A 45,443-nucleotide genomic window follows, 5' to 3' on the forward strand; every position below is an offset into this window, starting at 1 on the left:
ATTTGCGGAGATCACCTTATTGACGCCTGACGCTAAACCTTGCGGCGTGTCAGGGACGCGCACCCATTCCACATCGACGCGATGATCGTTCTCCCCGATCACCTACAGGCCTTGTGGACGCTACCGGCTGGCGACGCGGACTTTGCCAAGCGCTGGATGCTCATTAAGGCAGGGTTCTCCAGGCAAATTCCTCCGACGGAACGACGTTCGCCAAGCCGCGTGGCCAAGGGGGAAGCGCGATATCTGGCAGCGCCGCTACTGGGAGCATCTGATTCGGGACGAAGGCGACTTCGCGCGCCATGTGGATTACATCCATTTCAATCCCGTCAAGCATGGGTTGGCCACACGGGCGGTCGAGTGGCCGTATTCGTCGATTCACCGCTATGTTCGGCTCGGCTGGCTGTGCGCAGAGTGGGCGTCGGATAGGGGTGACGAGGGCGCGTTCGGCGACTGAGGGGAGGTGTTGGGGTTCGCAAGCTCACCCCAACCTACGGGCTACTTGCGAGACCGCGTATTTCAATGGAGTCGAGATCAGCATGTGTACGTGATCCTGCATCAGATGCCCCTCTTCGATCCGACTCTCCCTCTGCTCAGCCAGTTTGCGGAAACACCTCCCAGAGGTAGCGACGCAGCTACCCATACCGCGTAGGGCGTCGGCACTTCGGGATGAACACGATGTGATTTTTGACTTGGAACCTGTCCAATAACTACGCGAGGCGCCGGAGCATGAGGTGAGCAGCAGCAATATGGACCATGGCTTCAGCGGTGTCCGGGCGGACCTCATCATCCTTGGACAGACGACGAGACCAGCCAAGCCAGTCAAAGGTACGTTCCACCACTCAGCATTTGGGAAAGACCACGAAGCGATGAGCTTCAGTCCGCTTGACAATGGTCAGCGTCCAGTCGAACAGGGCACGAACCCATTCCACCAAGGTACTGGTATAGGCACTATCGGCAAATATCGTCCGGATCGTACAGCACAACGCGGCCAGTTGAAGCAGCAAGACTGGGGCACCCACACGATCCTGAATACCTGCTGAATGGACCCCCACAGCCCGCAACAAACCCTGGGTGTCGACGGCGATGTGGCGCTTGCGCCCCTTGATCTTTTTCCCCGCATCATAGCCCCGGCCGTCCCCTTTCAAGGTCCTCTTGACGGACTGCGAGTCAATGATGGCAACCGTGGGCTGTGCCGAACGCCCCAGTTTCTGGCGAAGCTCCTTGCGAAGCGCGCGGCTAATGCGCGCCCACAAACCGGTTCGACGCCATCGCATGAATTCTTCGTACACCGATTTCCAGGGCGGAGAGTCTTTCGGTAGCTGTCGCCATTGACAGCCTGTCTTGACGACGTACAGCACCGCATCGACCACACGCCGCAGCGGATACAGGCGCGGCCGCCCTCCCGCATGCTTCCCAGTTGTCCGCTGGCAAAGTAGCGGCTCGAGTTTGGCCCATTGCTTATCGCTCAAATCGCTCGGATACATCCTCTCTTCCTCACCCAATCAGTAGTCCAGAAGCCGCTATCGAGGAAGTTCTTCGAGCAAAGTTCAGTTTTGGGACAGCTTCTTAGAGTGGCTTAGGCTTTCAGACACGTCCATCGGGATTCTCCATAGGCGTGTGCTTAGCAGCTCACGGCTTGAAGTTTCCTGATGGACTCCCTGAAATGTCAAACATTTTCCAGTCCCCCGGCAGAACCGGGGGATTTCCCATTATTGGTTAATACTGACGTCATTCCGTCCGCGTGCAACGACCGGAGATCGACCTGTGCCTTGCGGGCGCTGCTCAATCATGACCTGGCGGGCCGTTTACGCCGGCCGATAACGTTCCAGCCAGTGGGCATACGGGGAAGGCAGGATCCAGGCGGCGCGTTTGACTTTGAGCTTCAACGCGGCGAGATAAGGCCAATGAGGATTCGCCAGATGAGCGCGCCCCACCAATACCAGATCGAGTTGGCCGCTGGCAATCGTGTTTTGGGCGATTTCGGGGTTATCGATACCCCAGGCAGCCGCGACCGGAATATCGGCTGCCCGGCGGATCTGTTCGGCAAGCGGAGCAAGGAAGGCGGGTCCCCAGGGGATGACCGCGTCCGGCGTCGAGAAGCCGACGCTGACGCTCAGCAGGTCCAGCCCGTGACGCTTGAACGCCCTGGCCAGTTCGATCGATTCGGCGAGCGTTTCGGTGTCGCGGCCGTCATATTCGAGCACGCCGAAGCGGGCAGTCAGCGGCAGATGTTCAGGCCAGACAGCGCGAACGGCAACCAGCGTTTCGAGAAGGAAGCGGCTGCGATTCTCAAGGTTGCCTCCATATGGGTCGTCGCGCTGGTTGGCATGAACCGAGAAGAAACTCTGGCCAAGATAGCCATGGGCAAAGTGCAGTTCAAGCCACTCAAACCCGGCTTCCCAGGCTCGCCGGGCGGCCGCGACAAAATCGTCGCGTACCCGGGCAATGTCCGCGAGACTCATCGCCTGCGGTATCTTCGGCAGGTTGGCACCAAAGGGAATGGCTGAAGGCGAGAGCGTTTGCCAACCACGGGCATCTCCTTCAGGGATATGGTCATCACCCTCCCAAGGACGGTTGGCACTGGCCTTGCGGCCCGCATGGCCGATCTGGATGCCCGCTACCGCGCCGCTGGCCTTGATGGCAGCGGCAATGGGCGCCAGTGCCTGAGCTTGGGCGTCATTCCAGAGTCCGGTACAAGCGGGAGTAATACGTCCTTCCGGGGAGACAGCCGTCGCCTCGACGGTGACCAGACCGGCGCCGCCGCGGGCCAGCCCGGTGTAATGGGCCAGATGCCAGTCGTTAACCACGCCGTCGGTTGCGGAATACTGGCACATGGGAGGTATGGCGATGCGATTGCGGAAGGTGACGGATTTCAGTTGGAAAGGGGAGAACAGTTCAGACACGTTGAGTCTCTTTCAAATAGGATGGATTGGGGAAGCGTCGCAGCACCCGTTGGCTCATGTCCGGACAATGACCGCGCCTTGGCGTCCTGCTGGCCCCGGCGGTTCGTTACCGGGGTCCAGGGAACCGCCACTTTCGTCAGGAGAGCGGTGTGCACTCTTGCACCTTGTCCGCGCCAGATGCTCTGGAAACAATGTGAGGCATTGTCGCTGATACCCGGCGCCGCAGGCAACGGGTCATCCATGACGCCTGCAGACCATTGACGATGAGCGGGGCCTGGCGCCATTTCTCATGAGACCTGCCTGCTGTTTGTGCAAGCCGGTTTGGTCAGGTCTGCCTCATTAAAGTTGCACATCGCATTGGCAACCGTTCCGGCTTGGAGTCGAGGGTGCGGGCGAGGTAGGCATCACGAGCGGCTTGCTGGGGTGTTCATCGTGGGACCCGTGATATGATTGACGACGTCATCCTGGAAGCCAAGCTTGTTCACCAAAATTGTGCCACATTGATACATCGAAAGTGGCGCTGGATCGGGTGCGAATGAAAATGTCGGGATGTCCCGATATGCCCCTCCCCCGCGAGGGGGGAGGGGTGATCACTGATGTCAAGGCATCTCCATTGAACAAGGGACTTTGACCAACACTTTCAATCGCACCCCGCTGGATCAGACTGGAGCTGCGCGTAAGGATCACGTGCACCTGTTACATTTCAGGAACTCCCTTGCTCGGCAGCGGCGCCTGACACAAAGGTAATCGATGATGGAGAATGCGATTCTGGTCTGGTTCAGGCGCGATTTGCGGGATTTCGATCACGCGGCGCTCTGCGCAGCGCTACGGCGTGGACGCCGCGTCTATTGCGCTTTCGTCTTCGATCGCGAGATCCTCGATGCGCTGGAGCAGCGCTGCGATCGCCGCGTCGAGTTCATTCGCGAGTCACTGGTCGAGCTGGATCTGGCGCTGCGCGTTCGCGGCGGCGCCCTGATCGTACGCCATGGCTGGCCGGTCAGCGAGATTCCGGGCCTGGCCAAGGCGCTGGGGGTGACGGCGGTGTTTACCAATCGCGATTACGAACCGCAGGCGAAGAAACGCGATGCCGCGGTCAGTGCAGCCTTGCAGGCGGATGGAGTGGCCTTCGCGTCGTTCAAGGATCAGGCGCTGTTCGACGGCGACGAAGTACTGACCCAGGCCGGGCGGCCCTACACCGTGTACACGCCTTACAGGAGAGCCTGGCTGAAGCGGCTTGGCGATGATGACTGGCAACCCCACACCGCCGGAGACGGGAGGCTGGCCGCGCTGCCGGGTGCCAGCGGTGTGCCGACGCTGGCAGAAATCGGCTTTTTCCGCAGCGATCTGCGAGAGCTGGGCATCGTGCCAGGGATGTCCGGTGGCCGGCAGCTCCTGGCCGATTTTCGTTTGCGGATGGCGCGCTACCATCAGCAGCGTGATTTTCCGGCGCTGCAAGGAGGTTCGCATCTCTCGGTTCATCTACGCTTCGGGACCGTCTCGATTCGCGATCTGGTGGCTCGGGCGATCACTGCCGGCGCCTTGGGCGACGGTGCCGAAGGGGCGGCGACCTGGCTTTCCGAACTCATCTGGCGCGACTTCTATTTCATGATTCTGGACCGCTTTCCGCAGGTCTGCGAGCGCGCGTTCAAGCCGGCGTACGATGCGATTCGCTGGGAACAGGGGGCATCGGCGGACGCGGCCTTTGCCGCCTGGTGCATGGGACGCACCGGTTTTCCACTGGTCGATGCGGCGATGCGGCAGCTCAACGGTACAGGCTACATGCATAACCGCCTGCGCATGCTGACCGCTTCGTTTCTGATCAAGGATCTGGGCATCGACTGGCGGCGCGGTGAGGCCTATTTTGCGCGCCAGCTCAACGATTTCGATCTGTCGGCCAACAACGGGGGCTGGCAATGGGTGGCGTCCAGCGGCTGCGATGCCCAACCCTATTTCCGCATCTTCAACCCGGTGACGCAATCGCAACGCTTTGACCTTGCCGGCAGGTTCATTCGCCGCTACCTGCCCGAGCTGGCCGCTGTCCCCGACCAGTTTCTGCATGCGCCCTGGCGGATGAGTCTGCCCGAGCAGGAGGCCTGTGGCGTGCGCATTGGACGCGATTTCCCGGCGCCGCTGGTCGAGCACGCGCAAGCGCGGCTGCGCACCCTGCAACGCTACGCCGTGGTCAGGCCTGGCGCTGCTCCCTGACATGTCCGGCCACCAGGCGCAGCAACTCCTCTTCCTGATAGGGTTTGCCGAGGTAGTGATTGACCCCCAGCTCGATGGCGTATTGGCGATGCTTGTCTGCAGTTCGCGAGGTGATCATGATGATCGGAACCGTGCTCAGGCGTTTGTCGGCACGCACGTTGCGGGTGAACTCGAAGCCGTCCATGCGCGGCATTTCAATATCGACCAGCAGCACGTCCGGGACCAGCGCGACCAGTTGTTCAAGCGCATCGACGCCGTCCTTGGCGGTCATCACCTGGTAGCCTTCACGTGCCAGCAGGCGACTGGTGATCTTGCGCACGGTCAGCGAGTCGTCCACGATCATGATCGTCGGCAAGGTCGCGGTGACGCTGTCCGTTGCGACCGGTTGTCGAACCGTGGGCACCGGCGAGACCGCGCTCGCCGTGCGATCGCGGCTGGCCAGGGCAATCGGGTTCAGGATCAGCACCACCTGACCATTACCGAGAACCGTTGCGCCATCGACGCCGATCACCCTCGCCAGTTGAGGTCCGATGTTCTTGACGACGATTTCCTGATTGCCCAGCAGCTCGTCGACCTGCATCGCGATTCGCTTGCTGCCGCTGCGTAACAGCAGGACCCAGTACTGGGAATGCTTTTCCGGTAGCGCGCGGGTCTCGCCGAGAAGGTGAGGCAGGTAGCTGAACGGATAATGATTTCCGGTCCAGACGGCTTCCTTGGCTTCACGAATCCGGGTCAGCATCTGCTCCTTGAGATCCAGCACCTGCTCGATCATGGCCGACGGGATCGCGTACTGCCGGTTGCTGGAGCGTACCAGCAAGGCTTTGGTGACCGCCAGGGTGAGCGGCAGGTAAAGGCGGAACGTCGTCCCCTGGCCTGGACTCGAGAGGACTTCAATGCGGCCGCCCAAGCTGTTCACTTCGCTTTTCAGTACGTCCATTCCGATGCCACGCCCGGAAAGGCGTGACACCTCGCTTGCCGTCGATATGCCCGGTGCAAATATCAGATCCACCACGCGCGTCGGATCACGGGCCTCGTCCTCGGTCAACAGGCCGGCACTCAGACCGCGCGTGCGCAGTCGGTCGAGGTTGAGGCCGGTACCGTCATCGGAGAGGGAGAGAATGATTTCGTTGCCTTCCTGTGCCAGCTTCAACGAGATCTCGCCAATCTCGGGCTTGCCCTTGGCCAGCCGCGTGGGTGCATCTTCGAGGCCATGCACGATGGCGTTGCGCAGCATATGTTCAAGCGGCGCGACCATTTTTTCGAGCACCGTCCGGTCGAGTTCGAGTTGGGCGCCCTGGATTTCAAGGTTCGCCCGTTTGCCGATCTCCTTGCCGGCTTGCCGGACGATCCGGTAAAGACGATCGGCAATACTGACGAATGGCACCATGCGTACCGACATCAATTCCTGCTGCACTTCGCGGTTCAGACGCGCCTGCGCGACGATGGCTGCGTTGGCATCGTCAAGATTCTTGAGCAGATTCTGCTGGACCGTGGCGACGTCATTGACTGATTCGGCCATCATCCGTGTCAGTTCCTGGAAGCGCGTGAAGCGGTCGAATTCCAGGGGGTCGAAATCGGCATGCAGTTCAGAGCTCTGACCGACACGTGACTGCATCTGCAGTTCGGCCTGGATCTCGATGTCGCGCAACTGCCGACGCAGACGGATGACATTCTCGGTCAGGTCGAGCAGCGATCCCTTGATGGCTCGCATCTCGCCTTCAATCCGCGAGCGGGCGATCGACAATTCGCCAGCTTCGTTGACCAGCCGGTCGATCAAGTCAGCACGCACCCGTAGGGTGGCGCGTTGTGCGGCGACTTCGCCCTCGACTTCCTGCGGGCTGGTAGTCGTACTCTGTTCGGCGGCCAAGGCGGGGCCTTCGGCAGAGTGCTCAGCGGCCAGTTCCGACGCCGCCGCGTCGGATATCTCGACCGGTGCGTCTGCAGACTCGCCGTGCTGCAATCGCTCGACAATCTGCACGATCACGTCGAAAGCATTGTCGATGTCGTCGATCAGTTGCAATGGCGCACTGCTTGTCTCCTGCGCTTCCTGCATGCGCGTTTCAATGGCGTGCGTGAGTTCGCCAAGGTTCATCGCGCCGGCCATGCGCGCGCTACCCTTGAGCGTATGGAAGAGACGCGCCAGCCGGCGCACGGCTTCGCCATCAGAGGGATTGCTGCGCCAGGCGTGTAGCTGCGTGGCAATGTTCTGGTTGAGATCGAGCGCCTCTTCAAGAAACAGGGGAAGCAGTTGCTCGTCAAGTTCGTCATGCAGTGGCGGCGCTTCGACCGCAGTGGCCACCGGGATGTCGGCAGGTACGGCTGCGGCATCCTTCGCACCTTTCCCGGAGACAATCCGTTCTGGCTTGTCAGTCGTGGCCGGCGCCTCGGGTTTTTCGACAGCCGGCTCCGGGTAGAGCGTGTCGAGTATCTCGACCAGAGTGGGTGCTGCTTCAGGCTGGTGTTGACCTACCACATCTGAGAGCATCAAGGCGAGTGCGCCGATTGCCTGCTGGATGCAGGCAAATGCTTCGAGGCTATCGGGATGTTCGGCGTGATTGCGGCGCAACAGCGCCAGTTCGAGTGCGTGCGCCAGATCCTTGACCGCCACGATACCGACGGTTCCGGCGATGCCGGCAAGGGTATGCGCCGCTCGGTACATTTCGTGCGTTGTCGGAGCGGACTGGTCTTTTTCGAGGACCGCGAACTCGCGCTGCAGGGTGGCCAGGTGAGCGCCCGCTTCTTGGTTGAAGATTTCGGCCAGTTCCCGGTCGATCGAAAGCTGTGCGCGGGGGGGCTGTGCAACGGCGGTGACCTGAGTCAAGGTGTCGGCGCCTGCTTCCTCTGGAATGGCGGCTGTGGTCGCCGCCGGGTGTTCGCTCCGTGGCGTTTCGGCCTCGCCTGGCAGCACAGACAGGAGGCCGACCTCACTGCCGTCGCGAAGGGAATTGGCCAGAGCGACCATCCCCGTCACGTCAGGGGCATGGCCGCGCCTGGTCTTGAGATGCTCGACCCACGCGAGAAAAACGCGGTAAGCCTGTTCGAGCAGGTCGAAGAGAGCTGGCGTGACTTCCTGTTCCTGCCTTAACCAGAGGTTGAGAACCTGTTCAATCGACCACGCCGCTTCTCCGAAATCCTTGAGTCCGACCATCCGGCCGCTGCCCTTGAGGGTGTGCGCGGAACGACGGATGGCCGTCAGCAGTTCCGTGTCGTGCGGTTGCTCGTGCAGCAGGCGCAAGTGTTCATGAATGCTGGCCAGGACCTCGTCGGCTTCGTCAAGGAAGATCTCGACCAGCTCGGCGTCGACTTCTTCGGCGCTGGCCTGTGCGAGCTGAATGGTTTCTGCTGAGGGCGGGGGGGCTTCCGGCGTCTGCTGCTTGAGTGTCGCCATGGCCGCGTCGATCTGCTGCGCGGCATCGCCGCCGCCAGCCAGTGCCGACAGCACATGTTTGGTTTGCTGTCCGAGTTGCTTGTCGGCAATCAGGTCGGCATCCTTTTGCAGTGCCGTCAGATTTTGCCGGACCTCCTGGCGCAGCCCGGGATCGCTGGGCTGCTCCTTGAGGGCCACCAGCAAGGCGTGCGTATCGCGTTTTTGCTGCTCCAGCTCCTGTTCGACGCTTACCGCCGTGTCGTCCTGCTTGCGGGCCGCAGCCGTCTGCATCTTGTTGACGAATGTCGCAAAATCGGTCGTGCCGTGCTGCATGGCATCGACAAAGAAACCGACCAGCGAGAGTTGCTCGGCGACGTTTTCGAAGTCGGCCACCTGCGGAACATAGTCCGCTTCAGAGAAGGTCGCAATGTCTTTCGCACATTGCCTCAGAACGGCCACGGCATCATCGTGGCGCATCATGGTCAGCGCACCGATGACTTGTCGTAGCGGGGTCTCCAGTCCGTTCAGATCGGCACGTTTCTCGGCATCACGGAAAAAGCCATCGAGGACCTGTTCGATTTGTGCGAGGTTGCTGGTGATCTCCCGGGCGACCTGACCAACGACCATTTTTTCCTGTGCCAGGCGCGACATTTCGTCGAGCGACGGCAACTCCGATTCCGGGCGCGGTGGCGTGCCGGCAATACAGCCCTGGATCCGGTCGACCATCACATTGACCTGGTGCGCGAAACTGCTGTCCAGGTACTGGATGTTTTCCTGCGCGTTCTGGGCAAGCAGGATGGCCGTCGCGGTTTCCATGGCCAGGGCTTCGGTATGGCGAGACGGGTATTGCGTCAGCAGGCCGGCCACATCGGCAATAGCCTGCACCAGACGACGATAGTCAGAGTGGTCCAGCTCTTCGACCAGGGTCAACAGCGTACTGGTATGGGTCCTGAACAGGGGCAGAACCTGCATGGTACCGGCGCAGAACCGGCTCCAGGCCTCTTCGGTGGCTGCGATCGCTTCGCGCAAACGGCGGCGGACGGACTCCACTGCGACCGGAGCTGGGCTGGCAACACCGGGCATCAATGCGGCCAACTGGTAAGTATCCTGGACCCGGCGTACGAGCAGGTTGTCGCTGTTGGCCTTGCCGACCAGATACAGCGCATCGCGCATCAGGCGTTCGGCGACATTGTTCGAACCTTCGAGGAGCCGGCGAGTCTGCAGATCGATGCGACTGCAGAGTTGCCGGGCATCCGCATCCGCCGGCAAGGTCTGTTCGCCCAGAGCGGTCAGGAAAGCCGTGGCGACCCACCAGAACGCGCGTGCCGACGCGGTTTTCTGGAGGGCTGCAATCCGTTTGACGGCGTTGCGCATTTCGTCTATGCCCTGGGCATCCAGGGGTGCGCGCAACCACGACAGCAGGCCATGCTGGAAGTGTGCGCGCTGCTGATGGAGGCGGTGCTCAAATTCAACACGGCGAAGTTTTGGCGCCGGGCTGGTCAGGGGCGGCGGGACGCTGAGGTCGGGGAAGAACAGATCGGTTGGGAAGACACGTTCGAGTCCGCGTGCCGACTGCACTTCACGGTACAGCGGCAATAGCCGGAGTGGCTGGTTCGGTTGGCCGCTGATCAGATCATCGAGATAATGGCGAAGCGCTGCCAGTGCTCCTTGTACGAGTTTGACAGCCGTAGGGGTGGCAGGACGCTCCTGCAGTTCGAAGGCCCCCAGCAGCGACTCCAGCGCTTCGGCAAACTGGGTCACACCATCCAGACCGATGATCGTCAGGGCGCCCTGCACCTGGTGCAAATGGGTGCGGCAGAATCTGATTTGCGTGAGGTCGCCGCCGTTCCCATCGGCAGCGCTCGCAGTAAACTGTTGCAACGCCGCGTCGCCTCGCTCGAGGGCGAGGTCGATCTCGCTCTTGACCCAGGTCAGCGGGCCGATATCGAAGTCCGTCGGGGCATTCATCTAGATTTCAGGACACCTTGAAGCCGGCGACCGACCCCTTGAGCTCGGTCGCCAGACCAGCCAGTTCGCCGATTGCCGTGGCCGTTTTTTCCGTTCCAGCGGTGGTCTGCCCTGTGACCAGCAATATTTCCTGCATTTTTCGGGCCACCTTGGTTGCTGAGTCGGCCGCTTGGCGGGTTGCTCCCGAGATATTTTCAATCAGCGCCGTCAGTGTCCTTGAAACCTCGCCAATCTCGGCCAGCGCCTGGCCAGCCGCATCGGAAAGCCTGGCCCCTTCGACGACGCCACGGGTGGATTCTTCCATCGCCGAGACCGTGTCCTGGGTATCGGTCTGGATGGTTCTGACGATAGCTCCGATCTGTTTGGTCGCCTCGCCCGAACGCTCGGCAAGGCGTTGCACTTCCTCGGCCACGACCGTGAAGCCGCGTCCGGCTTCCCCGGCAGAGGCGGCCTGAATGGCAGCATTGAGCGCCAGTACGTTAGTCTGTTCGGTGATGTCCGAAATGAGTTCGACGATCTCGCCGATTTCCTGTGATGACTCACCGAGACGCTTGATTCGTTTCGAGGTCTCCTGGATCTGCTCGCGGATCTTGTTCATGCCCTTGATCGAGTCTTCCACCGCCTGCGCACCCTTGCCGGCAGCCATCAGTGACTGGCGCGCCACAGTTGCCGATTGCTTCGCATCGCCGGACACATTGGTCATCGAGCTGGCTACGGTCAGTACCGATTGGCCAGCCGCCTTGATCTCGGCGGCCTGGCGCTCGGCGGCAGCGAGCAACTCGGCAGACGTCTGTTGGGCCATTTCAGTCGCCTGCGTCACCCGCCCGGCTGCATCATTGATGCGTCCGACGAGTACCCGCAATTCCTCGATCGTATAGTTGATCGAATCGGCGATGGCGCCGGTGATGTCCTCGGATACCGTTGCGGTCACCGTCAGGTCGCCGTCGGCGAGGTCGCCGAGTTCGTTCATCAGACGCAGGATGGCATCCTGATTCTGGCGGTTGAGCAACTCGGTTTCCTGGCGGCGTTGTTCGGCCTGTTCGGTTTGACGCTGGCTCTCGGCGAGGTAGGTTTTGCCCAACAGAAACACCAGCGAGATGGCGAGCAGGATCAGGATCAGCAGTGCCATACCATAAGCGGTACGTTGCATGAAGCTGCCATGATAGGCCTGCGCCAGCTGGTAGGTGGCGTCAAGCAACTCTTCGCTGTCGCGGAAGATTTGCGAACCGGCCTGTTTGGCAATGATCAGTTTCTGCATGTTGCCGAGGATGCCACCCACGGCCTTACGATACTCGGCAAAGCTGCTATCGAGGGCGTTCAGCTTCTGCCGGGTATCCGCATCCGTTGTTGCGGAGATGCGCAAGGTATCGCTCCCCTTGGTCAGCGCTTGTATGGTGTCGCGAAAGGTGTTCGTGTCCTTGCCCAGCAGGAAGGCAATTTCCGGGTCTATGGCATCGCCCAGCAACAACGCACTGGCGTTTTTCGCGATTCGCTGGGTCAGCATCACCAACAGGTTGGCCGCCGCAATCTCGCGGACACTTGCGCTGCCCTGCAGCTTGAGGGCGGCGATCTGTTCCGAGAGTTCGAGCAACTGTGGATTCTTGTCGTTGATCGTGGCGATGTCCTTGCCCAGCGAGACCAGGTTTTTCTCCATCTCGAGCAGGCGCGAAGCGTTCTTGTCGGTCTTCTCCCAGATTTGGGTCAGTGTCTGCAACTGGCCCTGTACACTCGCTGGAGAAGGAGGCACGCGCGTGGCGGCCAGTTCTCCGCCCGTCGTCAATCGCTCAAGGTAGTTGGCGAAGCTGTCACGCGACTCGAGGAGTTGCTTGAAGGCAACCGTGTCACCCAGCAGCGCCAGGCTCGACGCCTTTGCCAGACGCTGAGAAAGCATGCGCATCTCACCGGCAGTCGCAATATAGGCCGTGTTATAGGCCGACTGACGGTCGTCGCGATAGGCAAGGACGGCAATCACCAGCATGACCAGCACTAGGCAGCCGCCAAGGATCTGAAGTTGTTTGACCACCGGAAAGCGGTTCAGCAGCGGTAGCAATAACGGGATCGTCCCTTTGCTCACCGGTTCGCTGGGATCGATCACGGTACGAGCCACGAGGGTTTCGCTTGCCGCAGTAGTCATCCGGGACAGGAAAGCCGGTAGCTTGGGTTTGAACTTCATCTTGCTTCTCCGGTTACACTTTTTCGACAGCGGAAACACTGCTGGTTGTAGATTTCATGGCGCGCAGGCAGTTCAGGCGCCAATGTCCATGAACGACTCGTCAGCCAGGAGTTCGCGCACCCTGAGTTTGTTCCAGTGACGTCCTTCGTTGTCCGAATAAGCTTCACGGGACCAATCCGGCACGTCTGGTGCGACGATTTCAGGAGTCAGGGCTTCGATATTGCGCAGGCCGATCATGCGCGTGACCAGCAAGGCTGCGTTGCTGCCATGGCGGGTTCCAACCAAGAGAAGTCGCGAGCTGGTATTCTGGGGCGTCGCTTCCTTGCCGAGGAAGGCGGAAAAATCCACGACCGAGTACAGATTGCCGCGAATGTTGGCGATCCCTGCAAACCAGGGTTTGGTCAGAGGAACCTTGGTCAAGGGGGGCAGCGGGATGATTTCGCCGGAGTCCGCCAGGTCGAGCAGCCAATGGTCCGGACCAGCCTGAATGCCCAGCAAGCCAGCGGAGCTTTGATGGCTGGTGCCGGCCAAGCGGGCCGCGAGGTAGGCCTGAAATTCATGTAGGCTGATCTTCTTGGTCATGCCCTGGTGATCTTCTAGAGCGCTGCAATCTTGGCCAGCAACTCTGGGCCGTTGATCGGCTTAACCAGATAATCTTGGGCTCCTTGGCGCAAGCCCCAGATCTTGTCCGTCTCCTGGCCTTTGGTCGTGCACACGATGACCGGAATGTTCCGGGTCGCCGGATCACGGGTCAGGGTTCGGGTGGCCTGGTAGCCGTTGAGGCCGGGCATCACCACGTCCATCAAGACAAGGTCCGGCAATTCACTTTTCGTTTTGGCAATGCCTTCTTCACCGCTCTCCGCAGTAATCACTTCATAACCATTGCTGGCCAGTAGTGCTTTCAACACATGACGTTCGGTCGGCGAATCGTCTACGACGAGGATTTTCTTGATGGTCATGGCTTCTCAGCTTCCGTGGTTGCCTCTCAACAAGGTTGGTTTCATTCACATTCAGGTTGCTGCCGGAGCAAAGGCCGCGACCGTTTGCAGCAGGCTGTCTTTGGTGAATGGCTTGGTCAGATAGTGGTCCGACCCGACCATGCGGCCACGTGCGCGGTCAAAAAGACCGTCCTTAGACGACAGCATGATCACTGGCGTGGTGCGGAAGCGCTGGTTCTTTTTGATCAAGGCACAGGTCTGGTAGCCGTCAAGGCGCGGCATCACGATATCACAGAAGATCACGGCGGGCTGATGATCCGCGACCTTGGCAAGCGCGTCGAAACCATCTTCTGCGAGCAGCACTTGACAGCCGGCCTGCACAAGAAATATTTCCGCGCTGCGCCGGATCGTATTGCTGTCATCGATGACCATGACCTTGACGCCGCGCAGGTTTGCTGCTTCAGCCAATTCTCTCCTCCAGATATCCCGGATCGTTGTTTTAAGGAAGTTCCGGTTCCGGCGTACTTTCGCGCCAGTAGCTACTATAACGCATTGTCTTTAAATTTCGACCATTTCAAAGTCTTCCTTGCGCGCCCCACATTCCGGACAAGTCCAGTTGATGGGTACATCCGCCCAGCGGGTTCCTGGTGTGATGCCTTCTTCCGGCAGGCCTTTGGCCTCTTCATAGATGAAACCGCAGGTCAGGCACATCCAAGTGTAATAGGGCTCATCGCTTGCTGTGTTCATGGTCTTGGTCAGTTTTCGGTTAGAATCGGGTAGAAAATTTACGGATTCTAGCCAAACCTTTCTTATTCCGCCAAGATTTTGTCGACAGGAGCACCTTGTCGACGCCCGCTTGCTGTCATGAACCCACGCGCCCTACCATTGCCGCCGCCCATCGTTCTCACCTTCGCCGCCAGCGATCCTTGTGGAGGCGCGGGGCTGCAGGCCGACCTGATGACCCTGTCGTCGATTGGCTGTCATTCGCTGTCAGTGGTGACGGCGCTGACTGTACAGGATACCGTCGGCGTCAGCCGCATCCTCGCGATCGATGCCGATTGCGTTGAGGATCAGGCGCGGACGCTACTCGAAGACATGCCGGTCGCTGTTTTCAAGATGGGCCTGTTGGGCAGCATCGAGAATGTTTCGGTGATCGCTGAAATTCTTGTCGATTACCCCGGCATCCCGTTGGTCCTCGACCCCGTGCTTGCCTCCGGACGTGGCGACGAATTGGCCGACGAGGAAATGATTGCTGGCCTGTGCGAGTTGCTGATGCCGCTGACGACGATCCTGACGCCCAATTCTCTCGAAGCGCGCCGCCTGCTTGACGGCAACATGGATGACAATGGAGACAATGAACAGCGGACTCTGGTCGAATGCGCGCAAAGCCTGCTCGACCTGGGTTGCGAGTATGTGCTATTGACCGGTACCCATGAAAACACGACACGCGTGGTCAACAGCCTGTATGGCCGAAGGCTCGGCCTAGTCCGCAACGACATCTGGGACCGCCTTCCCGGCAGCTACCACGGTTCGGGTTGTACGCTCGCCTCGGCAATTGCCGCCTATCTGGCGAGAGGCTGGTCAGTCGAGCAAGCAGTGGGGGCAGCCCAGGAATATACCTGGCAATCGCTGACCGCCGGTTTTCGGCCGGGAATGGGGCAATTCATCCCGGATCGCTTTTTCCAGATTCGAGGCCATGGCGGGACTCTTGATGCCTGAAGCGGTCGGCAAGACCCTGCGCGGTCTATATGCGATCACTCCTGAAGGCCTCGCGTCGAGCACTTTGCTGGCCCAGGTCGGGGCTGCCCTGGAGGGAGGCGCGGGGTTCGTTCAGTATCGGGACAAGAGCCAAGACGCTGCCCGGCGGGCCGACACTGCGCGCGCGCTGCTGAGCCTCTGCAAAGAGTTTGGCGCGCGCCTGCTGATCAATGACGATCTCGCCCTGGCACTGGCAGTCAATGCTGACGGCGTGCATCTCGGTGCCACTGACGGTGATCTGCAGGCGGCTCGGCAGGCGCTTGGCGCCGACGCTTTGCTCGGTGCCTCGTGTTATGCCGATTTCGATCGCGCGCGCGCAGCCGTGTTGGCGGGTGTCGACTATGTCGCTTTCGGAGCGGTCTATCCTTCCGCGACCAAGCCGCAGGCCGAGCTTGCGCCGTGGTCGCTGTTCACCCGTTGCCGCAGCGAACTCAGGGTGCCGGCTTGTGCCATCGGTGGCATCACGGTGAACCGGGCCAGGCCCTTGCTTGCCGCCGGCGCCGACCTGCTGGCGGTAATCGGTGACTTGTTTGAAGCACCTGACGTGGCGGCGCGCGCGGCGGCCTATCAACAACTTTTCGAGGAAGAGCATCGTGAGTTCTCGTAGCGAGCAACTGTTTGAGCGTGCGCAGCAGCGCATCCCTGGTGGTGTCAACTCACCGGTACGGGCCTTTCGCTCGGTCGGCGGCACACCGCGGTTTTTTGCCGCGGGCGATGGCGCGCGCGTGCGTGATGTCGATGGCCTGAGCTACATCGATTACGTCGGCTCCTGGGGGCCGTTGATCCTCGGGCACGCGCACCCCGAGGTGGTCGCCGCCGTTCAGCAGGCGGCGCTCAGAGGTCTTTCCTTCGGGGCGCCGACCGCAGGCGAGGTCGAGATCGCCGAACTGCTGTGCGAGTTGCTGCCTTCGCTGGAAATGGTTCGTCTGGTCAGTTCCGGGACGGAAGCGACGATGAGTGCGATCCGCCTGGCGCGAGGCTTTACCGGGCGTGATCTGCTGATCAAGTTCGAAGGCTGCTACCATGGCCATTCGGACAGCCTGCTGGTGAAGGCCGGTTCGGGGATGCTCACTTTCGGCAACCCGAGTTCCAGCGGCGTACCGGCTGACTTTGTCAGGCATACGCTGGTTCTCGACTACAACGATAGCATCGGGTTGGCAGCGGCATTTGCTGAACACGGGCCGCGAATTGCCGCGGTGATCGTCGAAGCCGTTGCCGGCAACATGAATCTCATCGCGCCGCAGCCTGCCTTCCTTCAGAACCTGCGCGAACTGTGCAGCCGCCACTCCGCGGTACTGATTTTTGACGAGGTGATGAGCGGCTTCCGCGTCGGTGCCCAGGGTGCTCAGGGCCTGTACGGTATCATTCCTGATCTGACGACTCTCGGCAAGGTGATCGGTGGCGGAATGCCAGTTGGCGCATTCGGCGGCAAACGCGAGATCATGAGCCGAATCGCGCCGCTGGGCCCGGTGTACCAGGCGGGCACCCTGTCGGGCAATCCGGTGGCGGTTGCTGCCGGGCTGGCGACGCTGAGACTGCTACAGGCCGAAGGGTTCTACGAATCCTTGGCGCAGCGCACCCGACAACTCACCGATGGGCTGTCTGCCGCGGCTGGCAAGCATGGGGTACCGTTTTCGGCGCAGGCGATTGGCGGCATGTTCGGGCTGTATTTCCGTTCCGAGTGTCCACAGAGCTACGCCGAAGTGATGGAGTGCGACACGCAAGCCTTCAATCGCTTCTTCCACGCCATGCTCGACGCCGGTCACTATTTCGCTCCCTCGGCCTTTGAAGCCGGCTTCGTTTCGGCAGCGCACAGCGAGTCCGATGTCGCCACGACCATTGCTGCGGCTGAAGCGGTGTTTCGCGCCTGGTGATCAACCTCCCTGGGCGGCCACACCCCACCCGAGGTTCGCGCAGGTATCGGCAAGACCCGGCACATGACGATCGTGTGCTGAATACAGGTCATTCGCTGAGAGGACGAATCTTTCATGATCGAGGCTGTGCCCACAACAGCGATGACCGATAGAGGCCGTCGACACCTTGCACGCTGAATGAGATCCCGTATCCTCCGGCCATGAGCATTCGTGGAGTGATCGCCGCATCCGAGCCGCATACGGCGCTGGCCGGTGCGCGCATCTTGCGGCGCGGCGGCAACGCAGTTGACGCGATCGTCGCTGCCAAGTTTGCCGCCACCGTGACCGAGTTGCCGCTGACTTCGCTTGGCGGTGGCGGGGTCTGTGTCTGGGGCGACGCGGCCGATGGCTACCAGGTGCTCGATTTTTTTGCTGCCGTTCCGGGCCTTGGCCTCGGCGTTTTGCCGACGCTGGACTTTGCACCGGTGACCGTCGATTTCGGCCAGACCAAGCAGGTCTTTCACATCGGCAAGGCGGCCGCAGCAGTTCCCGGTGAACTGGTCGGCCTGCTCGAATTGCACAGGCGCGCCGGTCGCCTGCCCTTGCATGAAGTCGTGGCGACGGCAGCCGCCTGGGCACGCAACGGATTCACGGTCAGTCCGCAGATCGCGATGATCATCGGCCTGATCGAGCCGATCGCCAAATCGACGCCAGCGGCAGCACGTCTGCTCCTGGCTGGCGGACGCCTGCCGCAAGCCGGGGATCGCCTGGCCAACCCCGACCTCGGCGATTTTCTGCAGGCGCTTGGCGAAGGTGATCCGAACAGCCTGGTCGCCCAGTACCAGGCGTCGTTGGTCAATCACTTCGGCCCTGCTCAAGGCGGACTGCTGACCACGCAGGATGTTGCCGCCTACGCGCCGGTAGTGCGTGAACCGCTGCATGTTCCCTTCGGTCCTTACCGCGTGTTGACCAACCCGCCACCAGCCGCCGGCGGCGGCCTGATCGGCGCCGGGCTGCGCATCGCCGAGAGCCTGGGTATTGGCCAGGAGTCATTTCTCTCGCGCGAGCATCAACTCGTGGTGGCGGCGATACTGGCAACCGTATCGCAGATTCGCCTTGCGGGTTACGACCACCGACTATATGCCGACCCGGCGTCGATTCGTGCACTGGTTGCCGGCGATGGCCTCCCGGCCTGGGTCGAGCGGGCACGCTCACGCACTCACGAGAACCTGCTCGGTGCCACCACGCATATCTCGGTAATTGATGCCGAAGGCATGGCCGCGGCAATGACTACCAGCAACGGCGAGGGTTGCGGGCATGTGTTGCCGGAGCTGGGAATCCACGTCAACAACTTCCTCGGCGAAGACGACATCAACCCGGCCGGTTTCCATCGACTGGCACCGGGAAGCTGGATGAGCACCATGATGTCACCCACCATCGTCGTCGCCGGCGACCGGCCGTGTTTTGCCCTCGGCAGTGGTGGGTCAAACCGGATTCGCAGTGCCATCCTGCAGGCACTCCTCAATCTTCTTCTCTATCGGCGCCCGCTTGACGAAGCCTTGAACGCCGCCCGCCTGCATGTCGAAGACAGCAAACTGTGGTTCGAGAACGTCGGCCTCGACGAGGGGGTGGCTGACGCCCTGCAGCAGGCCTGGCCGGCCGCGACCTGCTTCGACGCGACGAGCATGTTCTTTGGCGGGGTCAATGGCGTTGCCAGCGACGACGGTCGTTTGTCTGGCGCCGCTGACCACCGGCGTGGCGGCGTGGTAATGGTGGCTGAATCGTAACGGGATTCAGCGGACCTTTATCTCGGTCCACATCCGCGACAACAAGCGGCGCGTTTTCGGATCGAAATCGCGCAGCATTTCAAGGCGGCGCAAATCGTCGGGCGGCGGGAAAATCCCCGGATTGCCGGCGATCTCGGGGGAAATGTACGGCATTGCCGCCGCGTTCGGGTTGCCGGCACCAATCAGACTGGAGACGTCGGCGGCGTTGGCTCCTTCGAGCATGAACTGAATGAACTGGTGCGCGAGGTCGGGGCGGCGACCGGATTTGTGCAGGACAAAGCTGTCGACCGCCAACACCGCGCCTTCCTTTGGCGTTCGAAAACCGATGGCAAATGGGCGCTTTGCCTCCTGCGCGTCCTGCTGGGCGCGGAACATGTCGCTTGAGTAGCCGTGTGCGACCCAGATGTTGCCGATTGCCAGGTCCTTGATGTAGGTGCTGTTGGAAAAGGTCGCCCAGTACGGCTTGGCGCGCAGGATCAGGCGCTTGGCCTCATCCCAGCGCGCTGGGTCGCTCTCCTGAACCGAGTAGCCGAGGTATTTCATCGCCGCAGCCATCAGTTCGCGCTGGCTGTTGAGAACCGTCACCTTGCCTTTCAGTTTTTCGAGGTGATGCGGTTCGAAGATCAACGCCCAACTGTCGGTCGGCAGGCCGAGTTCCGCCAGCCGGGTGGCGTTGTAACCGAGCAGTGTCACCGTGGTTGCGTAAGGAACTGCATAAAGCATGCCGGGGTCATACCATGGGTTATGAAACTCGGCCTTGATGTTCTTCAGATTCGGAAGTTTTCTCTTGTCGAGCGGGCGCAGCGCGTTCTTGCGGAGCAGGGTCTCGACGGCGTTGCCGGTCGGAACGAGGAGATCGTAGCCGATGGCGCCGGCTTCGAGCTTGGCCAGCATTTCCTCGTTGTCAGAGTAAAAATCCTGTCTCAGCCGGCAGCGACATTGCACCTCGAACCGTTGTACGGTGTCGTCCGAGAGGTAGGTATTCCAGATGTAGAGATAGAGAACGTCTTCAGCATGCGCCAGCATCGCGAGGACTGCGAGCAGCACTGCAACGACGCTGGCCTGCAGCGCTTTCATGCCCTGCCCTGCAATGTGTCAGGTGCAAGTTTCGAGGCCAGCGCGATCAAGGTCAGGGTCAGCGCCATCAACAGCGTAGACACGGCGTTTACTTCGGGACTCACGGCCACCTTGATCATCGAGTAGATTTGCAGCGGCAGTGTCGTGACGCCAACGCCGGCGACAAAGACGGTGATCACGAAGTCGTCGATCGAGAGCGTGAAGCTCATCAGAAAGCCTGCCAGGATGCCCGGCAGGAGCAGGGGCAGAGTCACGCGCCGGAAGCTCTGCCAAGGTCTGGCACCGAGATCCCTTGCGGCTTCGAACATGCTCTCGTCCATCCCGGCCAGACGAGTGCGGACGATGATCGCGACGAAACCGATCGAGAAAGTGATGTGCGCGATCAGGATCGAGATCAGCCCGAGCGTCAGATCGAGCACCTGCCGGAAGAACAGCAGGAGAGAGACCCCGAGCAGAAGCTCGGGCATCGCCACCGGCGTCAGCACCAGAAAAGGCAGGCAGCGCAGAAAACCCGATCGCCAGCGCTGCATGGCCATGCCGGCCATGGTCCCGAGCACGGTGGCCACGCTTGCCGCAGCGATGGCGATGAACAGCGAGTTGACAGCGGCATTCAGCATCTCGCTGTCGTCGAAAAGCGTCTCATACCAGTGGGTCGTAAAACCGACCCACTCGGCGTTGAGCAGCGAATCGTTGAAAGAGAAGATCACCACCACCGCAAGCGGCAGGTACAGAAAGGCGTAGACGGCCAGCGCCGCAGCCCACAGCCAGAGCGACTGGCGAGCACGCGCCATCAGGTACTCCCCCGGCGCAACCGCCCGGCCTTCGCTGACAATCCCGCCAGAGCCAGCACGGCGGCGGTCAACAGCAGCGACAAGGTCGAACCCAGCGGCCAGTCGCGGTTGTCGAGAAACTGTTCCTTGATCAGATTGCCGATCAGCAGATCTCGTGTGCCTCCAAGCAACTCGGGAATGGCGAACATGCCGAGAACCGGAATGAAGACCAGCGCCGAGCCCGCCCAGATACCGGGTAGCGAAAGCGGCAGGGTGATTCGCCAAAAGCGCGTCCAGGTGCCGGCACCAAGATCCTGGGCCGCTTCGAGCAGTGCCGGATCGTGCTGCTCCAGGTTATTGTACAGTGGCAGGACCATGAACGGCAGGTGCACATAGACCATGCCGGCAATCACTGCGAAAGGCGTATACAGCAGATTGGCCGGGCCGAGGAGAATGATCCAGGCGTAGATGCGGATCAGGAAATTGCTGGCCAGAGGCAGGATTACCAACAACACCAGCAAATTGCGATGACGCTGGCCGCTGCGGGCGATCAGTAAGGCCAGAGGATAGGCCAGTAGCAGGCAGATCGAAGTGGTGGTTGCGGCGACCAGGAAGGAACGGCCGAAGATTTCGGCATAGATCCAGTCGCCGAGGAAGAAGCGGTAGGTTTCCAGGGACAGGGTGAACTGGCCATCCTGCATGGCCGGCACCAGTCCTCCGAAGTCACCCGGCTGCTGGAACGAGGCACCAACCATCAGCAAGGCCGGCGCAAGGAAAAAAACCACCAGAAACAGGGTTGGCGGCAGGCTGACCAGCCATTTGGTCAACGAATCACCTCGACCAACCGGGCGTCTGGCTGTTTCAGTCACGCAGGTAGACCCCTGCGTCACGTTGCCAGCCGACCGCGACCGGGGCGCCGCGTTCAAGGAACCTGGCGCGTCCAGGAACTGCGTTGGTGAGCATCGCCTCGAGCACTACCCCATTTTCGAGCGCAATCTTGTAAACGGTGACGTCGCCGAGGTAAAGGTGGTCGCGCACGCGGCCATAAAAGTGGTTGTCCAGCTCGGTCAGGTCCCCGGCAGGGACGATGCGCAGTTGTTCCGGGCGGACGGCAAAGGCACCCTGCTCGCCGGGGCTGGGTCCGACGATCGGTGTGCCGACAATATCCCCGAGTCCAGCAGCGAACAGGTGCAGTCCATCGTGATCCGTTGCCCGCACTTCGACCGGCAGCAGGTTGATGGTCCCGATGAAATCGGCCACAAAGCGGTTGCGCGGGAAGCCATAGATCTGCTCGGGAGCGCCGACCTGCTCGATGCGCCCATTGTTCATGATGGCGATGCGGTGTGATACCGCCAGCGCCTCCTGCTGCGAATGGGTGACGAAGATAAAGGTGATGCCGACCTCGCGCTGTAGCGCGATCAGTTCCCCGGTGATCTGTTCGCGCAGTTTGGCGTCGAGTGCCGCCAGCGGTTCATCGAGCAACAGCAGGCGCGGCTTGTTGATCAGCGCCCGCGCTAGAGCGACGCGCTGCCGTTGTCCGCCGGACAATTGGCGGGGAAACTGGCGAGCCTTGTTGGCCAGGTGCACCAGTTCCAGCGCATCCTTGAGACGAATACTGATCTCGTCCTGGGACTTTCCAGCCATCTCCAAGGGAAAGGCGACATTCTGCGCCACGGTCATGTGCGGAAACAGCGCGTAGCTCTGAAAAACCGTGTGCACCGGTCTTTTTTCAGGTGGAATGCCGGCCAGAGCTTGCCCGTCAAGTAGTAGCTGGCCGGCGTCAGGTGCGTCGAATCCGGCGATCAGGCGCAGCAGGGTGGTTTTGCCACAGCCCGAGGGACCCACCAAGGTAAAGAATTCGCCCGCCTCGATCGACAGGGAAACGTCGTCGACAGCCTGGAGTTCGCCGAAACGGCGGCTGACATTTCGGATCTCGAGTAGCGCCATGATTCAAATAGTGTAGCTTCCGGGAACGATTATAGCTGTGGTTTGCAAATCTCGGGATGTCCTCCGCAGCAGTTGTCAGTCAGGAAAGCAACCAAGTCGTCGATTCTGTCCAGCACGGCATGACAGCGAACGAAGCGGCCTTCTTGCGTGGTATTGACCAGACCTGCGTGAGTCAGGGTCTTCAGGTGAAAAGACAGGGTGGGTGCCGGTAATTGCAGCTGCTCGGCAATCAGGCCTACGGTCAAGCCTGCAGGCGCGTTCTGCACCAGCAGGCGGAAGATGGCGAGGCGGCTTTCCTGTGCCAGCGCGGCGAGCGTGGTGACGGCGTCGGTATTGGTCATCGTTCCAACGATACCGAAATATTCCGGATCTCGCAAAGCGTTTGCAGACAGGCTGGGTATTGCGGTATCGAGTTTGGGACTCATCATCTGGCCGATTATGGCATTCGACACCATGAAATCGCTTGCCTTGAACTGGATCGGCAAGGAGCTTTAGGTAGAAGATCATACAGCCAAGCTGATTGTTCGCGAGAAGGCGTCAGCAACGCGGGAAAGGGATTGGTTGTCGATCCAGAGCGGGTCAAACAACGCACGGCAGGGCATCGCCCAGGCGATGCCCTCCTTGCTCGCAGGCTAGAAACCGGCGCCCTTGATCGATTTCAGACCCTTGAAGACGGCCTTGCTCCCGAGCTGCTCCTCAATGCGAAGCAACTGGTTGTACTTGCAGATGCGGTCGGTACGCGACAGCGAACCAGTCTTGATCTGCCCGGCGCCGGTGCCGACAGCCAGGTCGGCGATGAAAGAGTCTTCGGTTTCACCGGACCGATGTGACGAGATGACGCCGTAACCGGCTTTCTGGGCCATCTTGATGGCGTCGAGCGTTTCAGTGACGGTGCCGATCTGGTTGACCTTAATGAGGATCGCGTTGGCTGCCTTCATGTCGATGCCTTGCTTGAGACGAACCGGGTTGGTGACGAAGAAATCGTCGCCGACGATCTGTACCTTGTCCCCGAGCACCTTGGTGAGCTTGACATAACCTTCCCAGTCGCTCTGGTCGAGGCCATCCTCGATCGAAACGATGGGATACTTCTTACACCATTCGCCGTATACGGCAATCATGTCGTCATCGGTGAACAGCTTGTCGGGATTCGACTTCCAGAACTTGTAGCCCTGGCGGTTTCCTTCGTCGAAGAGTTCGGAAGAAGCACAGTCGAGGGCAATGCTGATCTGCTTGCCGGGTTTGTAACCGGCTGCAACGATCGCCTGCATGATGACTTCAAGTGATTCGTCGTTGGTCAGGTTGGGTGCAAAGCCACCTTCGTCGCCAACTGCGGTGACATGCCCGCCCTTCTTGAGAATCGATTTCAGGGCGTGGAAAACCTCGGTGATCCAGCGCAATCCTTCCGAGAAAGTAGGCGCGCCCACCGGCATGATCATGAACTCCTGGAAGTCGATCAAGTTGTCGGCGTGCTTGCCTCCGTTGATGATGTTGGCCATCGGCGTTGGCAAGGCGAAGTCGCGATTCTTGTGGATCTTGCCGATGTATTTCCAGAGAGGCAGCTTGCTGACATGGGCGCCAGCCAAAGTGATTGCCATCGAAGCGCCGAGGATCGCATTCGCTCCCAGGTTTGACTTATTGGGTGTACCATCGAGGGCAATCATTGCCTCGTCGAGTGCGCGCTGGTCGAGAGGATTCTTGCCTTTAAGGAGTTTCGCGATCTTGGTGTTGACGGATTCGACTGCTTTCAACACGCCTTTGCCGAGGTAAACCTTCTTGTCACCATCACGCAGTTCGCAGGCTTCGAATTCCCCGGTCGACGCACCCGAGGGGACTGCGGAACGGGCCATGAAACCGTCGTCAAGGGTGATGTCGACCTCGACCGTCGGGTTACCGCGTGAGTCAAGGATCTGCCGGCCAACGACCTTGGTGATCTTGACGAATGCAGGGGTGGCCGCCGCTGCTTCGGCTTGCTCGGGTTGTTCGACGCTCTCGACCTTTTCGGCCTTTTCTGCTTTCTTGACTTTGTTGCCTTTTGCCATGATGGAGCTCCGTAGGAGTGGTTCGGTGGAAAGTTCGAGGGAAATCGTAAAGGAAGCTTCTCCGGGGGATCATACCGAATTCAGATGACAAGGTGCAATCCCCACGACGAAATCAGGATGAATTCGTCGATCCAAATAAAGTGTGGAGAATCGGCTACTTGCGGGTGGCAGTGAACATCCTCCCGAATGCAGGTCGGAAGTAAGAATCGACCCCGGATTGAAATTGCAGTGCGCTGGGCGATGTGTTACAAGGTAAACTTATTGCCTTATCGCGAATTTTGGAATTCAACTGCAGTTCTCCTCATCAAATGGTTTTTTCGTTTTTTAAAAAGCCGCAGGAAAAGAAAATGGTTGCGCGGCCGGCCGCCGTTCCCCGCACACGCGACGAACGGGGCGGAGCCCTTGGTCAGGCACCGGAAGACAAACCGGTCGCCACGGCTCCAGTCGGCCTGGTACCGGGAGACCTCCCCTTCACTGCTCCGGTTTCCCCGGCCGAAGGGCAGCCACTGGATCTCAGCGAGTTTCAATTTAGTGAGACCGCTCCTGAATTTCAGATCGAGGCCGAGCTGGATCCGATCGATGCCGAGGCTGAAGAAGCGGCCATGCTTTATTCGAATGGCCAGGAGAGCGCGGTTCGCGCGTTGCTAGAGAGGTCGACGCGCTCCTACCGCTCTGGCCCCGGCGAGCGCTTGTGGTTGATGCTTTTTGACCTTTTCCGATTGACCGGCCAAAAAGCCGCTTTTGAGGGTCTGGGAATCGATTATGCTCAATCCTTCGAGAAATCGCCGCCAGGTTGGCGCGATGCTGTCGTCGCCGTTTCGGTACACGCCAAAGGGGTTGGGTCGGTATTATTTAAAGGTGATTTGACGGGCGACAACGAAACCGGGTTTACCGCCGTGCGCCAAGCCCTCGCACGAACCCCGCATCTTCGTCTAGATATGTCGAAGTTGCGCAAACTGGATGCTGCCGGTTGTCAGCGGCTACTGGAACTGCTGCAGCAGGCTCGCAAGGATCGGCGTGAGATCGAACTGCTGGGCCGTGATCATTTGGCGACCCTGGTCGACCGCCTGGTCGTGCCCGGTCGTGCAGAAAGCCAGGCCTGCTGGCTGTTGAAGCTCGAGATCTGTCAGTTGCGTGGAGAGTTGGAGGTTTTCGAGGATCTGGCGGTCAACTATGCGGTGACTTTCGAGATTTCGCCACCCTCCTGGGAGCCCAAGCGGGTGATGGAAGCCGAGTCTCCTCCGCTGGTTCTCGCCGCCGCCGATCAGTTGTTGACCGAAGCCTATGTCATCAAGGGCGATGTCAAGGGGGCTCGTTTTCCCGACTTGCTGGCGTACGCCGCAGTCAATGATCCGGTACTTATTGACTGTTCGGCAGTAACCCGTATGGACTTCCTGAGTGCTGGCGCCCTGCTCAACATTCTGACCACGGTCAAGCGGACTGGCCGGCAGATTATTTTCCGTCATCCCCATTACCTACTTGCTGAACTCTTCCGTGTCGTCGGTCTGAAGTCCGTGGCGGAAATCGTTCTCGCCAGAAACTAGGATTACCAACAGGAGTTTTGTATGGACCAGTACCACGGCACGACGATCCTGTCAGTTCGCCGCGGCAAGCGTGTTGCCATGGGTGGCGACGGACAGGTAACCCTTGGCCAGCTCGTCATCAAGGCAAGTGCGCGCAAGGTTCGGCGCATCTATCAGGGGCGGATTCTCGCTGGCTTTGCGGGTGGAACGGCGGATGCCTTCACCCTCTTTGAGCGTTTCGAAGCCAAACTTGACAAACACCAGGGCAATTTACTCCGCTCGGCGGTCGAACTCGCCAAGGACTGGCGCAGCGACCGCGCCCTGCGCCGGCTGGAAGCCATGCTGGCAGTCGCTGATCAGGAGAATTCGCTGATCATCACAGGCAATGGTGATGTGCTCGAACCGGAGTACGGCATCGTCGCCATTGGTTCGGGAGGCGCCTTCGCGCAAGCAGCGGCACGCGCACTGGTTGAAAACAGCGAACTCGATCCGGCCGAGGTGGTCCGCAAGTCGCTGCAAATCGCCAGTGATCTGTGCATCTATACCAATCAGAACTTCACCATCGAGGTGCTTGAATAATCATGTCGGCGATGACTCCGCAGGAAATTGTTCACGAACTGGACAAACATATCGTTGGTCAGGGGAAGGCCAAGAAGGCTGTGGCAATTGCGCTGCGCAACCGCTGGCGGCGCGCGCAGGTCACCGAGCCACTACGCCAGGAGATCACACCCAAGAACATTCTGATGATCGGGCCCACTGGTGTTGGCAAGACCGAAATCGCACGCCGGCTGGCGCGTCTGGCCAATGCGCCGTTCATCAAGATCGAGGCGACCAAGTTTACCGAGGTTGGTTACGTGGGTCGCGATGTCGAAACGATTATCCGCGACCTCGTCGAGATTGCCGTCAAAAGCGCTCGTGAGCAGGCGCTGACAGGCGTTCGCGTGCGCGCCGAAGACGCTGCCGAAGATCGCATTCTCGACGCACTATTGCCGCCAGCACGCGGCAATTTCTTCAACGATGCGCAATCGACGGAAGACAGTGCGACCCGGCAGAAATTCCGCAAGAAACTGCGCGAGGGCGAACTGGACCACAAGGAGATCGAGGTGGATGTCGCTGCTCCGTTGATGCAGGCCGAGATCTTTGCTCCACCGGGGATGGAGGAACTGACCTCCCAGATCCAGGGCATGTTCCAGAACATGGGCGGGGGTCGCAAGAAATCGCGCAAGCTGAAGATTTGCGATGCGCGCAGATTGCTGATCGAGGAAGAAGCCGCAAAACTGGTCAATGATGAAGACGTCAAACACGATGCCGTGCGCAATGTCGAGCAGAACGGCATCGTTTTTCTCGACGAAATCGACAAGATTGCCTCGCGCAGCGACACGCACGGCGTGGACGTTTCGCGTCAGGGGGTACAGCGCGATCTGCTGCCACTCGTTGAAGGCACCACGGTATCGACCAAGTACGGGATGATTCGTACCGATCACATCCTGTTTATTGCCAGCGGTGCATTCCACTTGGCCAAACCGTCGGATCTGATCCCAGAACTGCAGGGTCGCCTGCCGATCCGGGTCGAGCTTGATTCCTTGTCGGTTGCCGACTTCGAGTGCATTCTGACGCAGACTGACGCCTGCCTGACCATGCAATACCAGGCGCTGCTGGCAACCGAAGGGGTAACCCTCGACTTTGCCGCTGACGGTATCAAACGCTTGGCCGAGATTGCCTGGTCGGTCAACGAACGCACCGAGAACATCGGTGCTCGACGACTGTATACGGTCATGGAGCGGCTGCTTGAGGAGGTGTCGTTTTCCGCCTGCGAGGGAGGCCTGGAGAACGTTGCCATCGATGCAGCCTACGTGGACAGTCGGCTTGCCGAACTGGCCCGGAACGAGGATCTGTCGCGCTACGTTCTGTAGCGCGCAGGTCTGCCGCCTACTTCACCACCAGAACCGGCAGTTCTGTGAGATGGATGACCTTGCTCGTGACCGATCCCAGCAGCGCGCTGGCCACTGAGCCAAGGCCCCGAGCCCCGATGACGATCAAGGTGCAGTGCTGCTCTCTGGCGAAATTGACAATCGTCGGGGCCGGCTCGCCGACCAGGATATGTTGCGAGTATGCGAGCCCACCGGTTTCCAGTCTGAAACGCGCACCGGCCAATGCGGCTTCGCCGGCCTCGCGGTGGTAGTCCTGGACGACGCCGTGGCTGACGAAACGGGTGACGTCCGAGGGCAGGGGCGCCTGCACATTGACCAGCATGATCGCCGGTGCGATGGCGTCTCGAGCCGCTTCGAGCAGGACATGATCGACTGCCCGCAAGGCGGGCGGCGAGCCGTCGACCGCAATCAGCCAGAGTGCTTTCATTGTTTTCTTCCTTCCCCAAATTTCTCGGTGGCCGCAGTTGCCAGTTCAACGGCCGCATGCGCCGCTTGCCGGCTGGCCAGCCACTTACCCGTTATTACCACCAGCAACGCGCCGAAAGCTGACACGAGGTAAGCGCTGTGCGGAACCGTTGCATGCCAGCTTGCTGGTAGTGCCGGGTCGCTCACCAACATGCCGCCACCAATCCAGCCCAGCAGTCCACCGCCAGCCGTGATCACGATCGGGAATCGATCCATCAGGGCGAGGACCAGTTTGCTACCCCAGACCACGATCGGGATCGAAACCACGATCCCGAATGTGACGAGAACGATCGATCCATGCGACGCGCCGGCGACCGCAATGACGTTGTCTATACTCATCACCGCGTCGGCGACGATGATCGTCTTGATCGCTCCGATCAGCGTGCTGCTTCCTTGCACATGATCATGCGCATCTTCATTTTCAGGCAGGATGAGCTTGACCCCGATCCAGAACAACAGCAGTCCTCCGACGATCTTGAGATATGGAATCGCCAGGAGTTGCAAGGCGAAGTAGATCAGTACGAGACGCAGCCCGATCGCACCGAAGACACCCCAGAAAATTCCCTTGTTGCGTTGCGCCACAGGCAGTCTGCGGCACGCCAGAGCAATCACCACGGCGTTGTCGCCGCCGAGCAGAATGTCGATCAGAATGATCTGGAATACGGCGATCCAGAACGTTGGCGAGGAGAGGTCAGGCATCACATTAACTCCAGGGGCGGCATCAGGCCTGCGGCGTAGGCAGAGCTGCCTTGAACGGCGTTCTGGCCGAACTTGGCCAGCACTTTGTTGGCTTCGCGCAAGCGATCGAGCAGTTTGCTCAGCAGAATCTTGTTGAAGCGCTCCCGTACTTCATCAGAACTCAATTCCAGCGCTGCGCTATTGATCTCCAGGAACAAGGTCGGCTCCAGAGTCACCACCGTGGCGTGACGTCGAGAGTCGCTCGGGTGCAGGAAGGCCATCTCTCCGACTACCTCACTCGCACCGAGTCGACAGATCACCCGTCCATTGATGGAGATCTCGACAAAGCCATCAACCACCACGCCAAACTTGCGATGGTTATCGCCTTCACGGATGATCGTGACTTTCTCCGACAACTCTCGCCAGACGCTGATGCGCAGCACCTCCCACAACTCGATATCCTCGAACTCGGCGAAGAATTCCACCTTGCGCAACCTTTCGAAGTGCGTCTGATCCTGCTGGATCTGATCTTCTTCGAGCATCTGGTAGCGCACCGAGGAAAGATCCTTGGCGAACTCGGCACCATTACGGTAGCGGCTGTAAAGATCCTTCTCAAGTGCCTTCTTGATGATCGGATCAAGGCCCGCTGGTAGAGTCGGGTTGAGTGCGCAGACCGAAGGCGAGTCCATGTTGATGATCTTGTAGACCAGTGTCGCGGGATTGTTGGCGCGAAATGGTAGGCGCCCGGTCAGTAACTGGAACAGCATGACCCCCAGCGAATAGAGGTCGGTCTTGTGATTGAGCGGATAGTTCTTGACCTGCTCAGGGGACATGTAGGCTGGTGAACCAACCCCCATCACGAAGGTCGAGTCCATGCCCATATCCTTGAGCAGGTTGAGGCCCAGGCCGAAATCGGTGATTTTCGGCTCGTCGTTGTCATTGAGCAGGATGTTGGCCGGTTTGATATCACGATGTACGACGCCCTGGCGGAAGGCGTGATCGAGAGCCAGGCAGCACTTGAAGATGATGCCGATGACGCGGTGCATCGGCAGTAGTCGATTGATCGCGCAATACTTGTCGAGCGCGGTGCCTTCGACGAACTCCATCACCAGATAGGCCTGATCCGGTTCCACCACAGCGTCGAAGATCTTGACGATGTTGGGGTGATTCAGCCGACGACCGATCGCGTCCTCGGTCTGGAAAAGTTTGCGCAGACGCCGTGACATGGCTGCATTTTCTTCGCCGAAGCGAATCAGCTTGATGGCGACCTGGCAGTCCATATCCGGGTCTCGGGCCAAATAGACGACAGCAGTCGCACCCTTTCCAAGGGAGCGAATGATTGGATATTTGCCGATCTTTTCCAACATGCCAGAACCCACCCCTATCGACTGCCAGCCGGAATTGAGATGCTAGCAGCAGAACCGCCGCGTGCATGAACAATTTTGCGTCAGTTGCATCGCAGCCAACAAGATCAATGGACAAAAAGCTTGAAATCGGAGAACTCGCCCCAAACTCTTTCCCGTTTTCAGGGAGATCACCATTTATGCAAACGAACGACACCGTACCCGAAGTGACCACTGCCGCCCCGGCCACACCGGAAGTTGCTTCTGTCACACCAGAGATCGTTGAGTCGCCATCAACAGGAGCGCCCCCTGCAAGCGGCCCGCCCAATCTCGAAGAAACCCTTAAACAAGCTCAACAACAGGCCGAGGAGTACCATGATGCATGGCTGCGCGCCAAGGCCGAAACCGAGAACGTGCGCCGTCGTGCGCAGGAGGACATCAGCAAGGCCGCGAAATTCGCTGTTGACCGTTTTGCCCGGGAACTGCTGGCGGTGAAGGACAGCCTCGAAGCTGCGCTGGCAACCGAGACAGCCAGTGTCGAGAGCCTTCGATCCGGTACCGAACTGACCCTCAGGCAACTGGTCGCGGCTTTCGAAAAGTCGGCACTGACCGAGGTCAACCCGCTGGGCGAAAAGTTCGACCCTCATCGACACCAGGCGATCAGCGTCGTCGAATCACCACAGGAACCCAACACCGTGGTCAGCGTACTGCAGAAGGGCTACCTGCTGGCCGACCGCGTACTGCGCCCGGCCCTGGTCGTTGTAGCCAGGGCCAGCGCTTGAAATCGTCACGACAATCCCCAATTGCGTAGCGTTACCAAACATTTCGGTTTTGGCGAATGTTCTCAAAATAATATTGAAAGGATTCTGAAATGGGCAAGATCATCGGCATTGATCTCGGAACGACTAACTCCTGTGTAGCCGTCATGGAAAACGGCAAACCGAAGGTCATAGAGAACTCTGAAGGCGCGCGTACGACGCCATCAACGGTTGCTTATGCGGAGGATGGCGAGATTCTCTGCGGGGCGCCAGCGAAACGTCAGGCGGTGACCAATCCGAAAAATACGCTGTACGCGATCAAGCGGCTGATTGGTCGCCGTTTTGAAGAGAAGGAGGTACAGAAGGATATCTCGCTGATGCCGTTCAAGATTCTCAGAGCCGAGAATGGCGACGCATGGGTCGAGGTGCGCGGCAAGAAAATTGCACCGCCACAGGTTTCTGCGGAAGTTCTGCGCAAGATGAAGAAGACCGCCGAAGATTATCTCGGCGAAGACGTGACCGAGGCGGTGATTACCGTGCCTGCCTATTTCAACGACAGCCAGCGCCAGGCGACCAAGGATGCCGGGCGGATTGCCGGCCTGGAAGTCAAGCGCATCATCAACGAACCGACGGCAGCGGCCCTGGCCTTCGGCATGGACAAAAAGCAAGGTGACAAGAAGATCGCGGTCTACGACCTGGGCGGCGGCACCTTCGATATCTCGATCATCGAAATTGCTGCGGTCGAAGGCGAGCACCAGTTTGAGGTGCTGTCGACCAACGGTGACACCTTCCTCGGCGGCGAAGACTTTGACCAGCGTCTGATCGATTACATCATCGACGAGTTCAAGAAAGAATCGGGCGTCAACCTCAAGGCCGACGTGCTGGCTCTGCAACGCCTCAAGGATGCCGCTGAAAAAGCCAAGATCGAGCTTTCGTCCGGCCAGCAAAATGAAATCAACCTGCCTTACATTACCGCTGACGCCTCCGGACCCAAGCATCTGACGCTGAAGATCACACGCTCCAAGTTCGAGGCGCTGGTCGACGATCTCATCGAGCGGACTATCGAACCCTGCCGAATTGCCCTGAAGGATGCTGGCTGCAAGATCGGCGACATCGACGATGTCATCCTGGTTGGCGGACAGAGCCGGATGCCCAAGGTGCAGCAAAGGGTCAAGGAGTTCTTCGGCCGCGAACCGCGCCGCGACGTCAATCCGGATGAGGCGGTGGCCGTCGGTGCTGCGATCCAGGGTGGCGTTCTGCAGGGCGAGGTCAAGGATGTTCTGCTCCTCGATGTGACGCCATTGTCGCTGGGTATCGAGACGCTGGGCGGCGTAATGACCAAGCTGATCAAGAAGAATACGACCATTCCAACCAAAGCGACGCAGGTCTTTTCGACGGCTGACGATAACCAGTCTGCGGTAACCATTCACGTGCTGCAGGGCGAGCGGGAAATGGCCAGCGGCAACAAGAGCCTTGGACAGTTCAATCTTTCCGACATTCCGCCGGCACCACGTGGCATGCCACAGATCGAAGTGACCTTCGATATTGATGCCAATGGTATTTTACATGTTTCGGCCAAGGACAAGGCCACTGGTAAGGAGAACAAGATCAAGATCCAGGCGTCTTCTGGCCTCAGTGAAGCGGAAGTGCAGCGCATGGTCCAGGATGCCGAGTTGCACGCCGAAGAAGACCGGAAAGCACACGAACTGGCGGAAGCCCGCAATCAGTGCGACGGCATGATTCACACCGTCAAGAAGTCGCTTGCCGAATACGGCAAGGAACTCTCCGACAGCGAGAAACAGGTCATCGAAAAGGCGATGCGTGAAGCCGAGGAGGCCATTCGCGGCAACGACATCGAGGCCATCAAGGCGAAGAACGAGGCGCTCGGAACCGCTGCTCAGAAGTTGGGCGAGAAGATGTACGCCAAACAACAGGAGCAAACGGGGGGCTCCGCACATACTGCCGGGGCTGCCGGTGAAGCGAAGAAGGACGACAGCGACGTCGTGGACGCCGAGTTTACCGAAGTCAAAGACAAGAAGTAGGTCTTTGCCTACCAGGCGGGGCGTATAATCGCGCCTCGCCCTGCTCCCACCAATTGTTCATAAACCCATGGCAAAACGCGACTTATACGACATTCTCGGCGTCAATCGCGACGCGTCCGATGAAGAAATCAAGAAAGCTTACCGCAAGCTGGCGATGAAGCATCATCCGGACCGTAATCCGGATAATCCCAAAGCTGAGGAGCACTTCAAGGAAGTCAAGGAAGCCTACGAAACTCTCACCGACCCGGAGAAGCGCGCCGCCTATGACCAGTACGGTTACGCCGGCATCGATCCGCAGGCCGGTATGGGCGCTGCGGGGGCCGGGGGATTTTCCGATACCTTCGGTGGCATCTTTGATGAGATCTTCGGTGGTCGTCGTGGCGGTGGACGTTCAAATGTCTATCGCGGCGCCGACCTCCGCTACAACCTCGAAATTTCGCTGGAACAGGCAGCCTTCGGCACTGAAACCAAGATCCGCATTCCGACAATGGAGGTTTGCGACGCCTGCCATGGCAGTGGTGCCAAGGCCGGAACGCAGCCAAAGACCTGTCCGACCTGTCAGGGGAGCGGTCAGGTTCGCCTGCAGCAGGGCTTCTTCTCGATTCAGCAGACCTGTCCGAAATGTCATGGTACCGGGCGCTTTATAGCCGAGCCGTGTGTTCCGTGTCACGGCTCGGGCCGAGTCAAGCAGCACAAAACCCTGGCGGTGAAGATTCCAGCGGGAGTTGATGAGGGCGACCGGATTCGACTCACGGGCGAAGGCGAGCATGGCATCAATGGCGGGCCGTCAGGGGATCTTTACGTTCAGATTCACCTCAAGGCACACCCTGTCTTTCAGCGCGAACAGAACGACCTGCACTGCGAGATGCCGATCAGTTTTACCACCGCGGCTCTGGGTGGAGAAATCGATATTCCGACGCTGGATGGAGCTGCGAAAATCCGTGTTCCCCCGGAAACGCAATCAGGAAAAATTTTTCGCTTGCGCGGCAAAGGTATCAAGGGCGTACGTAGTAACGCCCACGGTGATCTGCTCTGCCATGTGGTTGTGGAAACCCCGGTGCATCTCACCGAACGCCAGAAAGAGTTGTTGCGCGAACTTGAGGAGTCCAGCCGCGAGAACTCCGCTCACCACAACCCGCGCGCCAAATCCTGGATGGATCGTGTGCGCGACTTTTTCGCGGCCACCTGAGAACTGCCATCTCTGCGCCCGTTGATGCAGCCCAGCAGTGTCGGGCGAGACAATCGCAGGCGAATATATCGCACACTGTTGCTGCGTGTAAGGGGTGTGTCAGTTTGCTTCGCCATTCTTCAAGGTGAAAGTTGCGTCAGCGACTCGTGAATCTCCCCATTCCAGCCTGGGAAATGTCGGGGGAGAGGGTAATGGCCATGACTTCCAGATCGGGGGTACCTGAAAAGTAATGACCGTTGACTGAAGCCAGTCGCAGGTCCGTGAACAATCACGGCAATCGCATTGAAGGAGAATGGGCATGAGAATCGTCAGGGCGCTACTGTTTGCTTGCTTGAGTTGGGTCAACTGTGTGCTGGCGGCTGAGGTAGGGGTGACCGACAACAGCATCCTGATCGGCATGACTGCGCCGTTCTCCGGCCCTAACGGGGCGTACGGTCTGGACATGAAGATGGTCATCAATGCCTATTTTCGCCAGATCAACGATGCAGGAGGGATTCATGGTAGAAGGCTGGAGTTGCGCGCACTCGACGATGGCTACGAAACTGATCGTGCGGTCGCCAATACCCGCGCCTTGATCAGCCAGGAAAAGGTTTTTGCCCTGGTCGCATCGTACGGTTCGAGTCCCACAACGGCGGCTATGAACGAGGTCTTTGGCGTTGCCAAAGTGCCGCTGGTCGGAGCGATTTCGGGTGCAGACTCGATCCGCCAGTTGCCTAGGGACAACCCGAAAAATCGCTACATGTTCAATGTGCGGGCAAGTTACGCGAACGAGACCGAAGCAATCGTCAATCAATTGGTTTCTCTCGGCTTCAGCAACATCGCCGTTTTGTACCAGAACGATGGATTCGGCAAATCCGGCCTCGATGGAGTCGTTACCGCGCTCAGAAAGCATAACCAGGCACCGGTGGCAGTAGCCACGGTGGAACGTAACTCGGCCGAGGTCGGCCAGGCGGTGCAGACCATTGCCCAGGCGAACCCGCAAGCGGTGATCATGGTGACCTTGTACAAGCCTACTGCCGCCTTCGTTCGTGCGATGAGGAAGATCGGTCAAAAACCGCAGTTCATGACCCTGTCGCCAGTCGGCGCTGACCTGCTGGTACAGGAGCTTGGTGACGAGGCACGCGGCATCGGCATTTCACAGGTCATGCCCTATCCTTGGAACGATACCACGCCGCTGGTACGCGAATACCAGAAGCTGCTCGGCCAGAATGGAAAATTCTCCTACTATGGCGTCGAGGCTTACGCCATGGCGAAAGTGTTGGTCGATGCCATCCGCAAAACGGGCAAAGAGCTCAGCCGCGAAAAGCTGCTGAGCAGTCTCGAAGGCATGCAGAACCATGACCTTGGGGGCTATCGCGTCAGCTATTCGGCCAATGATCGGTTGGGTTCTCGCTTTGTCGACCTGACGGTCATTGGCAACAGCGGCCGGGTTCTTCGTTAATCAATTAAACGATCAGGCGCGTCGCCAGTTGGTTCCCTGGGCACCATCCTCAAGAACAACTCCTGCGGCCAGTAGTCCGCTACGGATTCTGTCTGCTTCGGCGTAGTCCTTGCGTTTCTTTGCCGCCAACCGGCTGGCGATCAGGATTTCGATCGCTTCGACAGACATCTCTTCAGCGCCCGGTGTCGGCGTCCCCTGCAGAAATCCTTGTGGGTCGCGCTTGAGCAGTCCCAGAAGGCCCGCCAGCCCACGCAACTGGCTGGCCAGTCCCGCAGACTTGCTGCGGTTCACCTCGCTGGCCAAGTCAAACAACGCGGCACAGGCATCAGGGGTGTTGAAGTCGTCGTTCATTGCCTGGCTAAAGCGAATCGCATGCGGCTCATGCCAGTCCACGGCGGCCACTTCGACTGCCGGTGGTGCCGCCTTGAGTGCAGTGTAAAGCCGGCTCAGCGCTTGCCGTGCATCGTCGAGATGGGCATCAGAATAGTTGAGTGGGCTGCGGTAGTGTGCCCGCAGGATGAAGAAACGCAGTACTTCAGGATCGTATTGCTTGAGGATGTCCCTGATCGTGAAGAAGTTACCGAGCGATTTCGACATTTTTTCGTCATCGATACGAACGAAGCCGTTGTGCATCCAGAAGTTAACGAACGGGCAGTGATGTGCGCCTTCGGACTGCGCGATCTCGTTTTCATGATGCGGAAACTGTAGGTCCTGCCCACCTCCGTGAATATCGAAGTGCTTGCCGAGCAGGTCCGAACTCATCGCGGAACACTCGATGTGCCAACCGGGGCGACCATTGCCCCACGGCGATGGCCAGAAAGGTTCGCCCTTCCTGGCCTGTTTCCAGAGCACGAAGTCGAGCGGGTCGTCCTTACCAGTGTCAACGTCGACGCGTTCCCCTGCGCGAAGATCGTCGATAGACTTACCCGACAGTTTGCCGTAGCCAGGAAATTTGCGGACCGAGAAATTCACGTCACCAGTGGTCGCTTGGTAAGCCAGCCCGTTTTTCTCCAGCAGTTCGATCAGGCCGAGCATCTGCGGAATATATTGGGTTGCCCGGGGTTCATGGTCGGGTTTCTCTACGCCAAGTGCGGTCGCATCTTCATCCATGAAGCCAATGAAGCGGTCGGTCAATTCGCCGATGCTTTCCTTGTTGGCTAGTGCCCGCTGGATGATTTTGTCATCTATGTCGGTAATGTTCCGGACGTAGCACACCTTTAGTCCACTCGCCCGCAGCCAGCGCTGAACCATGTCAAAAACGACCAATACGCGTGCATGGCCGAGGTGGCAGTAGTCATAAACGGTCATTCCACAGACGTACATGCGGACACTACCGGGCGTGATCGGTACGAAGTCCTGCTTTTCCTTGGTCAGCGAGTTGTAGATCTTCAACATATTTTATGTCCGCTATAGCATTCGGCACAGACGTACACGCAGGGCAAATCTGTTCTCTTCGAGTCTCGATTCCGGAGCCGGGCAGAATCAAGATTCATCAATCTAATCAGGATTCTAAACCCAAGTTTGATGAACGGACTGGATGCCGGCTTACCCCCGCCGGAATGACTGGCAGTCATAGGGTTACGGGAAGAACAAAATTACCCTGCGTACACGTCGAGTGCTTTGGTTTGGACGCACTTCTTGTTAGAATCAATCGGTTTAGTGACACCCACCTGCTGCATAGGCAAGTATACCATACCCATGCACTCGAATCTTCCGATGCCTATGCCTGCCTCCTTCCCGGCGTTGATCGTCGGCTTGCTACTGGGCTGCAGCAGTTTCTTTGCCACATCCGACACGCTGTCGGATGCACAGCGGCTAATGCGCCAGGGCCAGACTGCACATGCTCTCGAAAAGGTCGACGCCTACCTGGCGAACAAGCCATCGGACGCACAGGGGCGATTCCTCAAGGGTCTCGCCCTCACCGAGATGGGCAAACAACAGGAAGCCATAGCCGTCTTCAGCAAACTGACCGAGGACTATCCCGAATTGCCAGAGACTTACAACAATCTGGCGGTTCTGTATGCCCAACAGAAACAATACGAGAAGGCGCGTACGGCACTCGAGATGGCGATCAGGATTCATCCGGGCTACGCTACCGCCTACGACAACCTTGGTGATGTCTATGCCATGCTCTCCGGCCAGGCTTATGACAAAGCGCTACAGCTGGATCCGTCGAGGCAAGTGACACAATCCAAGCTTGCCAGGCTTCGGGAACTCAACAAGTCCTCCACAAGCAGCTCAAGGGTGGCGATGCTGCCAGCTGGCGAGACCGGTAGTAGCCGAAAAACCAGCAACGAACCGGCTGTCATGCCGATTGCGGAAGCATCAATCCCTGCCGCTGGCACCTCTGCTGCCACGATACCAACGGGCAAGGGTATCACCCCGCTCGCTGCCGCGACGGATGCTGACAAATCGGTGCAGCAGGCAACGGTGATTTCGAGTGACGAGAGGGCCGTGACGAAAGCCCTGCAAGGCTGGGTTGGCGCCTGGTCACGGAAGGATGCCAAGGCCTATCTCGCGTACTATGCAGCGGATTTTCGTACGCCCGGTGGAATGCCCCGCAAGGCATGGGAAAATGAGCGCACTCGACCGATGAACAAACTTGGCAGGCTACAGGTGGAAATCGAGGACATCAAGGTCTCGTTTGCCGACGACAAGGCAACGGTGAGGCTCCGACAGCATTACAGTTCGCCCTACCTGAAATCCTCCGTCACCAAGACCATCATCCTGGTCAAATCCAGGGGCAGGTGGTTGATTCAGCAGGAACGGATCGGCTGATGATCATTATTTACCTGGAGGAATTCTCTGATGTACAGGAAACTTGCCCTGATTGCCGTTGGCCTACTGTCGGTAGCGGCCTTGGCTGCACCCAGCGTCGACATGCAGACCAGCATGGGCCGGATCGTGATTGAACTCAATTCCGAAAAGGCACCAAAAACCGTCCAGAACTTTGTCCAGTACGTCAACGAGGGGTTCTACAACGGCACGGTTTTCCACCGCGTCATTCCCGGCTTCATGATTCAGGGTGGTGGTTTTACCGTTGATCTGCAACAGAAGCCGGCGGTCCGAAAGGTGGAAAACGAGGGGAAGAATGGCCTGAAAAACGATCGGGGAACGATCGCCATGGCCCGTACCTCAGAGCCGCATTCGGCGAGTTCTCAGTTCTTCATCAATCACCGCGACAATGCCGCACTCAACTATCCTGCGAGCGATGGCTGGGGCTATACGGTTTTTGGCAAGGTCACAGAAGGCATGGATGTGGTGGACAAGATCGCCAAGGTGGCGACCGGAAACCGCTCGATGCACCAGGACGTTCCCCTTGAACCGGTCATTATCCAGTCGGTCAAGATCATTCCCGAGAAAGGAAAGCCATGATCAAGCTGCATACCAATTTTGGCGTTATTGCCATCGAAGTGGACGCCGAAAAAGCGCCTTTGTCAGCCAGAAACTTCCTCGACTACGTCGAGGCTGGCCACTATGACAATACGGTTTTCCATCGAGTGATTCCCGGCTTCATGGTTCAGGGCGGTGGCTTCGCGCCGGGCATGAAACAGAAGGCCTGCAAGGATCCGATCCAAAATGAAGCGAGCAACGGGCTCAAGAATGATGCCTACACGGTTGCCATGGCGCGTACCTCTGAGCCGCACTCGGCCACCGCACAGTTCTTCATCAATCTGGTGAACAACGATTTTCTCAATTACCGTGCGCCCAATGCCCAGGGTTGGGGATACTGCGTATTCGGCAAGGTGGTTGAGGGTCGCGAGGTGGTCGATCGGATCAAGGCGGTCAAAACGGGCTTTTCCAATGGGCATGGCGATGTGCCCGTAGAAGATGTACTGATCGAACGTGCTGAGGTCTGCTGATGCTCATTCCAGTCCACGATTCATTCACGCAGTGATCCTGTTCATTTCCGATCTGCATCTGACACCGCAGGCGCCAGGCGTCACCCGCATCTTTCTGGATTTTCTCGGTGGCCGTGCGCGTGCCGCCGAGCAATTGTTCATTCTCGGCGATCTGTTTGAAACCTGGCCGGGTGACGACTGCCTGGAAGATCCGGAAGATTCGTTTGCCGTCCACATCGTCGATGCCCTGCACGAGCTGGCGGTGGACGGGGTGCGCGTGTCAGTGATGCATGGGAACCGCGATTTTCTGCTCGGAGACCACTTCGCTGCCCGCAGCGGCGCTCGGCTGCTGCCGGATCCTTATATCCTGTCCCTGCCGGCATGGCAGTTCGTCCTGTCGCATGGCGATGCCTTGTGTACCGACGATCACGACTACCAGGCATTTCGTGCGCTGGTGCGCCGGCCCGACTGGCAGACCATCTTTCTGGGCAAATCCCTGCCGGAACGCAAGGCGATGGCCATCGCGGCCCGCCAAAAAAGCGAATCTGCCAAACGCGACAAGGCGGACAACCTGATGGACGTCAATGCCGGTGCGACGGACGATTTCCTGCGCGCACATGGCTATGCCACGCTGATCCACGGTCATACACATCGTCCGGCGACGCATGCCCACCTAGTCGACGGGATACATGTCGAGCGCTGGGTACTGGCAGACTGGCAGGAGACACAAGGCGAGTTTCTTTGCTGGGATGGCCGGGAACTGTACCGGGAGCACTGGATCTGATACCCTTCTGTCATCACCACGGCGCACCCAGGCCATGAGCAAGCCAGCGGTCGACATCCTGCGCCGGGTTTTCGGCTATCCGTCGTTTCGTGGTCAGCAGGAGGAAATCGTCGACCAGCTCGTCGCTGGCGGTGACGCGCTAGTGCTGATGCCGACCGGCGGCGGCAAGTCGCTCTGCTATCAGATCCCGGCACTGCTGCGCCAGGGCGTTGGCGTGGTCGTCTCGCCGCTGATCGCGCTGATGCAAGACCAGGTTGATGCCTTGCGGCTGGCGGGTGTGCGCGCAGCTTTCCTGAATTCGTCGATGGATTTTCGATCGGCGGTCGACACCGAGCGCCGTTTGCTGAACGACGAGCTGGATCTGATCTATGTGGCACCTGAACGGCTGCTCAGCGACCGTTTCATCGGCCTGCTCGAACAACTCGTCGCGCGCCAGCAGCTCGCACTCTTTGCGATTGACGAGGCCCATTGTGTTTCACAATGGGGACACGATTTTCGCCCGGAGTACATTCAGCTCTCAAAGCTGCACCAGCGCTTCCCTGGGGTACCACGCATTGCCTTGACGGCGACTGCAGACCAGCTAACCCGGCAGGAAATCGTTACCCGCCTGAATCTCGAGGAAGCGAGCTTGTTCGTCGCAAGTTTCGATCGGCCAAACATCCGTTACACGATCGTCGAGCGTGACAACCCGCGCAAACAATTGCTGAGCTTTCTCGTTGCGCATCATGGTGCGGCCGGCATCGTCTATTGTCTTTCGCGCCGCAAGGTGGATGAAACCGCCGTCTGGCTGAATGCGCAGGGAGTGGCTGCCCTGCCGTACCATGCCGGACTGACCGCCGACGCCCGGCAACGTCACCAGCAGCGCTTTCTGCGCGAGGATGGGCTGGTGATGGTGGCCACCGTCGCATTCGGGATGGGAATCGACAAACCCGACGTGCGCTTCGTCGCTCATCTCGACCTGCCCAAGAGCCTCGAAGCGTATTACCAGGAAACCGGGCGGGCCGGGCGCGATGGTGATCCTTCGCAAGCGTGGATGACCTACGGATTGAATGATGTAGTCATCCACCGGCAAATGATCGAGGAGTCGTCCGCACCGCTCGAGCAGAAGCACGTCGAAAGGCAGAAGCTCGAGAGCATGCTCGCCTATTGCGAATCGGCGCAGTGCCGTCGCGTCCTCCTGCTCAACTATTTTGGCGAGGCCGCAGCGCCCTGCGGCAACTGCGATGTCTGCCTTGACCCGCCACTGCTCTGGGACGGTACGGTAGCGGCGCAGAAGGCGCTGTCTGCAGCCTTGCGAACCGGCCAGCGTTTTGGTGCCGGGCATCTGATCGACATCCTGCGTGGCAAGCCTACCGACAAAGTCAGGCAGTTCGGTCACGACCGCCTGCCGACTTTCGGCGTCGGAGTGGAGATGGACGACATGGGCTGGCGCTCGGTATTTCGGCAGTTGCTCGCAGGTGGAGTGCTCGCAGCCGACGCCACGGCCTACGGGGCGCTAAAGCTGACGGACAGCGCACGGCCGATTCTCAAGGGAGAAATCAGCCTCAAGCTGCGACAGCGTTCGGATCGGCCAAAGGGCAAGCCAGCCCGGAGCAAAAACTTGCCAGACAGCCCGCCGCAGCGAGCCAACGATTCACCGCTGCTAGCCAGGCTGCGGACCTGGCGCAGCGAGAGAGCACGCGAACAGGGAGTTCCTGCCTACGTGATCCTGCATGATCGCACGCTCTACGAGATCGCTGCGCTGCTGCCCGATTCTGCGCAGGCGCTGCTCGCCGTACCGGGGATCGGCCTTGCCAAGGCCGACCGCTACGGCGAAGACCTGCTGGCCATCGTCGCGGCGGCTGACTGATTTCGGGGAGACGTGCCCGGATAGGGATGGAGTCTGTCGAGTGCGATGCTCTGTCCGGAGGGCTGCACGATGCGTACATGCTCGCGGTGAAGCTCGCGGGCATGGCACAGGCCGCAGGAGTGAGCGATCATCTCGATTTCCTTGTTCATGTTCCGACAGTAGGACGCCACCCGCGTCGCTTTGTCCTCGACGAACAGGCCGCGCTGCAGGCGCGGATCGTGCGTGGTGACGCCGGTCGGACAGGTATTGGTGTGGCAGCGCAGGGCCTGGATGCAGCCCAGCGAGAACATGAAGCCACGCGCGGTATTGATGAAATCGGCGCCTGTCGCCAGCGCCCAGGCGACACGGGCCGGCGTCACCAGTTGGCCGGCAGCGATGATCCGAATCCGTTCCCTGAGGCCGTTGGCCAGCAATGCGTCGACAACCAGTGGCAAGGCTTCGTCAATCGACAGCGCCATGTGATCGGCCAGCGCCTGTGGTGCGGCACCACTGCCGCCCTCGCCTCCGTCTATGGTCAGAAAGTCGGGCGCTGCCTGTAGACCACGGTGCGCAACCGCTGCCGTGAGTTCCTTGATGAAGCGCTCTCCTCCGATGGCGGTCTTGACACCCACTGGCTTGCCGGTAATGGCCCGGACATGCTCGACCTGATCGAGCAGTTCGTCGATGTTGGCGATATCGCGGTGGCGGTTCGGGCTCAGTGAATCGCGTCCTTCGCTGATGCCGCGGATGCGCGCGATCTCGGGCGTCACCTTGTTGCCCGGCAAAACTCCGCCCTTGCCCGGCTTGGCTCCCTGCGAGAGCTTGATCTCGAAAGCGCGCACGCTCGCTTGTGCGGCGAGTTCGCGCAGACGCTCGTCGGACAGCTCGCCGTTGCCGTCACGAACGCCATACTTGGCCGTGCCGATCTGAAAGATGATGTCACAACCACCCTCCAGGTGATACGGAGAAAGCCCCCCTTCGCCGGTGTCCAGCCAACAGCCGGCTGCCGCTGCACCGTGGGAAAGCGCGCGGACGGCAGGTTGAGAGATGGCGCCAAAACTCATGGCGCTGATGTTCACCAGCGAGCGGCCGATAAAAGGGGTCCGGCAATAGTCTTCACCAATCGCCAACGCTGGTGTTGCTTGTTTCTCCTCATCGAGAACGGGGAACGGAGCATTGACGAAAATCAGAGCGCCGGGTGTATGAATCCGGTAAGTCGAGCCGAAGCCGATAATTCCACCTTCGTTCTTGGCCATGCGGTAGACCCAGCTGCGAGTCGCCCGATCAAAGGGCATCTCGTCTCGGTCGCCGAGAAAAAAATACTGCCGGAAATATTCGCCGAGAGTCTCGAAAAAGTAGCGCAGATGACCGACCAGCGGAAAATTCCGCAACACGGCATGCTTTTCCTGCCTGACGTCCTGGACATAGAGGTAAACCAGGCCGCCAACTAATGCAAGGGCAAGCATCACTCCCAGGCCAACAAGCAACAGGTCAAGCATATCCGTTTCCCTTAGATGGTAGAATCGGTCAAATCAGCTCTTAGTGTACGGGAATTGTCATGACCTTTGCAGCCATGCTGGATACGGAAATCGAGCGCAACGTCGCGGCCGCGATCAGCGAGGATGTCGGGAGCGGCGATCTGACCGCGCAATTGGTTCCCGCAAGCGAAATCCGGCGCGCCACCGTGATTGCCCGTGAACAAGCCATTCTTTGCGGGACCGCCTGGTTCGAGCGCTGCTTCACCCGGATCGATGCGGCAATCACCATTGTCTGGAAGGCTGATGATGGCCAACGCATCAGCCCGGGTCAACTGCTCTGCGAAATCGAAGGGCCGGCACGCGCCCTGCTCACCGGCGAGCGCAGTGCGCTCAATTTCCTGCAACTGCTTTCCGGGGTTGCCAGTAAAGCCAGGCAGTACGCCGACCTGGTTGTTGGTACGCGGGCGCAGGTGGTCGATACGCGCAAAACGATCCCCGGTCTGCGCCTAGCACAAAAGTACGCGGTCAGATGCGGTGGTGGTGGCAATCACCGCCTTGGCCTCTATGACGGGATTCTGATCAAGGAAAACCACATTCTAGCTGCCGGCAGCATCGCCGCAGCCCTGGCTGCCGCACAACAGGTTGCCGAGAACGCGGCAGGTCGCTGCCAGTTCGTTCAGATCGAAGTCGAAACCCTGGCCGAATTGAGGCAGGCTCTGGATGCCGGTGCGGAAATGATCCTGCTCGACAACATGGGGCTTGACGAGATGCGCGAAGCCGTCGCGATTGCTGCCGGTCGTGCCGTTCTCGAGGCGTCGGGCAACGTCAGCCAGGAAAGTGTGCGTGCCATTGCCGAGACCGGAGTGGACCGCATTTCGATTGGTAGCCTGACCAAGGATGTCCGCGCCCTTGATCTGTCGATGCGTTTCCAGGCTTGATGTGGAAGTCAGCGACTCACGAATCTCCCCTCCGGGAGAGGCAAACGGTCATGACTTTCATGATCGGGAGTGTCTGGCAAAATCATGACCGTCAGGGGTCATTCGTCTGCACAGCGTGAGCGGTCTTGTCCTGAGGCAGCGGTTATTCGGCCGCGCGATCGCTGACGGGAATTCCGAGCAAGGCAGTAATATAATCTGGCCCGAGCGATACGCAGCAGGCTGGGCATTGTGGTCTGCGCGAAATAACAAGAGGGGGGTGGTTCGATGCTATTTGCGCTGTTTTACGTGTTGGCGATTTCAATTCTGATCATGCACTTCACGGGATTCCTGGCGCGACATAATCTCGAATGGCTGGTCTTGGTGCTCGCGGTCGCCGTCTTTCCAGCCGTCATCTATCTCTAGCAGCCTGTCGGCCTTT

The 45,443-nt window shown here is 59.5% G+C and carries 36 protein-coding genes and 3 pseudogenes; 19 read left to right on the forward strand and 20 right to left on the reverse strand.

Features of this window, described 5'->3' with window-relative positions; all coding sequences use genetic code 11:
* Positions 1-454 (forward strand): annotated as a pseudogene (locus AW06_RS20525) (transposase); the annotation flags it as partial.
* 42 nt (positions 455-496) lie between these two features.
* Here the strand turns inward: AW06_RS20525 and tnpA are convergent.
* From tnpA to AW06_RS11995, 3 genes and pseudogenes are all read right to left on the reverse strand, one after another.
* Positions 497-704 (reverse strand): annotated as a pseudogene (tnpA, locus tag AW06_RS20530) (IS200/IS605 family transposase); the annotation flags it as partial.
* A 3-nt stretch (positions 705-707) separates the two neighbouring features.
* Positions 708-1,484, reverse strand: a pseudogene (locus AW06_RS11990) (IS5 family transposase).
* 321 nt (positions 1,485-1,805) lie between these two features.
* Positions 1,806-2,903: an NADH:flavin oxidoreductase/NADH oxidase gene (locus tag AW06_RS11995; RefSeq protein WP_034950328.1), complete on the reverse strand. Its 1,098-nt coding sequence runs from the start codon at positions 2,901-2,903 to the stop codon at positions 1,806-1,808.
* Positions 2,904-3,656: 753 nt separating this feature from the next.
* Between AW06_RS11995 and AW06_RS12000 the strand changes: the two genes are divergently transcribed.
* Complete coding sequence (locus tag AW06_RS12000) at positions 3,657-5,108, forward strand: deoxyribodipyrimidine photo-lyase (protein WP_034950385.1); 1,452 nt, start codon at positions 3,657-3,659, stop codon at positions 5,106-5,108.
* On the opposite strand, the gene AW06_RS12005 is transcribed toward AW06_RS12000, so the two are convergent.
* The 6 genes from AW06_RS12005 to AW06_RS12030 all read right to left on the reverse strand — a co-directional run bounded on the left by AW06_RS12005 (position 5,086) and on the right by AW06_RS12030 (position 14,301).
* The gene (locus AW06_RS12005; protein ID WP_034950331.1) at positions 5,086-10,443 is read right to left on the reverse strand and encodes an Hpt domain-containing protein; all 5,358 of its coding nucleotides are present in this window, start codon (positions 10,441-10,443) and stop codon (positions 5,086-5,088) included. The two genes, AW06_RS12000 and AW06_RS12005, sit on opposite strands and share 23 nt — an antisense overlap.
* Positions 10,444-10,450: 7 nt before the next feature.
* The gene (locus AW06_RS12010) at positions 10,451-12,616 is read right to left on the reverse strand and encodes a methyl-accepting chemotaxis protein (RefSeq protein WP_034950335.1); all 2,166 of its coding nucleotides are present in this window, start codon (positions 12,614-12,616) and stop codon (positions 10,451-10,453) included.
* Positions 12,617-12,688: 72 nt separating this feature from the next.
* Positions 12,689-13,198, reverse strand: coding sequence for a chemotaxis protein CheW (locus AW06_RS12015; RefSeq protein WP_034950338.1), 510 nt, complete (start codon positions 13,196-13,198; stop codon positions 12,689-12,691).
* Positions 13,199-13,212: 14 nt separating this feature from the next.
* Complete coding sequence (locus AW06_RS12020) at positions 13,213-13,575, reverse strand: response regulator (RefSeq protein WP_034950340.1); 363 nt, start codon at positions 13,573-13,575, stop codon at positions 13,213-13,215.
* A gap of 51 nt (positions 13,576-13,626) precedes the next feature.
* Positions 13,627-14,022, reverse strand: coding sequence for a response regulator (locus AW06_RS12025; RefSeq protein WP_034924420.1), 396 nt, complete (start codon positions 14,020-14,022; stop codon positions 13,627-13,629).
* A gap of 90 nt (positions 14,023-14,112) precedes the next feature.
* Positions 14,113-14,301 (reverse strand): rubredoxin, encoded by a 189-nt coding sequence (locus tag AW06_RS12030; RefSeq protein WP_034950341.1) that lies wholly within the window; start codon positions 14,299-14,301, stop codon positions 14,113-14,115.
* A gap of 117 nt (positions 14,302-14,418) precedes the next feature.
* Between AW06_RS12030 and AW06_RS12035 the strand changes: the two genes are divergently transcribed.
* The 4 genes from AW06_RS12035 to AW06_RS12050 all read left to right on the forward strand — a co-directional run bounded on the left by AW06_RS12035 (position 14,419) and on the right by AW06_RS12050 (position 18,952).
* On the forward strand, positions 14,419-15,273 hold the full coding sequence (locus AW06_RS12035) for a hydroxymethylpyrimidine/phosphomethylpyrimidine kinase (protein ID WP_034950345.1): 855 nt from the start codon (positions 14,419-14,421) through the stop codon (positions 15,271-15,273).
* A complete protein-coding gene (thiE, locus tag AW06_RS12040; RefSeq protein WP_034950348.1) occupies positions 15,266-15,919 on the forward strand; it encodes a thiamine phosphate synthase in 654 nt (217 codons plus the stop codon). Before AW06_RS12035 ends, thiE begins: the two co-directional genes overlap by 8 nt.
* Positions 15,906-17,186, forward strand: a complete 1,281-nt coding sequence (gene hemL, locus AW06_RS12045; protein WP_034950350.1) for a glutamate-1-semialdehyde 2,1-aminomutase — start codon at positions 15,906-15,908, stop codon at positions 17,184-17,186. Before thiE ends, hemL begins: the two co-directional genes overlap by 14 nt.
* A gap of 200 nt (positions 17,187-17,386) precedes the next feature.
* Positions 17,387-18,952, forward strand: a complete 1,566-nt coding sequence (locus AW06_RS12050; protein ID WP_138678506.1) for a gamma-glutamyltransferase — start codon at positions 17,387-17,389, stop codon at positions 18,950-18,952.
* A 6-nt stretch (positions 18,953-18,958) separates the two neighbouring features.
* On the opposite strand, the gene AW06_RS12055 is transcribed toward AW06_RS12050, so the two are convergent.
* From AW06_RS12055 to eno, 6 genes are all read right to left on the reverse strand, one after another.
* On the reverse strand, positions 18,959-20,029 hold the full coding sequence (locus tag AW06_RS12055; protein WP_034950351.1) for a spermidine/putrescine ABC transporter substrate-binding protein: 1,071 nt from the start codon (positions 20,027-20,029) through the stop codon (positions 18,959-18,961).
* Positions 20,026-20,820, reverse strand: coding sequence for an ABC transporter permease (locus AW06_RS12060; RefSeq protein WP_034950354.1), 795 nt, complete (start codon positions 20,818-20,820; stop codon positions 20,026-20,028). Before AW06_RS12060 ends, AW06_RS12055 begins: the two co-directional genes overlap by 4 nt.
* A complete protein-coding gene (locus AW06_RS12065; protein WP_034950356.1) occupies positions 20,820-21,626 on the reverse strand; it encodes an ABC transporter permease in 807 nt (268 codons plus the stop codon). The genes AW06_RS12060 and AW06_RS12065 overlap by 1 nt, the downstream gene beginning before the upstream one ends.
* A 34-nt stretch (positions 21,627-21,660) precedes the next feature.
* On the reverse strand, positions 21,661-22,746 hold the full coding sequence (locus tag AW06_RS12070; RefSeq protein WP_034950359.1) for an ABC transporter ATP-binding protein: 1,086 nt from the start codon (positions 22,744-22,746) through the stop codon (positions 21,661-21,663).
* Positions 22,747-22,775: 29 nt separating this feature from the next.
* Positions 22,776-23,231: a metalloregulator ArsR/SmtB family transcription factor gene (locus AW06_RS12075; RefSeq protein WP_273704638.1), complete on the reverse strand. Its 456-nt coding sequence runs from the start codon at positions 23,229-23,231 to the stop codon at positions 22,776-22,778.
* A 147-nt stretch (positions 23,232-23,378) separates the two neighbouring features.
* Positions 23,379-24,785, reverse strand: coding sequence for a phosphopyruvate hydratase (gene eno, locus AW06_RS12080; RefSeq protein WP_246149025.1), 1,407 nt, complete (start codon positions 24,783-24,785; stop codon positions 23,379-23,381).
* 347 nt (positions 24,786-25,132) lie between these two features.
* Between eno and AW06_RS12085 the strand changes: the two genes are divergently transcribed.
* Genes AW06_RS12085 through hslU form a run of 3 tightly spaced genes read left to right on the forward strand, consistent with a single transcriptional unit; the run spans position 25,133 to position 28,221 of the window.
* Positions 25,133-26,329: an STAS domain-containing protein gene (locus tag AW06_RS12085; RefSeq protein ID WP_171047418.1), complete on the forward strand. Its 1,197-nt coding sequence runs from the start codon at positions 25,133-25,135 to the stop codon at positions 26,327-26,329.
* Positions 26,330-26,350: 21 nt separating this feature from the next.
* Positions 26,351-26,887, forward strand: coding sequence for an ATP-dependent protease subunit HslV (hslV, locus tag AW06_RS12090; protein WP_034950363.1), 537 nt, complete (start codon positions 26,351-26,353; stop codon positions 26,885-26,887).
* Between the two features lie 2 nt (positions 26,888-26,889).
* Positions 26,890-28,221, forward strand: a complete 1,332-nt coding sequence (hslU, locus tag AW06_RS12095; RefSeq protein ID WP_034950365.1) for an ATP-dependent protease ATPase subunit HslU — start codon at positions 26,890-26,892, stop codon at positions 28,219-28,221.
* 16 nt (positions 28,222-28,237) lie between these two features.
* Here the strand turns inward: hslU and AW06_RS12100 are convergent, their stop codons facing one another.
* From AW06_RS12100 to AW06_RS12110, 3 genes are read right to left on the reverse strand one after another with little or no spacing between them, the layout of a single operon-like run.
* On the reverse strand, positions 28,238-28,666 hold the full coding sequence (locus AW06_RS12100) for a universal stress protein (protein ID WP_034950367.1): 429 nt from the start codon (positions 28,664-28,666) through the stop codon (positions 28,238-28,240).
* Positions 28,663-29,403 carry a TerC family protein gene (locus tag AW06_RS12105; protein ID WP_034950368.1) on the reverse strand — a complete coding sequence of 247 codons (741 nt, stop codon included), beginning with the start codon at positions 29,401-29,403 and terminating at the stop codon, positions 28,663-28,665. Before AW06_RS12105 ends, AW06_RS12100 begins: the two co-directional genes overlap by 4 nt.
* Positions 29,403-30,749: a serine/threonine-protein kinase gene (locus AW06_RS12110; RefSeq protein WP_034950370.1), complete on the reverse strand. Its 1,347-nt coding sequence runs from the start codon at positions 30,747-30,749 to the stop codon at positions 29,403-29,405. Before AW06_RS12110 ends, AW06_RS12105 begins: the two co-directional genes overlap by 1 nt.
* Positions 30,750-30,925: 176 nt before the next feature.
* Between AW06_RS12110 and grpE the strand changes: the two genes are divergently transcribed.
* From grpE to AW06_RS12130, 4 genes are all read left to right on the forward strand, one after another.
* Entirely contained in the window at positions 30,926-31,507 is a 582-nt protein-coding gene (gene grpE / locus AW06_RS12115; RefSeq protein WP_034950371.1) for a nucleotide exchange factor GrpE, read from the forward strand.
* An 89-nt stretch (positions 31,508-31,596) separates the two neighbouring features.
* Entirely contained in the window at positions 31,597-33,525 is a 1,929-nt protein-coding gene (gene dnaK / locus AW06_RS12120; RefSeq protein WP_034950372.1) for a molecular chaperone DnaK, read from the forward strand.
* Between the two features lie 67 nt (positions 33,526-33,592).
* A complete protein-coding gene (gene dnaJ / locus AW06_RS12125) occupies positions 33,593-34,714 on the forward strand; it encodes a molecular chaperone DnaJ (protein WP_034950373.1) in 1,122 nt (373 codons plus the stop codon).
* 298 nt (positions 34,715-35,012) lie between these two features.
* On the forward strand, positions 35,013-36,155 hold the full coding sequence (locus tag AW06_RS12130) for an ABC transporter substrate-binding protein (protein ID WP_034950374.1): 1,143 nt from the start codon (positions 35,013-35,015) through the stop codon (positions 36,153-36,155).
* A 12-nt stretch (positions 36,156-36,167) separates the two neighbouring features.
* On the opposite strand, the gene cysS is transcribed toward AW06_RS12130, so the two are convergent.
* A complete protein-coding gene (gene cysS, locus AW06_RS12135; protein WP_034950375.1) occupies positions 36,168-37,550 on the reverse strand; it encodes a cysteine--tRNA ligase in 1,383 nt (460 codons plus the stop codon).
* Positions 37,551-37,871: 321 nt separating this feature from the next.
* Between cysS and AW06_RS12140 the strand changes: the two genes are divergently transcribed.
* Genes AW06_RS12140 through recQ form a run of 5 tightly spaced genes read left to right on the forward strand, consistent with a single transcriptional unit; the run spans position 37,872 to position 42,630 of the window.
* Positions 37,872-38,933 (forward strand): tetratricopeptide repeat protein, encoded by a 1,062-nt coding sequence (locus AW06_RS12140; protein WP_034950394.1) that lies wholly within the window; start codon positions 37,872-37,874, stop codon positions 38,931-38,933.
* A 30-nt stretch (positions 38,934-38,963) separates the two neighbouring features.
* Positions 38,964-39,530 carry a peptidylprolyl isomerase gene (locus AW06_RS12145; protein WP_034950377.1) on the forward strand — a complete coding sequence of 189 codons (567 nt, stop codon included), beginning with the start codon at positions 38,964-38,966 and terminating at the stop codon, positions 39,528-39,530.
* The gene (locus tag AW06_RS12150) at positions 39,527-40,018 is read left to right on the forward strand and encodes a peptidylprolyl isomerase (protein WP_034950378.1); all 492 of its coding nucleotides are present in this window, start codon (positions 39,527-39,529) and stop codon (positions 40,016-40,018) included. The genes AW06_RS12145 and AW06_RS12150 overlap by 4 nt, the downstream gene beginning before the upstream one ends.
* A 31-nt stretch (positions 40,019-40,049) precedes the next feature.
* A complete protein-coding gene (locus AW06_RS12155; protein ID WP_034950379.1) occupies positions 40,050-40,781 on the forward strand; it encodes a UDP-2,3-diacylglucosamine diphosphatase in 732 nt (243 codons plus the stop codon).
* A 34-nt stretch (positions 40,782-40,815) separates the two neighbouring features.
* Positions 40,816-42,630, forward strand: a complete 1,815-nt coding sequence (gene recQ / locus AW06_RS12160; protein WP_034950380.1) for a DNA helicase RecQ — start codon at positions 40,816-40,818, stop codon at positions 42,628-42,630.
* Here the strand turns inward: recQ and AW06_RS12165 are convergent.
* The gene (locus AW06_RS12165; protein ID WP_034950381.1) at positions 42,588-44,108 is read right to left on the reverse strand and encodes an FMN-binding glutamate synthase family protein; all 1,521 of its coding nucleotides are present in this window, start codon (positions 44,106-44,108) and stop codon (positions 42,588-42,590) included. The genes recQ and AW06_RS12165 overlap by 43 nt on opposite strands.
* Positions 44,109-44,167: 59 nt before the next feature.
* On the opposite strand from AW06_RS12165, the gene nadC reads away from it, so the two are divergent.
* Entirely contained in the window at positions 44,168-45,025 is an 858-nt protein-coding gene (nadC, locus tag AW06_RS12170) for a carboxylating nicotinate-nucleotide diphosphorylase (protein ID WP_034950383.1), read from the forward strand.
* Positions 45,026-45,443 lie beyond the last annotated feature (418 nt).

The sequence above is a fragment of the Candidatus Accumulibacter cognatus genome, assembly GCF_000584975.1.
GTDB lineage: Bacteria > Pseudomonadota > Gammaproteobacteria > Burkholderiales > Rhodocyclaceae > Accumulibacter > Accumulibacter cognatus.

Coding starts and splice junctions, on each gene's coding strand:
- AW06_RS12000 (WP_034950385.1), top strand. CDS start 3,657: ATGGAGAATGCGATTCTGGTCTGGTTCAGGCGCGATTTGCGGGATTTC.
- AW06_RS12005 (WP_034950331.1), bottom strand. CDS start 10,443: ATGAATGCCCCGACGGACTTCGATATCGGCCCGCTGACCTGGGTCAAG.
- AW06_RS12010 (WP_034950335.1), bottom strand. CDS start 12,616: ATGAAGTTCAAACCCAAGCTACCGGCTTTCCTGTCCCGGATGACTACT.
- AW06_RS12015 (WP_034950338.1), bottom strand. CDS start 13,198: ATGACCAAGAAGATCAGCCTACATGAATTTCAGGCCTACCTCGCGGCC.
- AW06_RS12020 (WP_034950340.1), bottom strand. CDS start 13,575: ATGACCATCAAGAAAATCCTCGTCGTAGACGATTCGCCGACCGAACGT.
- AW06_RS12030 (WP_034950341.1), bottom strand. CDS start 14,301: ATGAACACAGCAAGCGATGAGCCCTATTACACTTGGATGTGCCTGACC.
- AW06_RS12035 (WP_034950345.1), top strand. CDS start 14,419: ATGAACCCACGCGCCCTACCATTGCCGCCGCCCATCGTTCTCACCTTC.
- thiE (WP_034950348.1), top strand. CDS start 15,266: ATGCCTGAAGCGGTCGGCAAGACCCTGCGCGGTCTATATGCGATCACT.
- AW06_RS12050 (WP_138678506.1), top strand. CDS start 17,387: ATGAGCATTCGTGGAGTGATCGCCGCATCCGAGCCGCATACGGCGCTG.
- AW06_RS12055 (WP_034950351.1), bottom strand. CDS start 20,029: ATGAAAGCGCTGCAGGCCAGCGTCGTTGCAGTGCTGCTCGCAGTCCTC.
- AW06_RS12060 (WP_034950354.1), bottom strand. CDS start 20,820: ATGGCGCGTGCTCGCCAGTCGCTCTGGCTGTGGGCTGCGGCGCTGGCC.
- AW06_RS12070 (WP_034950359.1), bottom strand. CDS start 22,746: ATGGCGCTACTCGAGATCCGAAATGTCAGCCGCCGTTTCGGCGAACTC.
- eno (WP_246149025.1), bottom strand. CDS start 24,785: ATGGCAAAAGGCAACAAAGTCAAGAAAGCAGAAAAGGCCGAAAAGGTC.
- AW06_RS12085 (WP_171047418.1), top strand. CDS start 25,133: ATGGTTGCGCGGCCGGCCGCCGTTCCCCGCACACGCGACGAACGGGGC.
- hslV (WP_034950363.1), top strand. CDS start 26,351: ATGGACCAGTACCACGGCACGACGATCCTGTCAGTTCGCCGCGGCAAG.
- hslU (WP_034950365.1), top strand. CDS start 26,890: ATGTCGGCGATGACTCCGCAGGAAATTGTTCACGAACTGGACAAACAT.
- AW06_RS12100 (WP_034950367.1), bottom strand. CDS start 28,666: ATGAAAGCACTCTGGCTGATTGCGGTCGACGGCTCGCCGCCCGCCTTG.
- AW06_RS12105 (WP_034950368.1), bottom strand. CDS start 29,403: ATGCCTGACCTCTCCTCGCCAACGTTCTGGATCGCCGTATTCCAGATC.
- AW06_RS12110 (WP_034950370.1), bottom strand. CDS start 30,749: ATGTTGGAAAAGATCGGCAAATATCCAATCATTCGCTCCCTTGGAAAG.
- grpE (WP_034950371.1), top strand. CDS start 30,926: ATGCAAACGAACGACACCGTACCCGAAGTGACCACTGCCGCCCCGGCC.
- dnaK (WP_034950372.1), top strand. CDS start 31,597: ATGGGCAAGATCATCGGCATTGATCTCGGAACGACTAACTCCTGTGTA.
- dnaJ (WP_034950373.1), top strand. CDS start 33,593: ATGGCAAAACGCGACTTATACGACATTCTCGGCGTCAATCGCGACGCG.
- AW06_RS12130 (WP_034950374.1), top strand. CDS start 35,013: ATGAGAATCGTCAGGGCGCTACTGTTTGCTTGCTTGAGTTGGGTCAAC.
- cysS (WP_034950375.1), bottom strand. CDS start 37,550: ATGTTGAAGATCTACAACTCGCTGACCAAGGAAAAGCAGGACTTCGTA.
- AW06_RS12140 (WP_034950394.1), top strand. CDS start 37,872: ATGCCTATGCCTGCCTCCTTCCCGGCGTTGATCGTCGGCTTGCTACTG.
- AW06_RS12145 (WP_034950377.1), top strand. CDS start 38,964: ATGTACAGGAAACTTGCCCTGATTGCCGTTGGCCTACTGTCGGTAGCG.
- AW06_RS12150 (WP_034950378.1), top strand. CDS start 39,527: ATGATCAAGCTGCATACCAATTTTGGCGTTATTGCCATCGAAGTGGAC.
- recQ (WP_034950380.1), top strand. CDS start 40,816: ATGAGCAAGCCAGCGGTCGACATCCTGCGCCGGGTTTTCGGCTATCCG.
- AW06_RS12165 (WP_034950381.1), bottom strand. CDS start 44,108: ATGCTTGACCTGTTGCTTGTTGGCCTGGGAGTGATGCTTGCCCTTGCA.
- nadC (WP_034950383.1), top strand. CDS start 44,168: ATGACCTTTGCAGCCATGCTGGATACGGAAATCGAGCGCAACGTCGCG.